The following is a 45,607-nucleotide window of genomic DNA, read 5'->3' on the forward strand; positions in this document are numbered from 1 at the left end:
GGGCGGCCCGCTCCTCATGCGTTCCGAAATCGTCGCGGGCCGCCCATCCCACCCCGCCGCCGGTCGCCGATCTGGCAGGACGCGCCGCCGCCGCCGGGGGCCCACAGGGGGCCGCGACAGGACACGGCTGATGGCAGGCGCTGGAGCGGGCGGGCACGCGACGATTTCGGAACGCATGAGGAGCGGGCCCGCCCGCTTCCGCCAGCGCCCCGCACCACCCTCCGCCAGCACCAGCACCAGCACCAGCACCAGCGCCAGCGCCAGCGCCAGCCACAGCCACAGCCACAGGCTCAACCCGCCAGACGCCGCCGCCAGGCCTCGAAGGCGCGCATCGTCAGACCGATGGCGCGCGGGTCCTGCTGCTCGGGCTGGCTGCCGACCTGGGCCATCACCAGGCCGAGCGACGGATCCACGCACAACTGCTGGCCGTGCGTGCCCATCGCGAACAACCAGGGCCGCGGCGGCCGCACCACGTACCAGCCGTTGCGGTAGTGCATCGGGCGACCGAAGGCACGGGCGAAGTCGCCGTCGGACCAGGCGCGGGCCAGCGTTGCCCCGTCATCGTCGGGCGCACGGCCGCCGTCGAAGGTGTCGCGCAACCAGCGGCCGATCCCGTCGAGCGCGGCCGGCGGCTCGATCAGCGCCCAGCCCACACGGGCCAGGTCCTCGACGCAGGCCACCAGGCCGCCGGTGGTGCGCGGCGCGCCGGCTGGATCGAGCGTCAGCGCGGCATCGGCCTGCGCCCCCAGCGGACACCACAGCCGGCGCGACAGCACCTCGGGCACCGGTACGCCGGCAGCGCGGGCGATCACCCAACCCAGCAGATCGGTGTGCATCGAGCGGTAGGCGAAGGCGCCGGGCGGCTGCGCCTGGCCGGCGGGCAGACCGCTGAAGAAGGCGTGCAGGTCGGTGGCGATGGCGGTGGTGGAGGGGCCCGCCACCGGCGGCTCCCAGCCGGTGGCACCGGCATAACCCGCGACATCAGCCGCGGACAAGCCCGGGCGGGCCCGCATGTCCAGCAGGTGCTGCACCCGCACCGCGCCGTAGCCGGTGTGGGCCAGCTCCGGCAGGTACAGACCGACCGGGGCCTGGGGATCGAGCACGCCGGCCTCGGCCAGCGCGCCGCACAGCAGGCCGACGACCGACTTGGTGGCCGACATCAGCAGCTGGGGCGCGGGCGCCGGCCGGTCGTCCGCGGCCCACACATGGCGCAGGCGGCCCTGGTGCAGCACGACCACGCCATCGGCCCGGGTGCGCTGCAGGTAGTCGGCCCAGCGCAGCGTGGCCGGGGCGGCCGGCACGTCGGGCGGCGGCGCGTCGTCGCCCGGCAGCGGCGTGGCCCAGGCGCGCCGCCGCGCCGGGTCATGGGCGACGATGGCCAGCGGCAGCACCTGGCCGATGTGGCGCACGCTGTGGCGGATGTGGGCGGGGCTGCGCCAATCGGCCAGCGTCGGCGGGCCGGCGGGCGCCGGCCGGGTGTCGGAATGCGGAGCGGACATGGCCGCCATTCTGGCGACCCGCGCGGCCGCGGGCATGCCCGACCGTCTTGCGGCGGCGCAGACCCGGTCCCGGCCCGACCGTCAGCGCGCGCCGGAACGCGTCAGAGCGCCGCCTGGAAGATCGCGCAGACGTCCTCGAAGCTCGGCGTGCGCGGGTTGGTCAGCCCGCAGGCGTCCTTCATCGCGTTGGTGGCCAGCACCGGGATGTCCTCCGCCTTGGCGCCGAGCGCACCGACGCCGGCCGGGATGCCGATGTCGGCCGACAGCTGGCGGATCGCCTGCAGGCAGGCCTGGGCGGCCGCGGCCTCATCGAGCCCGGCGGTGTCCACGCCCATCGCGCGAGCGACCTGGGCCAGACGGGGCGCGGCCACGGCCGCGTTGTAGGCCTGCACGTGCGGCAGCAGGATGGCATTGCACACACCGTGCGGCAGGTCGTAGAAACCGCCGAGTTGATGGGCCATCGCGTGCACATAGCCGAGCGAGGCGTTGTTGAAGGCCATGCCGGCGAGGAACTGCGCACAGGCCATCTGCTCGCGCGCGACCATGTCCTGGCCGTCGCGCACCGCATCGCGCAGGTGACGGGCGATCAGCGTGACGGCCTGCAGCGCACAGGCATCGGTGATCGGCGTGGCGGCGGTCGACACATAGGCCTCGATGGCATGGGTCAGCGCATCCATGCCGGTGGCCGCGGTCAGCGCCGGCGGCATGCCGGTCATCAGCGCCGGATCGTTGACCGACAGCAGCGGGGTCACGTGCTTGTCGACGATGGCCATCTTCACGTGCCGCACCTCGTCGGTGATGATGCAGAAGCGCGTCATCTCGCTGGCCGTGCCGGCCGTGGTGTTGATCGCCACCAGCGGCCACTGCGGCTTGGCGGACTGGTCCACGCCCTCGTAGTCGGTGATGACGCCCCCGTTGGCCGCCACCAGCGCGATGGCCTTGGCACAGTCGTGCGGCGAGCCGCCGCCCAGCGAGATCACGACATCGGCACCGGCCTGCCGCAGCTGCGCCAGACCGAGCTCCACATTGTCGACGTTGGGATTGGGCTTGACGCCGTCGAAGACGCTGCAGACGATGCCGGCCGCCCCCAACAGCTCGGTGACGCGTCCGACCAGGCCGGCGCGCACCAGCGGCGCATCGGTCACGATCAAGGCCTTGCGCCAGCCGCGCGCGGCAATCGCCTTGACGGCCTCGGCCAGGCAGCCGGCGCCCATCAGGTTGACGGTGGGCATGAAGAAGGCGGAAACGGTCATCGGAGACTCCTCAGGACGGCAGGCAGCCAGACAGACGGCGTCCGCGGCAACCGGCAGGGCCCCGCGGGCAGGATCCCGGGCCGACGGCCCGGGCGGACGACGACCACTGTCGGGCGTGCGGCACCGGGCCGCGCTGCGGCAGATCAACGCCGCGGGGCGACCCGCACCGCAGGCACGCCCGCCTTGAGGCAGATCAGCCGCGGGATGCGCCCGCCTGACCCCTCGCCGGCGCGGCGCCAGCCGGCTCAGGCATGCTGGGCCGCGCGGTGCAGATGGGTGATGAAGTGGCGCACCGCCGGCTTGAGCAGCCCGCTGCGCCGCACGATGGCGCCCACGCGCATGGTCAGCGGGCCGTCCTCCAGCGCCAGCACCCGCATGTGCGTGCGCGCGGACGGGTGCTCGGCCAACGGCCGCGGCATCAGCGCCAGATGCTCGCCGCGAGCCACCAGGGCCAGCAGCGCCAGCGTGGAGTTCACCATCGCGGCCGGCGCCGGCGCGGCCAGCCCCCGCGACTCGAACAGATTGCGGGCATAGCCGACCTTGCCCGACGCGCTGGTGTAGACCCAGCGGGCCTGCGCCAGATCGAGCAGCCGGCGCGCCGAGGCCAGCGGATGACCGGGCGCGGCCACCACCACCATCTCCAGCTCGCGCAGCGGCTCGACGTCGAACTCGCCGGCCCCCAGCCCGTCGGGAATGGGCCCGATGGCCACATCGACCTGGCCATCGCGCAGCAGGGCCAGCTGCGCGATGTAGAGCTCCTCGCGCAGCCGCAGCTGGATGTCGGGGCAGTCGCGGCTGAAGGTGCGCCAGGCCTCGGGCACCAGCATCAGCACCGCATAGGGCACGGCCGCGACGCTGATCTCGCCGATCATGCGGCCGCCGAGCTGGTCGATCAGGCTGCGCGCGTCGTCGAGCTCGCGGAAGGCCCGCCGCGCATGCTCGACCAGCACCTTGCCCTGCGCGCTGGGAAACACCCCCGCGGTCGAGCGCTCCAGCACCGGCGCCCCCAGATCCTGCTCCAGCTCGCGGATGAGCTTGGTGACGGCCGGCTGGGACACGCCGAGCCTGCGTGCGGCCGCCCGCAGGCTGCCCTCGTCGACGGCGGCGATGAGGGCGTTGAGGGCGCTGAGCTTCATCGCCGGAATGATAGCCAGCAGGGGATCAGGGAAAACCCAGGGCGATAACGAGGCGTGATCGCCTCGGCACGCGCGGCATCTTCTCGCGCCGGGACGCCGCACCTACGCTGCGCGCCTTCGTCTTGAACCAGATCAAGGACCGCCCGTCCGGCGCCCACCGGCATCGGCCTCAGGACGCCTTGCTGACCCCGGGCGCAGCCCCCGCCCCCTTCCCGGAGACACGTCGTTGAACGATCAGGCCCCTCCCGCCACGAGCGCAGGCACACCCGCCACCGCGCCCCCCGCCGGCCCCACCCCCTGGCTGCAGCGCCTGTGCGATCTGAGCGCCGGCACCGGTGCCCTGGTGCTGGTGGCCCTGGCCCTCATGACGACCGTCAGCGTGATCGGCCGCGCGTTCTTCTCGCACCCGATCCTGGGTGACGTGGAGCTGGTGCAGCTCGGCGGCGCCGTGGTGGTGGCCTGCTTCATGCCGTACACCCAGTACCGGCGCGGCAACATCATCGTCGACTTCTTCACCACCGGCGCCAGCCCGCGCAGCCAGCGCCGCATGGACGGGCTGGGCAACCTGCTCTACACCGCCGTGATGGCGCTGGTGACCTGGCGCGTGGCCGCCGGCTGCCTGGGCATGGTCGAGTCGCAGGAGCGCTCGATGCTGATGGACCTGCCGCTGTGGTTGCCCTACGCGCTGATGCTGCCGGGCCTGGCGCTGTGCGTGCTGATCGGCCTGACGCAGTGCATCCGCCTGCACCCGCAGGATGAGGAGGCCGCGGCATGAGCACGATGACCATCGGCCTGACCCTGTTCGGCGCCATGCTGGTGCTGATGGCGGTGCGCGTGCCCATCGCCATCGCCATGTTCGTGCCGGGCGCGCTCGGCTATGTCGCGCTGTCGGGCTGGAGCCCGCTGCTGGCCCACCTCAAGGGCGCCGTCTACGGCCGCGTCTCGGTCTACGACCTGTCGGTGATCCCGCTGTTCATGCTGATGGGCGGCATCGCGGTGCAGGGCGGACTGGCCAAGGCGCTGTTCGACTTCGCCAACGCGTTGCTCGGCCGCTTCCGCGGCGGCATGGCGATGGCCGGCGTGCTGGCCTGCGCGGCCTTCGGCTCGATCTCGGGCTCGACGGTGGCCACCACCGCCACCATCGCCCAGGTCGCCTATCCGCAGATGCGGCGCATCGGCTACTCGGGCCGGCTGGCGACCGCGGCGCTGGCCACCGGCGGCACCATGGGCGTGCTGCTGCCGCCCTCGGTCACGCTGATGGTCTACGCCATCCTGACCGAGCAGAACATCACCAAGATGTTCCTGGCCGCCTATGTGCCCGCCCTGGTGGCGGCCATCGGCTACATGGTGGCGATCGCCGTCATGGTGCGCCTGCAGCCGGAGCAGGCGCCGCCGGCCGTCGCGGCCTCGGCCGGCGAGGTGCTGGCGGCCACGCTGAAGGTCTGGCCCATCGTGCTGATCTTCATCGTCGTCTTCGGCGGCATCTACGGCGGCCTGTTCACGGCCACCGAGGGCGCGGCGATCGGCAACGTGCTGGTGCTGGCCATCACGCTGGCGCGGCGCGAGATCGACCGCGGGAAGTTCTTCGCCGCCGTGCGCACCACCGCGCAGACCAGCGGGATGATCTTCCTGATCTTCATCGGCGCCGACATGATCAACGCGGCGCTCGCGCTGTCGCAGCTGCCCGCGCAGCTGGCCGGCCTGGTCAGCCACCTGAGCATCCCGCCGGTGGCGGTGATGGGCGGGATCATGCTGTTCTACATCCTGCTGGGCTGCGTGATGGACGAGATGAGCATGATCCTGCTGACCGTGCCCACGCTCTTCCCCGTCATCATGGGCCTGGACTTCTACGGCCTGGGCGCCGCGGACAAGGCGCTGTGGTTCGGCATCCTCATCCTGACCGTCTGCGAGATCGGGATGATCTTCCCGCCGGTGGGCCTGAACGTCTACGTGATGAACGGCCTGGCGCGCGACGTGCCGATGGTCGAGACCTACAAGGGCGTGGTGCCCTTCCTGATCACCGACGGCCTGCGTCTGGCCGCGCTGCTCCTGTTCCCCTCGCTCGCGCTGTGGCTGGTCCACCGGCTGACCTGAGCGTCCTCCTTCCGCCCCCACCCGCGTCCCCCGCACCGATCCCCACCGGAGACCGCCCCATGAAGATCCGCCACGCCCTCGCCAGCGCCGCCGTGCTGGCCGCCAGCGCCCTGTCCGCCCAGGCCCAGGAGGTCACGCTCAAGCTGCACTACTTCCTGCCGCCGAGCTCCTATGCCAACACGCTGTTCCTGCAGCCCTGGTGCGACAGGATCGCCAAGGACTCGAACAACCGGATGAAGTGCCAGAGCTACCCGTCGATGCAGCTCGGCGGCACGCCGCCGCAGCTGTTCGACCAGGTGCGCGACGGCGTGGCCGACGTGATCTGGACCCTGCCCGGCTACACCGCCGGCCGCTTCCCGAGCCTGGAGGCCTTCGAGCTGCCGTTCATGATGCAGAGCCCCGAGGCCACCAGCAAGGCGCTGTGGGACTACACGCAGCTGCACAGCGCGGCCGAGTTCAAGGACGTCAAGCCGCTGGCCTTCCACGTGCATGGCGACGGCGTCTTCCACATGACCGGCAAGCCGGTGAAGACCATGGCCGACCTGCGCGGCCTGAAGCTGCGCGCGCCCACCCGCATGACCAACAAGTTCATGGCCATGCTGGGCGCCACGCCGGTCAGCCTGCCGGTGCCGCAGGTCGGTGACGCGCTGTCCAAGGGCGTGATCGACGGCGCCGTCGTGCCCTACGAGGTGGTGCCTGCCGTCAAGATCCAGGAGCTGGTCAAGTACCACTCCGAGACCGATCCGGCGCAGCCGGCCTTCTACACCTCGACCTTCATCTTCGCGATGAACAAGGCGAAGTACGACAGCCTGCCGGCCGACCTGAAGAAGGTGATCGACGCCAACTCCGGCCAGGCGCTGTCCGCGCTGGCCGGCCGGGCCTTCCTGCAGGCCGATGTCGAGGGCAGGAAGCTGACGGCGAAGAACGCCACCAACGTCATCCCCGCCGCCGAGCTGCAGAGCTGGAAGGCCGTCGGCGACAAGCTGGCCGCCGACTGGGTCAAGGACATGACAGCCAAGGGCCAGCCCGGCCAGAAGATGCTGGACGACGCCAAGGCCCTGATCGCCAAGCACGCCAACGCCAAGTAAGCCGCACGCACCATGGCCACCATCATCGGCGGCATCGCCGCCTCGCACACCCCGACCATCGGCTTCGCGCTCGACACCGGCAAGCAGCACGACCCGGTCTGGGCCCCGATCTTCGACGCCTTCGCCCCGATCCAGGGCTGGATCGCCGAGAAGCAGCCCGACGTGCTGCTGATGGTCTTCAACGACCACGTCACGTCCTTCTTCTTCGACCACTACTCGGCCTTCGCCCTCGGCGTGGGCGAGCACTGGGCGGTGGCCGACGAGGGTGGCGGCGCCCGCGACATCCCCGGCATCGACGGCCATCCGGCGCTGGCCGCGCACATCGCGGCCTCGCTGACGATGGAGGAGTTCGACCTCTCGCTGTTCCAGGACAAGGGGCTGGACCACGGCTGCTTCTCGCCGCTGTCGGTGATGTGCCCGCGGCCGACGGCCGACGCCGGCTGGCCGGTGAAGATGGTGCCGCTGCAGGTCGGCGTATTGCAGTTCCCGGTGCCGAGCGCGCGCCGCTGCTACAAGCTGGGCCAGGCGCTGCGGCGCGCGGTCGAGAGCTTCCCGGCCGACCTGAAGGTGGCCATCGTCGCCACCGGCGGCCTGTCGCACCAGGTGCACGGCGAGCGCTGCGGCTTCAACAACCCCGAGTGGGACGGCCGCTTCCTCGACCTGTTCGAGCGCGACCCCGAGGCGCTGGCCGACATCACGCTGGCCGAGTACGCCGAACTCGGCGGCATGGAGGGCGCCGAGGTCATCATGTGGCTGATCATGCGCGGCGCCCTCGCCGCTCAGGTCACGTGTCTGCACCGCAACTACTACCTGCCGTCGATGACCGGCATCGCCACCGCCATCTACGAGCCGGTGCAGCAGGCGACGATGCCGGCCGCCATCGAGCGCCACCGCGCCCGCATGGCCGAGCAGCTGGCCGGCGCCGAGCGCCTGAACGGCACCTATCCGTTCAACCTCGAACGCAGCGTCCAGGCCTACCGGATCAACCGCTTCCTGCATGACCTGATCCACCCGGCACACCGCGCGGCCTTCAAGGCCGACGAGACCGCCGCGATGCAGGCCGCCGGACTGAGCCCCGCCGAGCAGGCCCTGGTGCGCGCGCGCGACTGGCGCGGCCTGATCCACCACGGCGTCATCTTCTTCATGCTGGAGAAGCTGAGCGCGGTGGTCGGCGTGTCCAACCTCCACATCTACGCGGCCATGCGCGGCCAGTCGCTGGAGGACTTCCAGAAGACCCGCAACGCACCGGGCGCGCTGTACTCGGTGGCCGGCAAGGAGCGGGGCACGCTGGCCTGGGACGACGCCCCGGCCGATGCGACGGCCCCGGACTGAGCCACGCGGGATCCGGCCGCCGCCCGTTGCCGTGAGTCCGCCCGCGTCAGTCCACCCGCAGCGGCCCGTCCCATGCCGCGCCGCCACAGGGCTGCCCGGCGGCGTCGAAGCGCCGCTCGCGCAGGTGCAGCCACGGCCGCGCGCCCCGCTGCTCGACCACCAGCACGGTGCTGCTGCGCGTGCCGTAGGCCGCACGGCCGGGCGTCGCGGGCCGATGGATGAAGACCGGCGCCAGGGCCTGCTCCAGCGGCCAGGGCACGCCGGTGTGCGGCAGCTGCGCATCGGGCGGCTGCCAGCGGTCGGCCAGGGCCGCCCACAGGTGCGCGAAGAGACGCTCGATCCGCGGTGACGGTGTGGCCCGCCGCCCAGGGCCCGGGCCGCCGTCGAGCGGGAGGGCCTGGGCCTCGGCACAGGCCGTGTCCAGCGCCCGGCACAGCCGCCGCACCTTCGGCCAGGGCGTGTCCAGCGCCGCATTCGACAGCCCGTGCGTGCCGGCGCCCAGCACGCGCAGCATCGGCTGCGGCCGGTTGCTCCACCAGCGACCGGCCGTCCCGGCCAGGTCCAGCTGCAGCAGGTTCCAGCCGTGGCGTGGACGCCTCAGTTCGGCCGCCATCCAGTGGCCGTCGTCCAGCCCGTGACGCAGCGCCTGCAGCACCAGATCGCCGCGGGAGACGGCGTCGGCGCGGGGCGGCGCCGGCTCCCGCACATTGGTCAGCAGGGCCAGTCGGCCGCGGGGATCCAGGCCCAGCCAGGTGCCACCGGCCTGCAGATCACGCCCGCCCAGCCAGCCGCGCCCGCCCGGGCCGTCGGTCCACCAGGCCAGCGGCGCGGCCGGGCGGTCATGGAACTCGTCGCGGTTGCTGACCAGCACCCAGGGCAGACCGGTGTGCGGCGCACAGCGCCAGGCGGCCAGACACATCGCCTCTCAGCCCCGGCGCGCCCGCGGCGGACGCCGACGCAGCACGGCGCATTGCCACGGAAAGTTCAGCATAGGGAGTGACAACATCACACCAGCCCGGACTTCGTGCGCATCTTGTTACATTTGTGCGTCGTTGGAACGCCGCTCCGCCACGGGGCGGTCCCCCCGGATCCTTGCAGGAAAACGAAGATGGCCGGTCGCCACAGCCGTGCGCTGGACAAGCTGATGAGCTCCACGGGCCGCCTGCCCGTCTGGTCGGGCTTCGTGCTCGCCGCCGGACTGTACGCCAGCCTCCATGCGGCCTCCCGCCAGCCGGCCCTGCTCGGGGGCCATGGATCCGCGGGGGCGGGCGAGGCCTCGCTGATCACGCTGCTGCTGACCGTCGCCCAGTACCTGCTGCCGGCGCTGTGCCTGCTGCTGACGCTGCGGGCCATCTGGCGCCGCCACCGCCTGATGCGGCGCGAACAGCTGGCCCAGGCCGCGGCACGCGCGGTGGCCGAGCTCGACGGCCGCGGCTTCGCCCGGCTGATCGCCGAATCCTTCCAGCGCAGCGGCTACCGGGTGCTGGGTGTCCATGGCGCCGGCGCCTCCGGCGGCCGCGACCACGGCGCCGACATCGAGCTGAGCAAGGACGGCGAGCTGCACCTGGTGCAGGTGCGCTACTGGCGCGCCGACATGGTGGACCACCGCGCGGTGCGCCAGCTCAACGCCGCCATCACCACCAACGGCGCGAGCCGCGGCTGGATCATCACCTCGGGCCTGTTCACCGAGAAGGCCCGCCAGGAGGCCGCGTTGCGACCGATCCGCCTGATCGACGGTTGCGGCCTGCTGCGCATCATCGAGGCCATGCGGGGCCAGGGCCTGGTGCGGCCCTCGCGCTACACGGCCTGAGGCCGACGCCGGCCCGGCGCAGGGCCGGCCGGCGGAAAGGGACGGGTCGCCGCGGCCGCCCGCCCCCGGGTGACACCACCACCCTGGCACGGGACCGCACCGCCGCGCCCCGGGCACTGTACCGGGGCGCAGGCCGTCAAGGGCCGGTCCGCGGTCCTCGCCGGCCCCCTTGGCCGCGGGGGCTCGGCGGCGTGCATCACTCCACGGTGACCGACTTCGCCAGATTCCGCGGCTTGTCGACATCGGTGCCACGCGCGCAGGCCGTGTGGTAGGCCAGCAGCTGCAGCGGCACCGTGTGCAGGATCGGCGACAGCGCGCCGTAGTGCTCGGGCATGCGGATCACGCGCACGCCGGGCTCGTTCTCGATGCGGGTGTCGCTGTCGGCGAAGACGAACAGCTCGCCGCCGCGCGCGCGCACTTCCTGCATGTTGCTCTTGAGCTTCTCCAGCAGCGCGTCGTTCGGCGCGATGGTGACCACCGGCATGGCCGAGGTCACCAGCGCCAGCGGGCCGTGCTTGAGCTCGCCGGCCGGGTAGGCCTCGGCGTGGATGTAGCTGATCTCCTTGAGCTTGAGCGCGCCTTCGAGGGCCACCGGGTAGTGCAGGCCACGGCCCAGGAACAGCGCGTTCTCCTTCTTCGCGAAGTCCTCGGCCCAACTGATGATCTGCGGCTCCAGGGCCAGCACGGCCTGCACGGCGGCCGGCAGGTGGCGCAGGGCCTTGATGTGCTCGGCCTCCTCGGCGTCGCCGAGGCGGCCCTTGGTCCGGGCCAGGGCCAGCGTCAGCAGGAACAGGCCGACCAGCTGGGTGGTGAAGGCCTTGGTGCTGGCCACGCCGATCTCGACGCCGGCGCGCGTCAGGAAGTGCAGCGCGCACTCGCGCACCATCGCGCTGGTGCCGACGTTGCAGACCGTCAACGTGTGGGGCATGCCCAGCGAGCGGGCGTGCTTGAGGGCGGCGATGGTGTCGGCCGTCTCGCCGCTCTGGCTGATGGTGACGACCAGGGTGCGCGGGTCGGGCACGCTGTCGCGGTAGCGGTACTCGCTGGCGATCTCGACGCTGCAGGGCACCTTGGCGAGGCTCTCCAGCCAGTACTTGGCGGTGCTGCCGGCGTAGTAGCTGGTGCCGCAGGCCAGGATCAGCACGCGGTCGATGTCCTTGAACACCCGGTGGGCGCCGTCACCGAAGAGCTCGGCGCTGATGCCCTCGACGCCTTCGAGCGTGTCGCTGATGGCGCGCGGCTGCTCGAAGATCTCCTTCTGCATGTAGTGGCGGTAGGGGCCGAGCTCGGCCGCGCCGGTGTGGGCGTGGACGGTGCGCACCTCGCGCTGCACGCGCTCGAAGCGGCCGTCGGCCTGGCGGTGGGTGATCCACTGCTTGCCCAGCTGCAGGTCGACGACGTCGCCCTCCTCCAGGTAGACGATCTGGTCGGTGACGCCGGCCAGCGCCATCGCGTCGCTGGCCAGGAAGCTGTCGCCGGCGCGCTCGCCGGTGCCCAGTCCCAGCACCATCGGGCTGCCCTCGCGGGCGCCGATGACGCGGTGGGGCTCGTCGCGGCAGAACACGGCGATCGCGTAGGCGCCCTTCAGGCGCAGCGTGGCGCGCTGCACCGCGTCGAACAGGTCGCCGTCATAGAGCTGGTGCACCAGGTGGGCGATGACCTCGGTGTCGGTCTGGCTCTCGAAGACGTAGCCCTTGGCCCGCAGCTCGGCGCGCAACTCGTCGTGGTTCTCGATGATGCCGTTGTGGACCAGCGCGATGCGGTCGCCCGAGAAGTGCGGGTGGGCGTTGTGCACCGCCGGCGCGCCGTGGGTGGCCCAGCGGGTGTGGGCGATGCCGGTGCCGCCCTGCACGTCGTCGGCCTGGATCTGGGCGTCGAGCTCGGCCACGCGGCTGGTCGAGCGGGTGCGGCGCGGGCCGCCGTTCTGGTGCACGGCCACGCCGCAGCTGTCGTAGCCGCGGTATTCCAGGCGCTTCAGGCCCTCGACCAGCACGGGAACGATGTTGCGCGCGCTGACCGCGCCGACGATGCCACACATGGGTTCAGGCCTTTCGATGCCATGACGGAATGGGCGCGATGGTAGGCAAGGCGCCAAGAAATTGGTACGCATCATCTGCGTGTCGCGTGAAATTTCTCGTCACGCATCAAATGAAGAGAAATTCAATTGCAAGCGAGCACCGTGTTGTGCAACATCGCGTCATGCCCCTAGCCCTGGATGCCATCGATCTGCGCCTGCTGGCCCTGCTGCAGCAGGACTGCGCCCGTGCCAACCAGGATCTGGCCGAGGCGGTCGGCATCTCGCCGGCGACCGCGCTGCGGCGGGTGCGCCGGCTGGTCGATGGCGGCGTGATCGAGCGCCAGGTGGCGCTGGTCAATCCGGCCGAGGTCGGCGGCCTGGGCGTGCTGGCCGAGGTGACGCTGGACCGCCAGGGGGCCGAGCACGTGGCCGCCTTCGAGGCCCGCGCGGTGGCCGAGGTGGCGGTGCAGCAGTGCTACCGCGTCAGCCCGGGGCCGGACATGGTGCTGCTGCTGTGGGTGGCCGACATGGCCGACTATCACGCACTGGTGCAGCGCCTGTTCACGCAGGACGCCAACGTGCGCAACGTCAAGAGCTACTTCATCACGCACCGGGCGAAGTTCGATCCGGCCCTGCACTGGCCGCAACCGGCGTGAGGCGCACGGGGCGCGACGACGGACCGGACCGGGGCCGGGCCGTCGTTCAGCGTCGGGCGTCGGTCGCCGGCAGGCCCGGCTCGACGGGGGCCCGGGCGTCCAGCCAGTGCAGCAGGCGCTCGTAGAAGCGCTGCACCTGCACCGGCTTCTCCAGCACGTCGTCCATGCCGGCGGCGGTGCAGGCGCTGCGGTCCTCGAAGTCGGTGTTGGCCGTCAGCGCGAGGATGGGCAGGGTGTCGCCGATCAGGCGGCGCAGCTGGCGCGTGGCCTCCAGGCCGTCCAGCTCGGGCATCTGCACGTCCATCAGGATCAGGTCGAAGGGCTCGGCCAGCGCGCGGGCCACGGCCTGGCTGCCGGTGCCCACCGCCTCGGCCTGCAGGCCGGCCGAACGCAGCAGGCCGAGCGTGACCTCCTGGTTGACCAGGTTGTCCTCGGCCAGCAGCACCCGGGCCCCGCCATGGCGGCTGCGCAGGCGGCCCTCGACCGGATCGCCGCCACTGCCGGCCGCACGGGCCAGGGGGGCGGGCCCGGTCAGGGCGCCAAGCCCGGTGTCACTGGGCAGGCGGGAGGCCAGATCGGCCGGCGCGGCCTCGCCCCCGCGGCCCGGTCCGGACGCGCCGCCGCCCAGGGCCTCCAGCATCTGCGCCATTTCACCGGCGGCCTGCAGCAGCTGCTGGCGACGCTGCGCCAGGCTCACGCTGTCCATGCCGGGGCTGATCAGATGGGCCAGGCCCAGCACCGTCTGCAGCGGGGTGCGCAGCAGGCGCAGCACGCCGTGCCAGGTGGGCTGGCCCTGGGTGCGCCGCATCAGCTCCTCGGCCAGCCGCCGGCTGAGCCAGTGGTCATGGCGCGCCGCGCGCTCCCGGTCCTGCAGCCGCACCAGCCCCACCAGACGCCAGGGCTGCCCGGGACCGGGCATCAGCTGGCCCTGCAGCATCACCCAGTGCTCGCTGCCGTCGGGCCAGATCATCCGGCACTCGCACTGCAGCACGCCGCCGGCCTCGCCGGCCGGCTGGCCCGCACGGCGGATGCGCAGCTGCAGCAGCCCCCGGTCGTCCGGATGCACGCGGGTCAGCAGCACGCCCAGGCTGCGCAGCGGCGGGCCGTGCGGGCCGGTCAGCATGCGCTGGGCCTCGTTGGAGGCGACCAGCACGCCGGAATCGAGGTCCAGCTCCCAGTCGGCGGCCCCCAGGGCCTCCAGGTCGAAGCGGCGCAGCGCCTGCATCTCCCGCAACTGGGTCTCCAGGCGCTGGCGCGCACTCAGGTCCTCGCATTGCAGGAGCAGGCGGCCATCGGCCAGCAGGTCGAGCGTCAGACCGAGCACCGGCTGCAGCATGCCGAGCTCGGCCGGCAGCGTGACCGAGGGCAGGCTCAGCAGCACCCCGACCGGCAGATCACGGTGGGACAGCAGGCGCGGCAGCTCGGGCACGGCCGCATCCAGCATGCGGTGCAGCAGCGGCGGCTCGGCCGGATGCTGCGGGCGCAGCAGGCGCTCGGGCAGCATCAGCGCGGCGGCCCGGTTGGCCTGCAGCAGCCGACCCTCGCGGTCCAGCAGCAGCAGCGCCTGGGGGCTGAGCTGCCACAGCCGCTGCCAGGGCACCGGCACCGCCTCGTCGCAGCCGACCAGCGGCGTGAACGAGGCCCCCGCGCCCTCGCCTCGGGCGGCGGCAGCGGACAGCAGGGAACCGGGAGGATTCAGGCACGACATGCGCGCCGAGTCTCCCGGTGAGCGGTCACTTCAGGGCAGCGTCAGCGCCGCGACGATGCGCGGCAGGGAATCTGGACAGGCCGGCTCAAGATTCCCCTACGTCATCCGTCAGATCCGGGAGGCCGCGGGATCGCCATCCGTTCGCATCAGAGCCAAACCCTTGAGGTACTCGCCCTCGGGAAACTCGATCGTCGTCGGATGGTCACACGCGCCCTCCAGGCGCTGCAGGATCACCGCGTTGACACCGGCATCCAGGCCGGCGCCCGCCACGATCTTGTGGAACAGATCGGCGCTGACGCCGCCCGAACAGCTGTAGGTCATCAGCAGCCCGCCCGGCGACAGCAGCTTCAGGCCCAGGCGGTTGATGTCCTTGTAGGCCCGGGCCGCACGCTCGGCATGGGCCGCGGTCGGCGCGAACTTCGGCGGGTCGAGGACGATCGCGTCGAAGCGGCGGCCGTCCTGGAGCGCCTGCCGCAGGAAGGCGTTGACGTCGGCATCGACGAATTCGTGGCGGGTGTCGTCATGGCCGTTGCGGCGCAGGTTGGCGCGCGCCAGCTCCAGCGCCGGACCGGAGGAGTCGACGCTGGTGACCTGCCGCGCGCCGCCGGCCAGCGCGGTGACGCTGAAGCCGCCGGTGTAGCAGTAGCAGTTGAGCACCGTCTCGCAGCCGAGCTGGCGCACCAGCTGGGCGAAGCGGGCGCGGTTGTCGCGCTGGTCCAGGTAGTAGCCGGTCTTGTGGCCCAGGGCCACGTCCAGCCCCAGCTGCCAGCCGTGCTCGGTGATGGTCAGCGCGGTCGGGCCGTCGCCGCGCAGCCAGCCGGTGCGCGGCTCCAGGCCTTCGAGCTTGCGGCTGCTGGCGTCGCTGCGCTCGTAGAGCCGGCCCAGGCCGGTGGCGTGCAGCAGCGCATCGGCGATCACCTCGCGCCAGCGCTCGGCGCCGGCCGACAGGAACTGCGCGCTCAGCGTGTCGCCGTAGCGGTCGACGATCAGGCCGGGCAGGCCGTCGGCCTCGCCATGGATCAGGCGCACGCCGTCGCTGGCGATCGCCAGCCGGCCGCGCAGGGCCACCGCGGCCTGCACGCGGCGGGCGAAGAACGCGGCGTCGATGCGCTCGGTCTCGTCGAAGGACCAGGCCCGCACGCGGATCATCGAGGCCGGGCTGTACGCGCCCCAACCCAGGAACTGACCGGTATCGGACTCCAGGCGCACGGTCTCGCCCGCATCGGCGCCGCCCTTGGCGATGCTGCCCTGGAACACCCAGGGATGGCGGCGCAACAGCGAGCGCTCGCGGCCCTCGCGCAATCGGATCGTCTTCATGGGCCGGATTGTCGCGCCCCGCAGGCCCTGCCACGAACGGCCGCGGACCTGCGGAGCCGCGCGACGCTCAGGCCTTGCGACGACGGGCGACGCCGCCCACCAGGGCCAGACCGGCCAGGGCCATGGCCGCCCCGGCAGGTTCGGGCACGGCCGCCGTCGGCGCACCGAAGGCCGTCACCGTCGAGTCGGAGCTGTTCAGCCGCAGCCGGTTGTTGCCGCTGGTGGCGTTGAAGTCGGCCAGGGTCAGGCCCTGCAGCTGGGCCAGGCCACCGCCGGACAGCACGCTGCCATCCGCATCTTCCAGCTGCAGGCCGGTGGCGAAGCTGCCACTGGTGAAGACGTACAGATAGTCCCGGCCATTGGAGAAGTTGTCGTACAGGCCGACGATGCCGTTGGCCAGCGACTGGCCATTGACGACGAGGCTCTCCAGCGTGTACCAGCTGCCGCTCAGACCGAACGGATCCGACACGGTCGTGGCACTGACGGTGTCGACGGTGAACGACATCGAGCCGGCGGCCGACGTGGCCTCGAAGCTCAGCGAGGTGGCCTGGGCGCTCCCCAGGTTGAACGTCAGGGACAGGGCGATCGCCGCACAGGCGGCACCGGTCAATCTCAGATTACGCATGGTCACGGTTCCCAACTTTTTGTAACGGACCCCCTATTGTGGAAATTGGGGGGCGCCTTGTCACAACCGTCCATGCGAACGAGGGGCGGGTCCGCACCCGTGTACGGCCTGTCACCGCCTGAATGGATGCCCGGCGGGATGCCCGGCGCGCAGGGGTGAGCGCCCGCTACGTCCCCGAGCCGCCGTCGACCTTGCGTTTGGCGCGCGGATGGGCCGCGTCGTAGACCTTGGCCAGGTGCTGGAAGTCCAGCCGCGTGTAGACCTGGGTGGTGGCGATGCTGGCGTGGCCCAGCAGTTCCTGCACGCCGCGCAGATCGCCGCTGGACTGCAGCAGGTGCGAGGCATAACTGTGGCGCAGCATGTGCGGATGCACGGTGGTCGGCAGGCCGGCATCGCGCGCCATCTCCTGCAGACGGGTGCGCACCTGGCTGGCCGACAGGCGGCTGCCGTGGCGCGAGACGAACAGCGCCGTCTCGTCCGGCCGTGCCACCTGGGCGCGCAGCGCCAGCCAGTCGCGCACGGCCTGCAGCGCCGGGCCGCCCACCGGCAGGCTGCGGCGCTTGCTGCCCTTGCCCAGCACATGGGCGGTGGCATCCGGACCATCGATCCAGCCATCGGCCTCGCGGCCGTCGGGACGCAGGGCCGAGACATCCAGCCCGACCAGCTCGCCCACCCGCAGGCCGCAGCCGTAGAGCAGCTCGACCATGCAGTGGTCGCGCGCCTTGAGCGCCGGATGCTGGATCGCCGACGGCGCCTCGGCCAGCGCCACGGCCTGCTCGACGCTCAGCGCCTTGGGCAGCGGCCGCGGCTGCTTCGGCGGGCGGATGTCGAGCACCGGGTTGTGGTGCACCAGGCGCTCGCGCACCCAGTACTTGAACAGGCCACGCCAGGCGGCCAGCGCGATGGCGATGCTGCGCGCACCGAGCCCGGCCTCGCGCAGCACGGCGGTCCAACGCCGGATGTGGTGGTGCTGGGCCTGCGGCAGCGCGACCGCATCGGCCGCGGCCAGGGCCTGCAGACGCAGCAGGGCCTCGGTGTACATCGCCAGCGTGCGCGCGGCCAGCCGGCGCTCGACCGTCAGGTGGCGGACGAAACGGTCGAGTTCAGGCGACAGCACCTCGGCCTGGGGAACGGACACCGCGGGGGACGCGCTCATGGCTGTGCGGCAGGGGGGTACCGGTCGAGGGGCGGAGACGGCGGCCGGCACACGGCCGGCACACGGCCGACAGACGGCCGACAGACGGCCGGCGCCGGCACGCGGCGGCGTCAGGCCGCGGCGGGCGGCAACAGGCGGCCGAGCGCGCTGCCGCAGGCCTCACCCAGGCGCTGCAGGAACTCGGTGCCCATGTCCGCGGTGTAGCGGGTGGCGTCCGGCGAGGCCAGCACCAGCAGGCCGAACGAGGACTCGGCGCCGCGCTGGCGCAGCGGCACCATCGCCACCGAGGCGACCTGCGTCGGCTCGGCCAGCCAGCCCACCGCCTCGAAGCCCGCGTTCACACCGCAATAGGGCTGGCCCATGCTGGTGACGAAGGCCCGCAGATCGTCGCTGACGTCCTGGGCATAGGCCCGGGTGGCCAGCTCGGCGCGCACGCCCCACAGCCGCAGCGTCGCCTGCGGGATCATGAACTGGTGGCGCGCCGCGCGCACCACGACCTCGGGCAGCGTGTCGGGGGTGTCGACCCGCAGCAGCTCGCAGGTGAAGCGGTGCAGCCGGTCGGCGATGGCCAGGTTCTCGTTGCCGTGGCGGATCATCTCGACCGCACGCTGCTCCTGGGCCTTGATGCGCTCGCGCAGCATCTCCATCTGCCGCTCCTGCAGCGAGACGGCGCGCTGGCCGTGCGGGCTGGTCAGCTGGACGCTGGCCAGCAGCTCGGCATGGCGCTCGAAGAAGGCCGGCGTGTTGGCCAGGTAGTTGGCGATCTCTTGCTCGGTGATGCCGGGTTGCAGGGTCACAGTTCGATCTCTCCGTCAAACACCGTCTCGGCCGGACCGGTCATGAACACATGGCCCTCGTCCGTACCGTCCCATTCGATGGTCAGCACGCCGCCACGGGCCTGCACGTCCACCCGCTTCGACAGCCAGCCCAGGCGGATGCCGGCGACCACCGCCGCGCAGGCGCCGGTGCCGCAGGCCAGGGTCTCGCCGGCATCGCGCTCGAACACGCGCAGCGCGATCTGGCCGTGCGAGAGCACCTGCATGAAGCCGGCGTTGACCTTGCGCGGGAAGCGGGCGTGGCGCTCGACCAGCGGGCCCAGCGCCTCGACCGGCACGTGGCGCACGTCATCGACGCGCTGCACCGCATGCGGATTGCCCATCGACACCACGGCCACCTGCACCTGGCGGCCCTCGCCGATGTCCAGCGGCCACAGGTCCATGCCGCCCTCGCGCCGGGGCTGCAGGCCGCTCGGATCGAAGGGCACGCGCGCCGGCTCGAACACCGGACGGTTCATGTCGACGGTCACGCGGCCGTCGTCCTGCAGCGTCAGCGTCAGCCGGTTGTTGACGGTGGCCACGCGCACGGTGCGCTTGTCGGTCAGGCCGTGGTCGTGCACATAACGCACGAAGCAGCGGGCGCCGTTGCCGCAGTGCTCGACCTCGTCGCCGGTGTTGTTGAAGATGCGGTAGCGGAAGTCGACCGTGTCGTCGGGCGCCGGCTCGACGAGCAGGATCTGGTCCGCGCCGACGCCGAAGCGGCGGTCGCCGAGGTGGCGCAGCTGCTCGCGCGTGAGCGTCAGCGGCGTGCGGGTGCCGTCGAGCACGACGAAGTCGTTGCCCGCACCCTGCATCTTGGTGAACGGAAGTCGCATGGGGTGATTATGGTGGCCGGCCGCGGAGGCCCCGGACAGCGTGGGATCAGTACAACGACGGCTCGCCCGGCGGCCGGCTCTTGAAGCGCTTGTGCACCCACAGGTACTGCTCGGGCACGCGCCGGATCTCCTGCTCGATCCAGGCGTTCATGCGGGCGGTGGCCTGCTCGTCGCTCTGCTCGCCGGGGAAATCGGTCCAGGGTTCGAGGAAGCGCACGCGGTAGCCGCGGCCGCCGGGCAGCATCTCGGCGACCACCGGCTGCACCGTCATGCGCAGCGAACGCGCCATGCGCGCGGGCGCCAGCAGCGTGGCCGCCGCCACGCCGAAGAAGGGCACGAAGGCCGCGTCGCGGGTGCCGAAGTCCATGTCCGGCAGGTTGAAGAACACGGCCCCGCGGCGCACCGCGCGCACCAGCGGCAGCGCGCTCTCGCTGCGGGCGAAGATCTGGCCCTGGTCGAAGCGCAGGCGGCCGGCGCGCATCGCGGCGTCGAACACCGGATTGCTCTGCGCCTGGTAGATCGAGGCCACCTGCCGGCCCTGGAACAGCTGGGTGGCCACGCCGGCCACGTCCAGACCGACGAAGTGAGGCACCAGCCACATCACCGGCTGGCCGGCGCGCTCGGCATAGCCGACGTCGCCCTCGATCTCGATCAGCGTCTTCAGCCGCTCACGCGGGGCGAACCACAGCAGGCCGCGCTCCAGCAGGCTGCGCGCCAGCCAGCCGAAGTGGGCGCGGGCGATGGCCTGGCGTTCGGCCTCGCTGCGCTCGGGCAGACACAGCGCGAGGTTGCGCAGCGCGATGCGCCGACGCTTGCCGGCCAGCCGCCACAGCGCCGCGCCCAGCCCGCGGCCGAGCGCCGCCTGCAGCCCCAGCGGCCAGCCGCTGAGCAGGCGCAGCGTGGCCACGGCCAGGCGGGCGCCCAGGTTGCCCCGCGGCGCGGCGACCTCGTCATCGGCCTCGTCGGCCGGCGGCAGCGGATCGCGCGCGCTCATGCCGGACCTCCGGTGGACGTCGGCGCGGCAGCGGCCGGCGCCGCCCCCCGCGGCTGCTTGTAGCGGTGATAGCCCCACAGGTACTGGCCCGGGGACTGGCGCACCAGCGCCTCCATCCAGCCGTTGAGCGCGGTCGCGTCGGCGCGCGACTGGGCCTCCTCGGTCGCGCCAGCCGCCGGCTGGGGCAGGGCCGGTGCGGGCGCCACGCGCAGGCGGAAGCCCGCGCCCTGCGGCAGCCGTTCGGCCCAGATCAGCAGCAGCGCGGCGCCGCTCTGGCGCGCCAGCTTGGTCGCCAGTGTCATCGTGTAGGCCTCGCGGCCGAAGAACGGCGCCCAGGTGCCCATGCCCTCGGGCGGCACCTGGTCGGGCAGCACGCCGACCATCTCGCCGCGGCGCAGCGCGCGCAGCAGCTGGCGCACGCCGGCCAGCGAGGCCGGCACCGTGGCCAGCCCCGGCCGGGCGCGGGCGGTCTCCTCCAGCTCGCGCAGCCAGTCCTGGCGCGCCGGGCGGTACATCGCCGTCAGCGTCGAGCGATCGCCCCAGCGCTCGGCGATGGCCTGGGCGCAGACCTCCCAGCAGCCCAGATGGGGGGTCAGCAGCAGCACGCCGGTGCCGGCGTCGAGCGCGGCCTGCAGATGCGCGTCGCCGTCCCAGCGCACGGCCTCGCCGAGCGGCCGGTCGGCCGGACGCAGCCACAGCCAGGGCAGTTCGGCCGTCATGCGGCCGGCCTGGGCCACGGCCTGACGGCGGTCGGCCGCGGCGATGCCGGCCTGGGCGGCGTTCTCGCGCAGGCGTCGGCGATAGGTCGGCGAGACGGCCCAGACCAGCCAGCCGAGCGCGGCGCCGATCCGGTGCAAAGTCGACAAGGGCCGGCGGGAGAGCCAGCGCAGCACTGCGAGCATGGTCGTATCATTCGGGCCTGTCGCCGAGTTAAAGGACAACTTGCGGGGCGACGGCAGGTCTTGGGGGCAGCATGCTGCCACAAGCCTCCAGGCAGTCGACTGATCCAGGTCGCGCAAATACCGCTAAAGCGTTCGCCGATTCCTGACGTTGATACGGCGACGCGTCGATCAACCCTGACAGGAAGCCCCATGGCGAACGATTTCCTCTTCACCTCCGAGTCGGTCTCGGAAGGCCATCCCGACAAGGTCGCGGACCAGATCTCCGACGCCATCCTGGACGCGATCTTCGCCCAGGACCCCAAGAGCCGCGTGGCGGCCGAGACGCTGACCAACACCGGCCTGGTCGTGCTGGCCGGCGAGATCACCACCAACGCCAACGTCGACTACATCCAGGTCGCGCGCGACACCATCAAGCGCATCGGCTACGACAACACCGAGTACGGCATCGACCACAAGGGCTGCGCGGTGATGGTCTGCTACGACAAGCAGTCCAACGACATCGCCCAGGGCGTCGACCACGCCAGCGACGACCACCTGAACATCGGCGCCGGTGACCAGGGCCTGATGTTCGGCTACGCCTGCGACGAGACGCCCGAGCTGATGCCCGCGCCGATCTACTACGCGCACCGCCTGGTCGAGCGCCAGGCCCAGCTGCGCAAGGACGGCCGCCTGCCCTTCCTGCGCCCGGACGCCAAGAGCCAGGTGACGATGCGCTACGTGGACGGCAAGCCGCACTCGATCGACACCGTGGTGCTGAGCACCCAGCACAGCCCCGACCAGAGCGAGACCGCCACCAAGATGAAGGACAGCTTCATCGAGGCGGTGATCGAGGAGATCATCAAGCCGGTGCTGCCCGAGGAATGGCTGCAGGACACCCGCTACCTGATCAACCCGACCGGCCGCTTCGTCATCGGCGGCCCGCAGGGCGACTGCGGCCTGACCGGCCGCAAGATCATCGTCGACACCTACGGCGGCGCCTGCCCGCACGGCGGCGGCGCGTTCTCGGGCAAGGACCCGTCCAAGGTCGACCGCTCGGCCGCCTACGCCGCGCGCTACGTGGCCAAGAACATCGTCGCCGCCGGCCTGGCCAGGCAGTGCCAGGTGCAGGTGGCCTACGCCATCGGCGTGGCCAAGCCGATGAACATCACGGTCTACACCGAAGGCACCGGCGTCGTCTCCGACGAGCGCCTGTCGCAGATCGTGGCCGAGGTGTTCGACCTGCGTCCGAAGGGCATCATCCAGATGCTGGACCTGCTGCGCCCGATCTACTCGAAGACCGCGGCCTACGGCCACTTCGGCCGCGAGGAGCCGGAATTCACCTGGGAGCGCACCGACAAGATCGCGGCGCTGAAGGCGGCGGCCGGCGTGCAGTGACGCACCCCGCCGGTGCGGCACGGTCCGCACCCTTGCCCGGGCGCCCGCTGACGGCGCCCGCCCCCTGACGGGCGGCCTGCGGGCCGCCCGTCGTCGTTTCCGGGTCGACGCGGCCCATCGGGACACCGCGCGGCATGACCGGGATGGCGGGCTCGGCTGGCACGGCGGTTGCAAACCACTCTTGCATACAAGATTGGTACGCATCAAAGGTGTGCATCCGGACCGGATCCGCACCGGCTGCGTGCCCACCGCACCCGCATGGCCCGTCCGCCCCGTTCCCCCGCCCTGTCCGCCCCTGCTGACGCGTCCGACGCCCCCGCCGACGCCGCCAGCCGCCACCCTGACGCCATCGCCGACCTGATCGTCGACGCCATCCTGGCCGGCCGGCTGAGCCCGGGCCAGCGCCTGGGCGAGCAGTCGCTGGCCGATCTGTTCGGCGTCAGCCGCACGCTGGTGCGCGAGGCGCTGGGCCGGCTGTCGGCGCGCGGCATGGTCGAGGTCAACGCCCGCCGCGGCTGGTACGTGGTGCAGCCCTCGCGCGACGAGGCGCGCGACGCCTTCACCGCCCGGCTGGCGATCGAGACCGGCCTGGTGCGCACGCTGGCCGCGCCGCTGGACGCGCCGGCCCTGGCCCGGCTGGAGCGCCATGTCGCCGACGAGCGCGCCGCGATCGCCCGCGGCGACCCCGGCGAGCGCAGCTACCTGCTGGGCGAGTTCCACGTCTGCCTGGCCGAGTGCAGCGGCCACGCGCTGCTGGCCGAGATCCTGAAGGACCTGACGGCGCGCACCACGCTGATCGCCACGCTCTACCAGTCGACGCACGACGCCAGCCGCTCGTGCGACGAGCATGCCGAGATCGTCGCCGCGCTGCGCGCCGGCGACCACGCGCGGGCCGAGGCCTGCGTGCGCGCCCACATCGGCGAGGTGGCCGACCACCTGCAGGACGGCGCCGGCCGCGACCCGCTCGACACCCTGCGCAGCGCGCTGCTGCCCGCCCCGCGCGCCGCGGCCGCCCGCCCGCGCCGCCGCCTGTTCTCGTCCCTGCTGCCCGCGTCCACCGAGGCTGCGGCAGCCCCCGCCCCTGCCCCCCGCCGTCCCACCGAGGAGTCCTGAGCCCATGTTCCCGCGCACCACCCGCCGCCTTCTGCTGAGCCTGGCCGGCGCCGCCCTCGCCGCCAGCGCGCTCGCCCCTGCCGCCCACGCCCAGAGCGCGCTCGACACCGTGATGGCGAAGAAGCAGATCACCATCGCCGTGCCCACCGACTACCCGCCCTACGGCTACGTCGGCACCGACCTCAAGCCCATCGGCCTGGACGTGGACATGGCCCAGCTGATCGCCACCCGGCTCGGCGTCAAGGTCGAGCTGCTGCCGGTGACCAGCGCCAACCGCATCCCCTACCTGCAGACGAAGAAGGCCGATCTGGTGATCTCGACGCTGGGCAAGAACCCCGAGCGCGAGAAGGTGATCGACTTCACCGCCGCCTACTCGCCGTTCTTCCAGGCCGTCTTCGCGCCGAAGACTCTGGCCATCAAGTCCTGGGGCGACCTGTCGGGCAAGACGGTGGCCGTCACCCGCGGTGCGATGGAGGACATCGAGCTGGGCAAGCTCGCGCCGTCGGATGCCGAGGTCAAGCGCTTCGAGGACAACAACGCCACGGTGGCCGCCTTCGTCTCCGGCCAGGTGCAGGTGATCGCCGTCGGCGCCTCGGTGGCCGGCAACGTGATGGCCCGCAATCCGCAGCTCGGCATGGAGTTCAAGCTGCTGATCAAGGACTCGCCGAACTTCATCGGCGTGGCCAAGGGCGAGGACGCGCTGCGCGCCAAGGTCAACGCCGTGATCGCCGAGGCCCGGGCCGCCGGCGAGCTCGACCGCCTGGCGCAGAAGTGGCTGGGCCGGCCGGCCGGCAACCTGCCGAACTGAGGAGCAGCGCCGCGATGATCACGCTCGACTTCGCCGCCGTGCTGGTGGACTGGCCGCTGCTGCTGCGCGGCATGGCCTGGACGACGGCCCTGACGCTGGCGGCCACCGCCGGCGGCCTGGCGCTGGGGGTGGCCTGCGGCTGGGCCCGCGCCTGGGGGCCGCGGCCGCTGGCCACGGCGGCGGCGGTGTATGTCGAGCTGATCCGCAACACGCCCTTCATCGTCCAGCTGTTCTTCCTGTTCTTCGGCCTGCCGGCGGCCGGCTTCGCGCTGTCGCCGGAGACGGCCTCGGTGCTGGCCATGGTGCTGAACCTGGGCGCCTACGCGGGCGAGATCGTGCGCGCCGGCATCGAGTCGACGCCACCGGGCCAGCTGGAGGCCGGCCACAGCCTGGCGCTGACGCGCTGGCAGGTCTTCAGCCGCATCGTGCTGCCGCCCGCGCTGCAGCGGGTCTGGCCGGCGCTGACCAGCCAGATCGTCATCGTGATGCTGGGCTCGGCCGTCTGCGGCCAGATCTCGACGCCCGAGCTGTCCTATGCGGCCAACCTGATCCACAGCCGCAACTTCCGCGCCTTCGAGGCCACGCTGGTGGCCACCGCGCTGTACCTGGCGCTGGCCATCGTGCTGCGCCAGACGCTGCTGTACGCCGGCCCGCGGCTGCTGCGTCGGCGCTGAGCCGCCGCGCCCTCCCACACCCTGAAGCGCCCTCCGCCCATGGTCGATTTCTCCCTCTGGGACATCCTGCGCAACCTGCTGCTGGCCGGCCGCTGGACCGTCGCCCTGTCGCTGATCGCCTTCGCGGGCGGCCTGCTGGTCGGTCTGGCGCTGCTGGTCGCGCGCACCGCCGGTGGCGCCGGCACACGGCGCGCGGTCGGTGCCTATGTCCAGCTGTTCCAGGGCACGCCGCTGCTGATGCAGCTGTTCCTGGCCTATTTCGGCCTGGCCGCGCTCGGCCTCGACGTCTCGCCGTGGACGGCGGCCGCGCTCGCGCTGACCTTCTACGCCTCGGCCTATCTGTGCGAGATCTGGCGCGGCTGCGTCGAGGCCATCCCGCGCGGCCAGTGGGAGGCCTCGGCCGCCCTCGGCCTGAGCCTGGGCGAGCAGCTGCGCCACGTCGTCGGCCCGCAGGCGCTGCGCATCGGCGTGGCGCCCACCGTCGGCTTCCTGGTGCAGCTGGTCAAGGGCACGGCGCTGGCCTCGGTGATCGGCTTCGTCGAGCTGACCAAGGCCGGCACCATGATCACCAACGCGACCTTCCAGCCCTTCCTCGTCTACGCCTGCGTGGCGTCGATGTACTTCCTGCTGTGCTTCCCGCTGTCGGTGGCCAGCCGTCAACTCGAACGGAGCCTGCGCCGTGGCCGCCCTGCACACTGACCTCCCCGCCACCGACACCACCACGGCCACCGCCCCCATCGTCACCCTGCAGGGCCTGCGCAAGCGTTACGGGCCGAACGAGGTGCTCAAGGGCGTGGACCTGCAGGTCGCCCGCGGCGAGGTGGTCGTCATCATCGGCAAGAGCGGCTCGGGCAAGAGCACCCTGCTGCGCTGCATCAACGGGCTGGAGAGCTTCCAGGACGGCGCGCTGCAGGTCGACGGCCAGGCCCTCAGGCACGGCGACGCCGCGGCCATGCGCGCGCTGCGCCAGCACGTGGGCATGATCTTCCAGAGCTTCAACCTGTTCCCGCACCTGAGCGTGGGCCGCAACGTGATGCTGGCGCCCGGCCTGGTCAAGGGCGAGCGCCCGGCCGAGGGCGAGGCCCGCGCCCGCGCGCTGCTGCAGCGCGTGGGCCTGGCCGACAAGTTCGACGCCTGGCCGGACCAGCTCTCGGGCGGTCAGCAGCAGCGCGTGGCCATCGCCCGCGCGCTGGCGATGACGCCGGCCGTGCTGCTGTGCGACGAGATCACCTCGGCGCTCGACCCGGAGCTGGTCGGCGAGGTGCTGAAGGTGGTGGAGTCGCTGGCCGACGAGGGCATGACGCTGATGATGGTCACCCACGAGATGGGCTTCGCGCGCAAGGTCGCCGACCGGGTGGTGTTCATGCACGCCGGGCGCATCCACGAGATGGGCCCGCCCGCGGCGATCTTCGGTGCGCCGCGCACGCCGGAGCTGCAGCAGTTCCTGGCCGCGCTGCACTGAGGCGCCGCCGGGCCGGGGCGCCGCGGCCCCGGCGCAGGCTCAGACCAGTCCGCAGTAGGCGCGGAACGGCGCCAGCACCGCATCACCGCGGAAGGGCTTGACGATCCAGCCCGAGACCCCGGCCGCCTTGCCGCGCTCGCGCAGCAGGCTGTTGTTCTCGGTCGTCAGCATGACGATGCGCACCTTCTGGTTGCCCAGCTCGGCGCGCACCTTCTCGGCCATCGTGATGCCGTCCATGTTGGGCATGTTGACGTCGCTGACGACCAGGCGGATGGCGGGGTCGCCCCGCAGCGCGGCCAGCCCCTCACGTCCGTCGTTGGCGGTGGCGACGTCGAAGCCGTTGCGGGTCAGGAAGCCGGCGACGACATCGCGGGCCACGGAGGAGTCGTCGACCACGAGGACATGGGCCATGGATCACCTTGCTGGGGATGAGGATGCGGACAGGGCACGGACGGGCGCACGGCGCGCCGACGGACCGGCCGGCCGCGTGCCCGCGGTCAGAACAGTTCGAGCACGCCGGTGTGGCAGGGCGGCACCGCCTCGGCGGCGAAGCGGGTGTAGCCCTCGGGCGACCACAGCAGGTTGAAGATCAGCCGCTGCACGATCAGCACCGGCGGCATGTGCGGACGCGCCGGATCGCACAGGTGCCAGCGCACGCACAACTGCGGATCCGAGGAGCCGAAGGAGATGTACTTCTGCTCGTGGTTGATGACGATGGGCACCTGCGTCTGCTCGCTGGCGAAGGCCTGCGGCGGGATGTAGTGGTTCTTGAACGCGCCCCAGATCAGGTTCGTCGTCTCGGCCAGCAGGTTGTTCAGCGCGCGGAAGCCCAGGTCGCCACCGCCGCCGGTGAAGCCGAAACCCTGGATCAGGCCCTGGCGCAGCGAGGCCTCCTCGGCCTGCAGCATCATGTAGCCGCGGCACCAGGTGCTCTCGATCGGGATCAGCGTGGAGACCTGGCCGTAGATGATGCGGTCATGCACCACGTGGGGCCGCTCGTGCGTGACGGCCGCGCCCGGGAACATCGCCTGCAGCGAGTCGAAGGTCAGGTTCAGCACGCCCTGCACCAGCTCGGGCGGGTAGCGCAGGCTGAACAGCTTGCCCTCGATGTGCTCGCGCAGCACGGCCGGCTCGTCGCCGGACCAGGGATGGCTGATCGCCTCGGCCTCGGCCGTGCTCAGGGGCCGGTCCGTGGTGCGGCGCAGGAAGATCGGCAGCTCGGGCCGCTGGCGGTGGATCGCGAGCGCGAGCGTCAGCTGGCCGGCATCGCCGGCGCCCGGCAGATCCTCGGCCAGCAGCACGCCGGCCAGATCCTTGTGCTGCCCCAGCAGCTCGCTGGCCTCGGCCGCGGTGCGGGGCAGCGGCACCAGCCCCAGCTGGTCACACAGGTCGAGCAGGGCCTGGTACTGCCGAGCGTCGTGCTCGAGCAGCAGCACCTTGGCCGCCAGGGCGGAGTTCGCGGTCATGACAGGTCGGAGGACGGATACCGGACGCGGCGGGCACCGGCGGTCGACGCCCCCGGTGGCATCCCCCGGTATCGACCGGCGCCGCGCCGACTGAAGCCCGGCCACGCCCCGGCGCCCCGCGGCGTGAACGATGGCGGCCGCCACGCGGGCGCCAGCTCAGCGGCGCCGCCCCCCCGCGGGCCGACCCGTTCGACCCGCTGGCCCCGGCGCTGGCCCCGGCGCTGACGCCGGCCCTCAGACCGCCCGCGGCCGCACCCGGGCCGCCGCCGCCTTGGCGGTGGCGCGGGCGGCATCGGTGTCCGCGGCCCGCGCCAGCACCACGCCCATGCGGCGCTTGACGAAGCTCTCGGGCTTGCCGAACAGCCGGATGTCGGTGCCCGGCAGGGCCAGGGCCTCGGCCACGCCGTCGAAGACGAGGCCGGTGGCCTCGACCCCGCCGTAGATCACGGCGCTGGCGCCCGGGGTCTTCAGCGTGGTGTCGACCGGCAGGCCGAGGATGGCGCGCGCATGCAGCTCGAACTCGCTCTGCCACTGGGTGCTCAGGGTGACCAGGCCGGTGTCGTGCGGGCGCGGGCTGACCTCGCTGAACCACACGTCGTCGCCCTTGACGAAGAGCTCGACGCCGTAGAGGCCGCAGCCGTCGGGCTGGCCGTCCAGGCCCTGGCCGAGGTCGTCGGTGACGGCCCGGGCGATGGCGCGGGCGCGTTCGAGGGCCAGCGGGCGCATGGCCTGCGGCTGCCAGCTCTCGACATAGTCGCCGCTGACCTGGACATGGCCGATCGGCTCGCAGAACTGGGTGGCGATGCGGCCGTCGGCGCCGCGGGCGCGCACCGTCAGCAGCGTGATCTCGTAGTCGAAGTCGATGAAGCCCTCGACGATCACCCGGCCGTGGCTGACGCGGCCGCCGGCCATCGCGTGGTCCCAGGCGGTCGGCACATCGGCGGGGCCGTCGATCTTGCTCTGGCCCTTGCCGCTGCTGCTCATCACCGGCTTGACGATGCAGGGGTAGCCGATGGCCGCGGCACCGTCGGTGCCGTCGATGGCGGCCTGCAGCTCGGCCAGCGAGTCACAGAAGCGGTAGGGGCTGGTGGGCAGGGCCAGCGTCTCGGCGGCCAGGCGGCGGATGCCTTCGCGGTCCATCGTGAGCCGCGCGGCGCGGGCGGTGGGCACCACGCGCACCACGCCCTCGGCTTCCAGCCGCTGCAGCTCGGCGGTGGCGATGGCCTCGATCTCGGGCACCACCAGCGCCGGGCGCTCGGTCTCGACCAGCGTGCGCAGCTGGGCCGCATCGCTCATCGTGATCGTGCGCGCGTGGTGGGCCACCTGCTGGCCGGGGGCGTTCTCGTAGCGGTCGACGGCGATCGTCTCCACGCCCAGGCGCTGCAGCGCGATCAGCACTTCCTTGCCCAGCTCGCCGCTGCCCAGCAGCATGACGCGGGTGGCATTCGGGGACAGCGGGGTACCAAGGGTCTTCATCGGGATCATCCGGCGGGGAGGTGGGCGGGGTCGCCATTGTCGACCGGACGCAGCGGCAGCCAGCGCAGCAGCATCGCGTAGAGCGCGGCCGGATCGACCGGCTTGGCCAGATGGTCGTTCATGCCGGCGGCCAGGCAGGCCTGGCGGTCCTCGCCGAAGGCATTGGCCGTCATCGCCAGGATGGGCAGGGCCGGGCCGAGCCGGCCGCGGATGCGGCGCGTGGCCTGCAGGCCGTCGAGCCCGGGCATCTGCATGTCCATCAGCACCACGTCGTAGGGCCGCTCGCAGGCCAGCTCGACCGCGCGCAGCCCGTCCTCGGCCGTCTCCACGTGCAGCGCGGCGCGGCCGAGCAGCTCGCGCGCGACGTCGCGGTTGATCAGGTGGTCCTCGGCCAGCAGCACACGCTGGCCGGCATGGTCCTGGCGCAGGCGCTGCAGCATCACGTCGAGGCTGCCGGCGGCCGGGCCGTCGAGCCGCAGCGGCGGCAGATGCGGGCGCAGCACACGCACCAGGGTGTCGTGCAGGGCCGACGGCGTCACGGGCTTGACCAGCACGGCGGCGGCCTGCACCTCGTGCGCGCGGTCGAACACCTCGGCCTCGTTGAAGGCCGTCACCAGGATGGCCGGCGGCATGCCCGCGCCGGTCAGCGCACGCAGCGCCTGCAGCGTGGCGATGCCGTCGGGCGGCGGCATGCGCCAGTCACACAGCACGACGTCGTGGACCCGGCCCGCGGCCAGCCCGGCCTGCACCGCCTGCAGCGCGGCGCTGCCGCCGCCCACGGCCTCGACCTGCAGGCCCAGCATCTGCAGCGCGTCGCGCAGCGCGGCCAGGGCCTCGGGCAGGTCATCGACCAGCAGCGCGCGCAGGCCCTGCAGCGGCACCGGCGCGGCGCGGTCGCCGGCCTGCTCGGCCGCCGTCAGCCAGGCGGTGAACCAGAAGCTCGCGCCCTCGCCCGGCCGGCTGTCGACCCCGGCCTCGCCCTCCATGCGCTGGGCCAGGTGGCGCACCAGGGCCAGGCCCAGACCGGTGCCGCCGTGGCGCCGGGTGGCGCTGCCGTCGCCCTGCTCGAAGGGCCGGAACAGCTGGGCCTGGACGTCGGGCGCGATGCCGGGGCCGGTGTCGCGCACCTCGAAACGCAGTTGCACCCGCTGGCGCTGCTGCTGCAGCAGCTCGCCCTTCAGGCGCACCCAGCCGCTGTCGGTGAACTTCACCGCATTGCCCAGCAGGTTGATCAGCATCTGCGACAGCCGCGTCACGTCGCCGGTGAGGTGCGTGGGCAGGTGGTCGGTGTCGAGCACCAGCTCCAGGCCCTTGGCCTGGGCCGCCGGCCGCACCAGCTCCAGCGCACGGCCGACCAGCGCGTCGAGCGCGAACTCGGCCGACTCCAGCTGCATCTTGCCGGCCTCGATCTTGGAGAGGTCGAGGATGTCGTTGATCACCTGCAGCAGATGGCGTGCGGCATCGTCGATCTTGCCCAGGCGGTCGCGCTGCACGGCGTCGGTGGTGTCGCGCGCCATCAGATGGGCCAGGCCGATGATGGCGTTCATCGGCGTGCGGATCTCGTGGCTCATGTTGGCCAGGAAGGCGCTCTTGGCCCGGTTGGCGCTGTCGGCCTGCTCGGCCCGGCGCACCAGCTCGACCGAGGCCTGGGCCAGCGCCGCGGTGCGCTCGCGCACCTGGGCCTCCAGCACGGTGCGGTGCTGCTGCAGCTCGCGCTGGGCCTGCTTGAGCGGGCCGATGTCGAAGACGGTGGCGATGAAGTGCGGCACGCCCTCGATGTCGACCCGCACGCTGGAGAACGAGACCTCCAGCGCGCGGCCGTCCTGGTGGCGCATGCGGGTCTGCAGGCCGTGCACGCCGCCTTCGCGGCGCACCAGCTGGCGCATCATCGCCAGCGCCTCGGTGTCCAGCCACAGGTGGTCGCCGGCGCTGCGCCCCAGCAGCGCGTCGCGCGGCCAGCCCAGCAGTTGCTCGAAGGCCGGATTGACGTCGAGGATCTCGCCGCTGCCGCGCCGGCCCAGCACCATCGGCGCCGGGCTGCCCTCGAACAGCGCGCGCAGGCGCTGCAGGGCCTCGGCGCTGCGCCGCTGGGCCAGCTGCAGCGCGCTGACGTCGACCGCCGACAGGATGACGCCGCCGATGGCGCCCGCGCCATCCCGCCAGGGCACGCAGTCCCAGCTGATCCAGCGCGGCTGGCCGTCGGGCTGCAGCACCCGCTCGGCCTCGTGGTGCGAGGACTCGCCGGCCAGCGCGCGGCGGTGGGCCTCGCGCCAGTGCGCGGGCAAGGGGCCCATCACCTCGTGCAGCGTCAGCCCGGGCAGGCCCTGATCGCGCCAGCCCATGCGCCGCATCTCCTGCAGCCAGTGCGCGCTGCAGGCGAGAAAGCGCATGCCGGTGTCGAACAGCGCGATGGCCAGCGGCGCATGTTCGACGAAGGCCTCCAGCTGCTCGCGGGTGCGCCGCAGCGTGGCCTCGGCGGCCTTGCGCTCGGTGATGTCACGGTGCAGGGTGAGCACGCCCAGCAGCGCGCCGTCCGGCAGCAGGATGCGCACGCCCTGGGCCTCGCTGACGAACTCGCTGCCGTCGGGCCGGCGGCAGTCGAGCGTCAGGCGCGAGCTGCGCGCGCCCGAGCGCAGGCGCTCGAAGTGCTCCCGCGCGGCGCCGGCATGGACCTGGGCCCGGGCATACAGCGGCTCGGTGCCGCGGCCGACGATGTCGCGGGCCTGGACGCCGAACAGGCGGCAGAAGGCAGGGTTGACCAGGCGCACGATGCGCCGGTCGTCGACCAGGATCAGCGCCTCGTCCAGGCCGTCGAAGATGGCTTGCAGCGTGGCCTCGCGCTCGCGCAGCGTGGCCAGCGTGCGGCGCAGGCGATGGCGGGCCTGGTCGATCTCGCGCAGACCGCCGCCATCGGCGGTGGGGCCGGTGGCGGTGGCCGCGGGCCGGCCGGGACCGGCGGCGGACCCGTCTGCGGCTCCGCCCTCGTCCCCGCCCTCGTCCCCGCCCTCGGCCGCCAGCCCCTGCATCGCCCGCGACAGCCGGCGCGAGGCCAGCCGCCCGCCGAGCACACCGCCGGCCGTGGCCAGCAGCAGCGCCAGCAGGCCCGGCACCGCGGTGCGCCACACCGGCTCCATCCAGGCCCCGCGCGAGACCTGCAGCGACAGGCTCCAGCCCCCCAGCCCCTGGCGCTGCACCGTCTGCAGCGCGGCCTCGGTGCCCCCTTCGGTCCCGACGTCGGTCCCCACTTCGACCGCCGGCCGCGCCGCCGCGGCCTCGGCGGCGGCCTCGCCGCTCCACTGCGCCAGCAGCCGGCCGTGGCGATCGGCCAGGCGGCTGGTCCAGCCAGCCGGCAGGTGCCAGCCGGCCAGGGTGCGCTGCAGCTCGCCCAGCGGCAGCGCACTCGACAACACGCCGAGCACACGCCCGTCGGCCTGGCGCACCGGCACGGCCAGCACCACGGCCGGCCCCAGCGGCAGCGGCAGGTCGTGGCGGTCGCCGATCACCACCGCGCCATCGCGCAGCGCGCGCATCTCGGGCGCATCGGGCGACAGCACGCGGCCGCGCGGCAGCGGCACGCCCAGCGCCAGCGCGGTGTTGAAGCGCACCTGGCCATCGGGCGTGACCAGCATCACGTCGGCATGCTGGACCTCGCGGAAGGCCAGCGCCAGCCGGTAGAGCGGCGTCGGATCGCCCTGGGTCGCCTCGCGCGCCTGGGGGCTGAGGGCGATCTGTTCGAGCCCCGAGACCCGGTGCGCGATCTGGTGCGACAGCGCGGCGGCCTCGCGTTCGGCCAGGGCCTGCAGATCGGCCCGCAGCTCGCGCCGGGCCTCCGACAGGTTCCACAGCGCCATCGCGCCGACGACGACCAGTGCCGGCACCAGGCCCCAGACGATCTGACCGGCCAGATAGCGGCGCAGCGACAGGCTGTGGCCCCCCGCCGCCACGGGCGGGGCGGCCGGGAGGTCGGCGGTCGGGACACGGCCCTGCGGTTCAGGAGCAGCCGGAGACACGGCAGGGTCGGTGTGGGAGACGCAAGGGACAACGGACGGTGGCCGCCCGCCGCGACGGACGGGCCTGCGCCCGATCCTCGCACAGCCGGCGCCCGGCCCGCACGGCCCCTGGCCCCGGATCTGCCCTGATGGATGCACGGGCGGACGGGCCGGGCCACCGGCCGGGCCGGGCCCTGGCGCACCCGCCGGCTCCGGGCGCGGATTGACCTGACTCAAGGCCTCCCCGGGGGCGACGGCGCGAAGATCGATCCACCCACCCGCCGTGTCATCTGCCGGTCATCATGAGCGCCTCCCATCCCCGACATCCGCCGACCTCCTCCCCTGCGGACCACGCGCCGGCGAGCGACCCGCGCGCCCCGGCCGCCACCGGCCGCACCGATCCGGCCCGCCGCCGCGGGCCGCGCCGCACCCGCGACGGCGACATCGCCCCGGTCGACGACGCCCGCGCCCTGCAGGCCGACCAGGTCGACCGCGCCGTCATCCGCCAGCAGACCGTGCAGCAGATGGTGCTGGCCGACGCCCTGGCCTCGCACCCGGGCACCGGCGGGCCGGTGCGCGACCTGCTGCAGTCGGTCGGCAGCCTGGTCGATGGCGCCGCCCCCGACGACGTGCGGGCGCTGCGCCGGCTGCTGTTCGCGCCCACGTCCAACAAGCCCCCGCGCCGCGAGTCCGATCTGGCCCTGTCGGCCGGCTGGCGCGAGGGCGCCTATCCGTACCAGAACCTGCTGAGCCGCCGCAGCTACGAGGCGCAGAAGTACCGGCTGCAGGTCGAGCTGCTGAAGCTGCAGGCCTGGGTCAAGGAGACCGGCGCCCGGGTGGTGATCCTGTTCGAGGGCCGCGACGCGGCCGGCAAGGGCGGCACCATCAAGCGCTTCATGGAGCACCTGAACCCGCGCGGCGCGCGCGTGGTGGCCCTGGAAAAGCCCAGCGAGGTCGAACGCGGCCAGTGGTACTTCCAGCGCTACATCCAGCACCTGCCCACGCGCGGCGAGATCGTGCTGTTCGACCGCAGCTGGTACAACCGCGCCGGCGTCGAGCGGGTGATGGGCTTCTGCTCCGAGCGCGAGTACGACGAGTTCCTGCGCCAGGCGCCCGAGTTCGAGCGTCAGCTGGTGCGCTCGGGCATCCACCTGTTCAAGTTCTGGTTCTCGGTCAGCCGCGACGAGCAGCGCCGCCGCTTCAAGGAGCGCAAGCTGCACCCGCTCAAGCAGTGGAAGCTGTCGCCCATCGACATGGCCAGCCTCGACAAGTGGGACGACTACACCCGCGCCAAGGAAGCGATGTTCCTGCACACCGACACCTCGGACGCGCCGTGGACGGTGATCAAGAGCGATTGCAAGAAGCGCGCGCGCCTGAACGCCATGCGCTGGGCGCTGCACCGGCTGCCGTATGCCGGGCGGGACATGGCGGTGCTCGGCCCGGTCGATCCGCTGATCGTCGGCCGGCCGGCGCTGGTCTCGGCCCAGGACGAGGACAGCCTGGCCGCCCCGGCCGCCGGCTGACGCCGGGCCCGCCGCCGCGGGCGCGGTCCATTTCACGGGACGGCCCCGTCGGCGCGCGGGGCGCTGGCTAGAATGCGCCCCATTGTTCCGAGGAGCGTTGCAAGGCGCCGCAGGCCACGAGCCGCGGCCCCCAGGCTCGGGACACTCGACATGCAACGGCGCTCACCCGCAGTCCTCGGTCCAGGCCAGTGTGGGTGGGAGCGCCCGTCGCGTGATCACGCGGCTTCAGTTTCCGCGCCTCCGGCCGAAGCCCTGCGGGCCTCCCCTCGCCCTGCTTCCCGGAGAAACGCTGATGAACGCCCCGCTGAACACCGCCGCCCTGCACGCGCAGGCCCCGTACGCCATTGCCGACCTGTCGCTGGCCGACTGGGGCCGCAAGGAACTCAACATCGCCGAGACCGAGATGCCGGCGCTGATGGCCATCCGCCAGGAATACGCCGCCAGCCAGCCCCTGAAGGGCGCCCGCATCACCGGCTCGCTGCACATGACGATCCAGACCGGCGTGCTGGTCGAGACGCTGCAGGCCCTCGGCGCCGAGGTGCGCTGGGCCTCGTGCAACATCTTCTCGACCCAGGACCACGCGGCCGCCGCGCTGGTGGCCAAGGGCACGCCCGTCTTCGCCTACAAGGGCGAGACGCTGAAGGACTACTGGGACTACACCCACCGCATCTTCGAGTTCGGCGCCGCCGGCACCGAGGGTGAAGGCCCGAACATGATCCTGGACGACGGCGGCGATGCCACGCTGCTGATGCACCTGGGCAAGAAGGCCGAGAAGGACGCCAGCCTGATCGCCAACCCGGGCAGCGACGAGGAGCGCGAGCTGTTCGCCTCGATCAAGGCCAAGCTGGCCGTCGACCCGACCTGGTACAGCCGCAAGAGCGCGCAGATCCTGGGCGTGACCGAGGAGACCACCACCGGCGTGCACCGCCTGAACGAGATGTCGGCCAAGGGCCAGCTGATGTTCCGCGCGATCAACGTCAACGACTCGGTCACCAAGTCGAAGTTCGACAACCTCTACGGCTGCCGCGAGTCGCTGGTCGACGGCATCAAGCGCGCCACCGACGTGATGATCGCCGGCAAGATCGCCGTGGTCTGCGGCTACGGCGACGTGGGCAAGGGCTCGGCGCAGGCGCTGCGCGCGCTGTCGGCCCAGGTCTGGGTGACCGAGATCGACCCGATCAACGCGCTGCAGGCCGCGATGGAAGGCTACCGCGTGGTGACGATGGAGTGGGCCGCCTCGCAGGCCGACATCTTCGTGACGACCACCGGCAACCGCGACGTGATCACGTACGAGCACATGGCGGCGATGAAGAACAACGCCATCGTCTGCAACATCGGCCACTTCGACAACGAGATCCAGGTCGCCAAGCTGGAAGAGAAGTGCCAGTGGGAGGAGATCAAGCCGCAGGTCGATCACGTGATCTTCCCGAGCGTGGATGGCAAGCCGGGCAAGCGCATCATCCTGCTGGCCAAGGGCCGTCTGGTGAACCTGGGCTGCGGCACCGGCCACCCGAGCTACGTGATGTCGTCGAGCTTCGCCAACCAGACGCTGGCCCAGATCGAGCTGTACGCGCACAAGGACGCCTACGACATCGGCAAGGTCTACGTGCTGCCCAAGCACCTGGACGAGAAGGTGGCCCGCCTGCAGCTGACCACGCTGAACGCCCAGCTGACCACGCTGACCGACGAGCAGGCCGCCTACATCGGCGTGCCGGTGGCCGGCCCGTACAAGCCTGATTCGTACCGTTACTGAGCGCCGCGTCCCGATGAGCCGAGCGCCCATTCCCCTTTCGATCGAGTTCTTTCCGCCCAACACCCCGGTGGGGGCGGACAAGCTCAAGACGGTGGTGCAGGACCTGTCGGTGCTGCAGCCGGAGTTCTTCAGCGTCACCTACGGCGCCGGCGGCTCCACGCGCGAGAAGACGCTGACCACGGTGCGCGACATCGCCGCACTCGGTCACGACGCCGCGCCGCACCTGAGCTGCGTGGGCTCCACGCGCGAGAACATCGCCGACATCCTGGAGACCTACCGCGCCCAGGGCATCCGCCGCATCGTCGCGCTGCGCGGTGACCTGCCCAGCGGCACCTACGTCGCCGGCGAGTTCCGCTATGCCAGCGAGCTGGTCAGCTTCATCCGCGAGACGCAGGGCTCCGACTGGCACATCGAGGTGGCCGCCTACCCGGAATACCACCCCGAGCAGCGCTACGCGAAGAAGGATCTGCAGCACTTCGCCCACAAGATGAAGTGCGGCGCCGACAGCGCCATCACGCAGTTCTTCTTCAACCCGGACGCCTACTTCCACTTCGTCGAGGAAGCCCGCAAGCTGGGCGTGGAGGCGCCGATCGTGCCGGGCATCATGCCGATCCACAGCTTCTCGCGCATCGTGCAGTTCGCGGCGCGCGACGGCATCGAGATCCCGCGCTGGGTGCAGATGAAGATGGAAGGCTATCTGGACGACGCGGCCAGCGTGCGCGCCTTCGGCATCGAGGTCGTGGCCCGGCTGTGCGAGCGTCTGGTGGCCGGCGGCGCCCCCGCCATCCACTTCTACGCGCTGAACCAGTCCGGCCTGACGCTGGAGATCTGCCGCCAGCTGCGCTGGCTGGCCTGAGGCCCCGGGGGCGCCCACACGCCCCCCGCCCGGTCCCGCCCCCCGGGACCGACCCGGCGTCGCGGAGCACCGGCGGCGGGCTAGGATGGCGGACTTCACCCGTCCGCTGTCCGCCCCGCCGCCGATGTCCTCCGCCGCCGCCTCCGCGACCGCCCCGGTCGCCACCCCGAACGCCAACCTCTACGTCGCGCTGCGCGCGGCCTTCCCGCAACGGGGCTCGGCCACCGCGATCGAGCTGTGCGACGGCCCGCACGCGGGCGACCGCTACAGCTGGGACGACCTGGAGCGCGGCAGCGCCAAGCTGGCCAACCTGCTGGCGCGGCTGGAGCTGCCGCCGGCCAGCCGCATCGCGGTGCAGGTCGACAAGAGCGTCGAGGCGCTGATGCTCTACCTGGCCGTGCTGCGCGCCGGCCACGTCTACCTGCCGCTGAACAACGGCTACCAGGAAGCCGAGATCGCCTACTTCATCGGCAATGCCGAGCCGGCGGTGGCGGTCTGCACGCCCCAGGCCTTCCCCTGGTTCAGCCGCATCGCCTTCCAGGGCGGCACCCGCCACGTGTTCACCCTCGGCGAGCAGCGCGACGGCACGCTGCTGGACCGCGCCGCCCACTGCGACGACGTGCAGCAGCCGGTGCACCGCGCGCCCGACGACCTGGCCGCCATCCTCTACACCAGCGGCACCACCGGACGCAGCAAGGGCGCGATGCTCACCCACGGCAACCTGCTGAGCAATGCGCGGGTGCTCAAGGACTTCTGGGACTGGCGCGCGCCCGATCCGCTCAGCGGCGAGGGCGGCGACGTGCTGATCCACGCGCTGCCGATCTTCCACGTCCACGGCCTGTTCGTCGCCAGCCACGGCGCGCTGCTCAACGGCTCGCGCATGCTGTGGTTCTCGAAGTTCGACCCGCGCGCCGTGGTCGCCCGCCTGCCCGAGGCCACCGTCTTCATGGGCGTGCCCACGCTGTACGTGCGCCTGCTGGGCGAACCGGGGCTCACCGCGGCGGCGGCCGCGGGCATGCGGCTGTTCATCAGCGGCTCGGCGCCGCTGCTGGTCGAGACCTTCGATGCCTGGACCGCGCGCACCGGCCACGTCATCCTGGAGCGCTACGGCATGAGCGAGACGGTGATGCTGACCTCCAACCCCTGCCGCGCGGCCGACGGCGAGCGCCGCCGCGGCACCGTCGGTGCGGCCCTGCCCGGCGTCGGCCTGCGGGTGGTGCACGACGACGGCCGCGCCTGCGCCGACGGCGAGATCGGCCACATCCAGGTGCGCGGCCCGAACGTCTTCGCCGGCTACTGGCGCATGCCCGAGAAGACGGCCGAGGAGTTCGCCGTCGACGCCGACGGCACGCGCTGGTTCCGCACCGGCGACGTCGGCCAGCGCGCGGCCGACGGCGGGATCACCATCGTCGGCCGCAGCAAGGACCTGATCATCAGCGGCGGCTACAACGTCTACCCGGCCGAGATCGAGGGCTGGATCAACGAGATGCCCGGCGTGGCCGAGAGCGCGGTCGTCGGCGTGCCGCACCCGGACTTCGGCGAGGGCGTGATCGCCATCGTCGTGCCGCGGGCCGGGGCCGATCTGGAGGGCTCGGCCATCATCGCCGGGCTCAAGGGCCGCATCGCGGGCTTCAAGGTGCCCAAGCAGGTCTTCATCGAGCGCGAGCTGCCCCGCAACGCGATGGGCAAGGTGCAGAAGAACCTGCTGCGCGAGATCCACCGCGGGCTGTTCGGCTGAGGGCGCCGGCCGCCCGCCCGCCCGCCCGCCCGCCCCCGCCGCCGAAGCATGAGCGATCCGCAACCGGCGCCCGCCGCACCTCCCCCGCCCGCACCGCCCCCGCCCGCACGGCCGGCGCTGCGCGCCATCGCCTGCCCGCGCTGCGGCGGCGACTTCCGCTGCGGGGCCGCCGGCCCCGGCCCCTGCGCCTGCTCGGGCCTGACGCTGACGCCGGCACTGCAGGCCGCGCTGCGTGCCCGTTGGGACGACTGCCTGTGCCTGGCCTGCCTGCGCACGCTGGCCGACGGTGCGCCGCTGGAGCCGGCCACGGCCACGGCCACGGCGCCCGCCACGCCACCGCCTCGCGGCTGAGCCGCCGTCGGTCACGCCCACGCGCGTCCGGGTGGTGGCGCGCCGTCACATCCGCGGCGCACACTCGCACCCCGTGGTGAGCGGGCACCCACGGCAGGCACGGGGCTTGCCAGTCCCGGCCCACCGCCCTCCTGACGTCCGTCGACACCCGAACCGATGAGCCTGATCACCGTCCCCAGCACCCCCTACGCCGGCCAGCGGCCCGGCACCTCCGGCCTGCGCAAGAAGGTTCCGGTCTTCCAGCAGCCCGGCTACCTGGAGAACTTCGTCCAGGCCCTGTTCGACGGCCTCGACGGCGCGCAGGGCACGACGCTGGTGCTCGGCGGCGACGGCCGCTTCCACAACCGCGTGGCGGTGCAGACGATCCTGAAGATGGCCGCGGCCCACGGCTTCGGCCGCGTGCTGGTGGGCGCCGGCGGCATCCTGTCGACGCCGGCGGCCAGCGCCGTCATCCGCCAGCACGGCGCCTACGGCGGCCTCATCCTGTCGGCCAGCCACAACCCGGGCGGCCCGGACGGCGACTTCGGCATCAAGTTCAACACCGCCAACGGCGGCCCGGCGCCCGAGAAGATCACCGAGGGCATCTACGCGCGCAGCCAGACCATCACCGCCTACCGCACGAGTGACGCGGCCGACGTCGACATCGACACCCTCGGCACGCGCGAGCTCGACGGCCTGACCGTGACCGTCATCGACCCGGTGGCCGACTACGCCGCGCTGATGCGCGAGACCTTCGACTTCCCGGCCATCCGCGCGCTGTTCACCGGCGGCTTCCGCCTGCGCATGGACGCGATGTGCGCGGTCGGCGGCCCCTACGCCCGGGCCATCCTGGAAGGCGAGCTGGGCGCGCCGGCGGGCACCGTCGTCAACGCCGTGCCGCTGGAGGACTTCGGCGGCCTGCATCCGGACCCGAACCCGGTCAACGCCGAGGACCTGATCGCCCACATGAACGGCGCCGACGCGCCCGACATGGGGGCGGCCACCGACGGCGACGCCGACCGCAACATGATCGTCGGCCGCGGCGCCGACGGCCGCGCCTTCGCCGTCGCGCCGTCCGACAGCCTGGCCCTGCTGGCCGCCCACGCCACCCGCGTGCCGGCCTACCGCCGCGGCCTGGCCGGCATCGCGCGCTCGATGCCCACGTCCTGCGCGGCCGACCGCGTGGCGCAGGCCCTCGGCATCCCCTGCCACGAGACGCCGACCGGCTGGAAGTTCTTCGGCAACCTGCTGGACGCCGGCCAGGCCACGCTGTGCGGCGAGGAGAGCTACGGCACCGGCTCCGACCACGTGCGCGAGAAGGACGGCCTGTGGGCCGTGCTGTTCTGGCTCAACGTGGTGGCGGCCACCGGCCAGGGTGTCGAGGCCCTGGTGCGCGCGCACTGGGCGCGCTACGGCCGCAACATCTACTCGCGCCACGACTACGAGGCCATCGCCACCGACGGCGCCCAGGCGCTGATCGCCCGGCTGCGCGGGCAGCTGGCCGCCCTGCCCGGCCAGACGCTGGGCGGACGCACCGTGGCCGCGGCCGACGACTTCGCCTACACCGATCCGGTCGACGGCTCGGTCAGCCGCCAGCAGGGCATCCGCGTGCTGTTCAGCGACGGCGCGCGCATCGTCTACCGGCTGTCGGGCACCGGCACCGAGGGCGCGACGCTGCGCGTCTACCTGGAGGCGGTCGAGAACGATCCGACGCGCCAGGGCGTCGAGACCCAGGCCGCGCTGGCCGCGCTGATCGAGGTCGCGCGCCGCCTGGCCGACATCGCCGGCCTCACGGGACGGACCGAGCCCTCGGTGGTGACCTGAGGTCGCCGCGGCGCGGGGCCTGCCCCGCGCTGGCCAGGGCGCGCAGATAAGGCCAGGGGTACACGCCCTGGCCATGGCCGTCGTTGAACACCATCAGCACACCCTGGCGGCCGACCAGCTGCAGCGCCAGCAGGCGCACGCCGGGCTCGACCGCCGGGCCCCAGCCCAGGCGCCGCATCTGGTCACAGGCGGCGCAGGTGCAGGCCGCGCGCAGCGTGGCATGCGAGATCTGCATCTGATCGCCGGCCTGCCAGCGGATGGTCAGGCGTGCTCGGTCCAGGTGGTTGGTCACGGATTGCGGACTCATGGGAACCCTCGGCAACGACGTCGACGACCGTCAAAGCACGCACAGTGCCAGGGTATGGGCCCCGGACGCCGGCTCCTCGGGCCGACCGGCATGGTGCATCGCGCGCGGCGTCGGTGCTCCAGCCTGCCCTTGATACGGGCATCGGCCGCCGCGGGCGCGCAGCACAGGCCCGTGGTGGCCGCGGATGCGGAACCCTGCACGCCCGGCGATGATCGATGCCCGACCGCCCACACCTGCAGGAGCCGAGATGCCCTCGTCCACCGATCCGCGTCACCGCCTGACCGCCGCCGACTTCGACCCTGAGGTCCTCAAGCTGTTCGACCTCTACGTGCACGGCCTGATCGACCGCCGCGGCTTCCTCGACCGGGCCGCGCGCCATGCCGCGCTGGCCGGCACCACGGCCGTCGGCCTGCTGGCCGCCCTCAGCCCCGACTTCGCGCACGCCCAGCAGGTGCGCCCTGACGACGCGCGGCTGCAGACCGCCTGGGCGAGCTTCGCGTCGCCGCAGGGCAACGGCACGGTGCGCGCCTACACCGTCCGGCCAGCGGCCGCCCGCGGCCCGCTGCCGGCCGTGCTGGTGGTGCACGAGAACCGCGGCCTGAACCCGCACATCGAGGACGTCGCCCGCCGCCTGGCGCTGGAGGGCTACCTGGCCATCGCGCCCGACGCGCTGCACACGCTCGGCGGCTATCCGGGCGACGAGGACAAGGCCCGCGCCGCCTTCGGTACGCTGGACCTGAAGAAGACGGCCGAGGACTTCGTCGCCGCCGCGCAGTGGGCGCTCACGGCGCCGGGCAGCAACGGCCGGCTGGGCGCCGTGGGCTTCTGCTACGGCGGCGGCATCGTCAACCTGGTGGCCACGCGGGTGCCCGAGCTGCGCGCCGGCGCGCCGTACTACGGCCTGGGCGCCCCGGCGGCCGACGTGCCGCGCATCCGCGCCGAGCTGCAGATCGTCTACGCCGAGAACGACGAACGCATCAACGCCGGCTGGCCGGCCTACCAGGCCGCGCTGCAGGCCGCCGGCACGCGCCACGAGGCCCAGGTCTACCCCGGCACCCAGCACGGCTTCCACAACGACACCACGCCGCGCTACGACGCGACCCAGGCAGCGATCGCCTGGGGCCGCACGCTGGCGCTGTTCCGCCGCACGCTGCAGGGCTGAGGCGCCACAGGCGCCCTCCGCCGCGACGCCCGCCGGCAGCCGCCTCGACGCGCGCGGTCGGGCGGCGCCACGGCCAGCCGCTCAGGAACTGGACGTGTGCAGCGGCGAGCGGGCAGAAGCGACGGCCTCGGCCACCCGTCGGACCCGCTCGGCCTCGCTGGTCGAGTCCACCTGCACCATCTGCGCGGCCTGGGCCGACAGATCGCCCCCGGCAGCGGCCCCGGCCGGCATCGCCGGCCCGGCCACCGGCACCGGCTGCGCGCCCGGCACCAGCGCGCGGGCCGTCGACAGCGGGCGGAAGCTGTGCGGATCCGCCACATGCCAGTAGCGGGCGTAGACGTGCAGCGGCCAGGGCGCGCGGCCGGCGATGGCCTCCAGCAGCGCGCCCGGCGCCACCGTCGGCAGCACCGTCTCCAGCGAGCGCACCTGCTGGTCGGGCTGGCGGCGCATGATGTGCTGCGGCTGGATCTGGCCTGGATGGCTCAGGCCCGCGGCCTGCACCAGCTCGCGCAGCGCCTCCAGCGTGTGCTGGTGGAAGCGGGCCACCCGCTCGGTCTTGTCGGGCACCACCAGCGCCTGCTGGCGCGCCGCGTCCTGCGTGGCGACGCCGACCGGGCAGGCCCCGGTGTGGCAGTGCTGGGCCTGGATGCAGCCGAGGGCGAACATGAAGCCGCGCGCCGAGTTGCACCAGTCGGCGCCGAGGGCCATCGCCCGCGCGATGTCGAAGGCGCTGACGATCTTGCCCGAGCAGCCGATGCGCACCTGGTCGCGCAGGTTCAGGCCCACCAGCGTGTTGTGCACCAGGCGCAGCCCCTCCTGCAGCGGCGCGCCGACATGGTCGGTGAACTCCAGCGGCGCCGCGCCGGTGCCGCCCTCGGCACCGTCGACGACGATGAAGTCGGGCGTCAGCCCGGTCGCCAGCATGGCCTGGGCGATGGCGAACCATTCCCAGGGATGGCCGACGCACAGCTTGAAGCCCACCGGCTTGCCGCCCGACAGCCGGCGCAGCTCGGCCAGGAAGCGCAGCAGGCCGACCGGTGAATCGAAGGCGCTGTGCGCGGCCGGCGAGACGCAGTCCACGCCCTGCGGCACGCCACGCGCCGCCGCGATCTCGGCCGTCACCTTCGGCCCGGGCAGCACGCCACCGTGGCCGGGCTTGGCCCCCTGGCTGAGCTTGACCTCGATCAGCCGCACCTGCGGATCGGCCGCCTGCGCGGCGAAGCGCTCGGGATCGAAGCGGCCGTCGGCATCGCGGCAGCCGAAGTAGCCCGAGCCGATCTCCCACACCAGATCGCCGCCGTGCGCCCGATGGTGCGCGCTGATCGAGCCCTCGCCGGTGTCGTGCATGAAGCCGCCGCGCCGCGCACCGCCGTTGAGCGCGCGGATGGCGTTGGCACTCAGCGCGCCGAAGCTCATCGCCGAGATGTTGAACAGGCTGGCCGCGTACGGCTGGTGCACGCCCGGCTTGCCCTGGCCGATGGTGACGCGGAAGTCGTGGCCATCGAGCCGCGTCGGCTGCATCGAGTGGTTGATCCACTCGTAGCCGGCCGCGCCCACGTCGAGCTGGGTGCCGAAGGGCCGCTTGTCGCTCTCGCCCTTGGCCCGCTGGTAGACCAGGCTGCGCTGCTGGCGCGAGAACGGCACCGCGTCGCGGTCACTGTCGATGAAGTACTGGCGGATCTCGGGCCGGATCCACTCCAGCACGAAGCGCAGGTGACCGAGCACCGGGTAGTTGCGCAGGATGGCGTGGCGGGTCTGGCGCAGGTCATGCAGGCCGACGTACAGGCCCAGCACCCCGGGCAGCGTCAGCCAGGGGCCGATCGCCGCCCCCTGCCACATCGCGGCCGCGCCGCCGATGGCGGCCAGCGCGCACAGCGCCAGCGTCAGCAGGCGCACGGGAAAGACGCGGTCGAGCGCGATCAGCCAGGCGGGCATGGCGGGGCTCCTTCGGCGGTCCGGTGCGGGACTTCCGATTGAGCACCTTCGAACTGCGTCGGGTAGCTCTGATTAACCCACCGAAAAGCGCACTATTGCACGCATCGAGACGTCACCAGAAGCCAACCGACCTCGACCAATCAGGTTACTTTTTAGGCGTTTGTGAACCCGCCGCCGGTGGCCGACCCTGCCCAGAATTCCCTGAACTCGAACCCGTGGTCCCCCCTGAATTTCCGGAACCAGACTGCACGCCGCCAGATGGCCTGCCTAGAACTCCGCCGAGCCCTCCCAAATTTCTGGTCTCGAAGTTACCGCCACCAATAACTTTACGTTCAACAGCCACGAAATATCCCCCAAAAAAATTAAATAAATGCCATGCCGAGAAATAAAAACAGAACCGAAAACAAACCAAGCAAAAACAGGTTCAGCTGAAAATTTGAAATCAACCTGAGATGCGCCTGGCGGTGTCAACCTTGAAGTGCAACACCTTGAGTTTGCCGTTGCCCCCGTTTGAGCAACTCCGCCTCGACGATTTCCATATAGACCTCGCGCGGGGTCCGGAAGTCGAGGATCTTGCGC

General features: G+C 72.5%; 39 protein-coding genes and 1 riboswitch. Of the genes, 19 read left to right on the plus strand and 20 right to left on the minus strand.

The window, feature by feature from the left end:
- The 4 genes from AACH11_RS23410 to AACH11_RS23425 all read right to left on the minus strand — a co-directional run.
- The coding region (locus tag AACH11_RS23410; protein WP_341376703.1) for a hypothetical protein at positions 1–294 on the minus strand (294 nt) is incomplete at its 3' end.
- A complete protein-coding gene (locus tag AACH11_RS23415; protein ID WP_341376704.1) occupies positions 291–1,499 on the minus strand; it encodes a serine hydrolase domain-containing protein in 1,209 nt (402 codons plus the stop codon). The genes AACH11_RS23415 and AACH11_RS23410, both read right to left, overlap by 4 nt.
- A gap of 101 nt (positions 1,500–1,600) precedes the next feature.
- Positions 1,601–2,752, minus strand: coding sequence for an L-threonine dehydrogenase (gene yiaY / locus AACH11_RS23420; protein ID WP_341376705.1), 1,152 nt, complete (start codon positions 2,750–2,752; stop codon positions 1,601–1,603).
- Positions 2,753–2,997: 245 nt separating this feature from the next.
- Positions 2,998–3,888 carry a LysR family transcriptional regulator gene (locus AACH11_RS23425; protein ID WP_341376706.1) on the minus strand — a complete coding sequence of 297 codons (891 nt, stop codon included), beginning with the start codon at positions 3,886–3,888 and terminating at the stop codon, positions 2,998–3,000.
- A gap of 226 nt (positions 3,889–4,114) precedes the next feature.
- Here AACH11_RS23425 and AACH11_RS23430 point away from each other — a divergent pair, with 226 nt between their 5' ends.
- Genes AACH11_RS23430 through AACH11_RS23445 form a run of 4 tightly spaced genes read left to right on the plus strand, consistent with a single transcriptional unit; the run spans position 4,115 to position 8,402 of the window.
- The gene (locus AACH11_RS23430) at positions 4,115–4,663 is read left to right on the plus strand and encodes a TRAP transporter small permease (protein ID WP_341376707.1); all 549 of its coding nucleotides are present in this window, start codon (positions 4,115–4,117) and stop codon (positions 4,661–4,663) included.
- Positions 4,660–5,982 carry a TRAP transporter large permease gene (locus AACH11_RS23435; RefSeq protein ID WP_341376708.1) on the plus strand — a complete coding sequence of 441 codons (1,323 nt, stop codon included), beginning with the start codon at positions 4,660–4,662 and terminating at the stop codon, positions 5,980–5,982. The genes AACH11_RS23430 and AACH11_RS23435 overlap by 4 nt, the downstream gene beginning before the upstream one ends.
- A gap of 59 nt (positions 5,983–6,041) precedes the next feature.
- A complete protein-coding gene (locus tag AACH11_RS23440; RefSeq protein ID WP_341376709.1) occupies positions 6,042–7,070 on the plus strand; it encodes a TRAP transporter substrate-binding protein in 1,029 nt (342 codons plus the stop codon).
- 12 nt (positions 7,071–7,082) lie between these two features.
- Positions 7,083–8,402, plus strand: coding sequence for a gallate dioxygenase (locus AACH11_RS23445; protein ID WP_341376710.1), 1,320 nt, complete (start codon positions 7,083–7,085; stop codon positions 8,400–8,402).
- A 46-nt stretch (positions 8,403–8,448) separates the two neighbouring features.
- Here AACH11_RS23445 and AACH11_RS23450 read toward each other — a convergent pair whose 3' ends face one another.
- The gene (locus AACH11_RS23450) at positions 8,449–9,321 is read right to left on the minus strand and encodes an NRDE family protein (protein WP_341376711.1); all 873 of its coding nucleotides are present in this window, start codon (positions 9,319–9,321) and stop codon (positions 8,449–8,451) included.
- A 189-nt stretch (positions 9,322–9,510) separates the two neighbouring features.
- Between AACH11_RS23450 and AACH11_RS23455 the strand changes: the two genes are divergently transcribed.
- Positions 9,511–10,212 carry a restriction endonuclease gene (locus AACH11_RS23455; protein ID WP_341376712.1) on the plus strand — a complete coding sequence of 234 codons (702 nt, stop codon included), beginning with the start codon at positions 9,511–9,513 and terminating at the stop codon, positions 10,210–10,212.
- Between the two features lie 196 nt (positions 10,213–10,408).
- On the opposite strand, the gene glmS is transcribed toward AACH11_RS23455, so the two are convergent.
- The gene (gene glmS / locus AACH11_RS23460; RefSeq protein ID WP_341376713.1) at positions 10,409–12,250 is read right to left on the minus strand and encodes a glutamine--fructose-6-phosphate transaminase (isomerizing); all 1,842 of its coding nucleotides are present in this window, start codon (positions 12,248–12,250) and stop codon (positions 10,409–10,411) included.
- A gap of 161 nt (positions 12,251–12,411) precedes the next feature.
- Between glmS and AACH11_RS23465 the strand changes: the two genes are divergently transcribed.
- Positions 12,412–12,885, plus strand: a complete 474-nt coding sequence (locus AACH11_RS23465) for an Lrp/AsnC family transcriptional regulator (RefSeq protein WP_341376714.1) — start codon at positions 12,412–12,414, stop codon at positions 12,883–12,885.
- A gap of 46 nt (positions 12,886–12,931) precedes the next feature.
- Here the strand turns inward: AACH11_RS23465 and AACH11_RS23470 are convergent, their stop codons facing one another.
- The 8 genes from AACH11_RS23470 to AACH11_RS23505 all read right to left on the minus strand — a co-directional run bounded on the left by AACH11_RS23470 (position 12,932) and on the right by AACH11_RS23505 (position 21,238).
- A complete protein-coding gene (locus AACH11_RS23470; protein WP_341376715.1) occupies positions 12,932–14,593 on the minus strand; it encodes a response regulator in 1,662 nt (553 codons plus the stop codon).
- Positions 14,594–14,701: 108 nt separating this feature from the next.
- Complete coding sequence (locus AACH11_RS23475; protein WP_341376716.1) at positions 14,702–15,910, minus strand: class I SAM-dependent rRNA methyltransferase; 1,209 nt, start codon at positions 15,908–15,910, stop codon at positions 14,702–14,704.
- Between the two features lie 67 nt (positions 15,911–15,977).
- Positions 15,978–16,535 carry a PEP-CTERM sorting domain-containing protein gene (locus tag AACH11_RS23480; protein WP_341376717.1) on the minus strand — a complete coding sequence of 186 codons (558 nt, stop codon included), beginning with the start codon at positions 16,533–16,535 and terminating at the stop codon, positions 15,978–15,980.
- A 166-nt stretch (positions 16,536–16,701) separates the two neighbouring features.
- Entirely contained in the window at positions 16,702–17,691 is a 990-nt protein-coding gene (locus AACH11_RS23485) for a tyrosine recombinase XerC (RefSeq protein WP_341376718.1), read from the minus strand.
- 110 nt (positions 17,692–17,801) lie between these two features.
- The gene (locus AACH11_RS23490; protein ID WP_341376719.1) at positions 17,802–18,488 is read right to left on the minus strand and encodes a DUF484 family protein; all 687 of its coding nucleotides are present in this window, start codon (positions 18,486–18,488) and stop codon (positions 17,802–17,804) included.
- Entirely contained in the window at positions 18,485–19,342 is an 858-nt protein-coding gene (dapF, locus tag AACH11_RS23495; RefSeq protein WP_341376720.1) for a diaminopimelate epimerase, read from the minus strand. Before dapF ends, AACH11_RS23490 begins: the two co-directional genes overlap by 4 nt.
- A gap of 46 nt (positions 19,343–19,388) precedes the next feature.
- The gene (locus AACH11_RS23500) at positions 19,389–20,336 is read right to left on the minus strand and encodes an LpxL/LpxP family acyltransferase (protein WP_341376721.1); all 948 of its coding nucleotides are present in this window, start codon (positions 20,334–20,336) and stop codon (positions 19,389–19,391) included.
- Positions 20,333–21,238: a lysophospholipid acyltransferase family protein gene (locus tag AACH11_RS23505; protein WP_341376722.1), complete on the minus strand. Its 906-nt coding sequence runs from the start codon at positions 21,236–21,238 to the stop codon at positions 20,333–20,335. Before AACH11_RS23505 ends, AACH11_RS23500 begins: the two co-directional genes overlap by 4 nt.
- A gap of 189 nt (positions 21,239–21,427) precedes the next feature.
- Between AACH11_RS23505 and metK the strand changes: the two genes are divergently transcribed.
- From metK to AACH11_RS23535, 6 genes are all read left to right on the plus strand, one after another.
- Positions 21,428–22,612, plus strand: a complete 1,185-nt coding sequence (gene metK / locus AACH11_RS23510; RefSeq protein ID WP_341376723.1) for a methionine adenosyltransferase — start codon at positions 21,428–21,430, stop codon at positions 22,610–22,612.
- Positions 22,613–22,870: 258 nt separating this feature from the next.
- Positions 22,871–23,725 carry a GntR family transcriptional regulator gene (locus AACH11_RS23515; protein WP_341376724.1) on the plus strand — a complete coding sequence of 285 codons (855 nt, stop codon included), beginning with the start codon at positions 22,871–22,873 and terminating at the stop codon, positions 23,723–23,725.
- A 4-nt stretch (positions 23,726–23,729) separates the two neighbouring features.
- Entirely contained in the window at positions 23,730–24,533 is an 804-nt protein-coding gene (locus tag AACH11_RS23520) for a transporter substrate-binding domain-containing protein (RefSeq protein ID WP_341376725.1), read from the plus strand.
- Positions 24,534–24,547: 14 nt separating this feature from the next.
- Positions 24,548–25,207 (plus strand): amino acid ABC transporter permease, encoded by a 660-nt coding sequence (locus AACH11_RS23525; protein WP_341376726.1) that lies wholly within the window; start codon positions 24,548–24,550, stop codon positions 25,205–25,207.
- Positions 25,208–25,246: 39 nt separating this feature from the next.
- Complete coding sequence (locus tag AACH11_RS23530; RefSeq protein ID WP_341376727.1) at positions 25,247–25,906, plus strand: amino acid ABC transporter permease; 660 nt, start codon at positions 25,247–25,249, stop codon at positions 25,904–25,906.
- Positions 25,887–26,669 carry an amino acid ABC transporter ATP-binding protein gene (locus tag AACH11_RS23535; protein ID WP_341376728.1) on the plus strand — a complete coding sequence of 261 codons (783 nt, stop codon included), beginning with the start codon at positions 25,887–25,889 and terminating at the stop codon, positions 26,667–26,669. The genes AACH11_RS23530 and AACH11_RS23535 overlap by 20 nt, the downstream gene beginning before the upstream one ends.
- A gap of 39 nt (positions 26,670–26,708) precedes the next feature.
- Here AACH11_RS23535 and AACH11_RS23540 read toward each other — a convergent pair whose 3' ends face one another.
- From AACH11_RS23540 to AACH11_RS23555, 4 genes are all read right to left on the minus strand, one after another.
- Positions 26,709–27,080: a response regulator gene (locus AACH11_RS23540; RefSeq protein WP_341376729.1), complete on the minus strand. Its 372-nt coding sequence runs from the start codon at positions 27,078–27,080 to the stop codon at positions 26,709–26,711.
- Positions 27,081–27,166: 86 nt separating this feature from the next.
- Complete coding sequence (locus tag AACH11_RS23545) at positions 27,167–28,135, minus strand: chemotaxis protein CheX (RefSeq protein WP_341376730.1); 969 nt, start codon at positions 28,133–28,135, stop codon at positions 27,167–27,169.
- A 234-nt stretch (positions 28,136–28,369) separates the two neighbouring features.
- Positions 28,370–29,611 (minus strand): formate-dependent phosphoribosylglycinamide formyltransferase, encoded by a 1,242-nt coding sequence (purT, locus tag AACH11_RS23550; protein WP_341376731.1) that lies wholly within the window; start codon positions 29,609–29,611, stop codon positions 28,370–28,372.
- A gap of 5 nt (positions 29,612–29,616) precedes the next feature.
- A complete protein-coding gene (locus AACH11_RS23555) occupies positions 29,617–33,555 on the minus strand; it encodes a PAS domain S-box protein (RefSeq protein WP_341376732.1) in 3,939 nt (1,312 codons plus the stop codon).
- 347 nt (positions 33,556–33,902) lie between these two features.
- On the opposite strand from AACH11_RS23555, the gene ppk2 reads away from it, so the two are divergent.
- The 6 genes from ppk2 to AACH11_RS23585 all read left to right on the plus strand — a co-directional run bounded on the left by ppk2 (position 33,903) and on the right by AACH11_RS23585 (position 41,624).
- The gene (gene ppk2, locus AACH11_RS23560) at positions 33,903–35,123 is read left to right on the plus strand and encodes a polyphosphate kinase 2 (protein WP_341376733.1); all 1,221 of its coding nucleotides are present in this window, start codon (positions 33,903–33,905) and stop codon (positions 35,121–35,123) included.
- A gap of 83 nt (positions 35,124–35,206) precedes the next feature.
- Positions 35,207–35,294, plus strand: a riboswitch (S-adenosyl-L-homocysteine riboswitch).
- Between the two features lie 121 nt (positions 35,295–35,415).
- On the plus strand, positions 35,416–36,876 hold the full coding sequence (gene ahcY / locus AACH11_RS23565) for an adenosylhomocysteinase (RefSeq protein ID WP_341376734.1): 1,461 nt from the start codon (positions 35,416–35,418) through the stop codon (positions 36,874–36,876).
- A 13-nt stretch (positions 36,877–36,889) separates the two neighbouring features.
- Positions 36,890–37,732, plus strand: coding sequence for a methylenetetrahydrofolate reductase [NAD(P)H] (metF, locus tag AACH11_RS23570; RefSeq protein WP_341376735.1), 843 nt, complete (start codon positions 36,890–36,892; stop codon positions 37,730–37,732).
- 124 nt (positions 37,733–37,856) lie between these two features.
- Positions 37,857–39,470 carry a malonate--CoA ligase gene (locus AACH11_RS23575; RefSeq protein ID WP_341376736.1) on the plus strand — a complete coding sequence of 538 codons (1,614 nt, stop codon included), beginning with the start codon at positions 37,857–37,859 and terminating at the stop codon, positions 39,468–39,470.
- A gap of 48 nt (positions 39,471–39,518) precedes the next feature.
- Complete coding sequence (locus AACH11_RS23580) at positions 39,519–39,821, plus strand: cysteine-rich CWC family protein (protein ID WP_341376737.1); 303 nt, start codon at positions 39,519–39,521, stop codon at positions 39,819–39,821.
- A 156-nt stretch (positions 39,822–39,977) separates the two neighbouring features.
- Entirely contained in the window at positions 39,978–41,624 is a 1,647-nt protein-coding gene (locus AACH11_RS23585; RefSeq protein ID WP_341376738.1) for an alpha-D-glucose phosphate-specific phosphoglucomutase, read from the plus strand.
- On the opposite strand, the gene AACH11_RS23590 is transcribed toward AACH11_RS23585, so the two are convergent.
- Positions 41,590–41,931 (minus strand): DUF971 domain-containing protein, encoded by a 342-nt coding sequence (locus AACH11_RS23590; protein WP_341376739.1) that lies wholly within the window; start codon positions 41,929–41,931, stop codon positions 41,590–41,592. The genes AACH11_RS23585 and AACH11_RS23590 overlap by 35 nt on opposite strands.
- Positions 41,932–42,178: 247 nt before the next feature.
- Between AACH11_RS23590 and AACH11_RS23595 the strand changes: the two genes are divergently transcribed.
- Positions 42,179–43,093 carry a dienelactone hydrolase family protein gene (locus tag AACH11_RS23595; RefSeq protein ID WP_341376740.1) on the plus strand — a complete coding sequence of 305 codons (915 nt, stop codon included), beginning with the start codon at positions 42,179–42,181 and terminating at the stop codon, positions 43,091–43,093.
- 81 nt (positions 43,094–43,174) lie between these two features.
- Here the strand turns inward: AACH11_RS23595 and AACH11_RS23600 are convergent, their stop codons facing one another.
- On the minus strand, positions 43,175–45,028 hold the full coding sequence (locus tag AACH11_RS23600) for an FMN-binding glutamate synthase family protein (RefSeq protein ID WP_341376741.1): 1,854 nt from the start codon (positions 45,026–45,028) through the stop codon (positions 43,175–43,177).
- Between the last annotated feature and the right edge of the window lie 579 nt (positions 45,029–45,607).

The organism is Pseudaquabacterium rugosum (assembly GCF_038066575.1).
Lineage (GTDB): Bacteria > Pseudomonadota > Gammaproteobacteria > Burkholderiales > Burkholderiaceae_C > Pseudaquabacterium > Pseudaquabacterium rugosum.

What these genes read in the sequence shown, in the direction of transcription:
- AACH11_RS23415 (WP_341376704.1), bottom strand. Translation starts at nt 1,499, where the DNA reads ATGTCCGCTCCGCATTCCGACACCCGGCCGGCGCCCGCCGGCCCGCCG.
- yiaY (WP_341376705.1), bottom strand. Translation starts at nt 2,752, where the DNA reads ATGACCGTTTCCGCCTTCTTCATGCCCACCGTCAACCTGATGGGCGCC.
- AACH11_RS23425 (WP_341376706.1), bottom strand. Translation starts at nt 3,888, where the DNA reads ATGAAGCTCAGCGCCCTCAACGCCCTCATCGCCGCCGTCGACGAGGGC.
- AACH11_RS23435 (WP_341376708.1), top strand. Translation starts at nt 4,660, where the DNA reads ATGAGCACGATGACCATCGGCCTGACCCTGTTCGGCGCCATGCTGGTG.
- AACH11_RS23440 (WP_341376709.1), top strand. Translation starts at nt 6,042, where the DNA reads ATGAAGATCCGCCACGCCCTCGCCAGCGCCGCCGTGCTGGCCGCCAGC.
- AACH11_RS23445 (WP_341376710.1), top strand. Translation starts at nt 7,083, where the DNA reads ATGGCCACCATCATCGGCGGCATCGCCGCCTCGCACACCCCGACCATC.
- AACH11_RS23450 (WP_341376711.1), bottom strand. Translation starts at nt 9,321, where the DNA reads ATGTGTCTGGCCGCCTGGCGCTGTGCGCCGCACACCGGTCTGCCCTGG.
- AACH11_RS23455 (WP_341376712.1), top strand. Translation starts at nt 9,511, where the DNA reads ATGGCCGGTCGCCACAGCCGTGCGCTGGACAAGCTGATGAGCTCCACG.
- glmS (WP_341376713.1), bottom strand. Translation starts at nt 12,250, where the DNA reads ATGTGTGGCATCGTCGGCGCGGTCAGCGCGCGCAACATCGTTCCCGTG.
- AACH11_RS23465 (WP_341376714.1), top strand. Translation starts at nt 12,412, where the DNA reads ATGCCCCTAGCCCTGGATGCCATCGATCTGCGCCTGCTGGCCCTGCTG.
- AACH11_RS23470 (WP_341376715.1), bottom strand. Translation starts at nt 14,593, where the DNA reads ATGTCGTGCCTGAATCCTCCCGGTTCCCTGCTGTCCGCTGCCGCCGCC.
- AACH11_RS23475 (WP_341376716.1), bottom strand. Translation starts at nt 15,910, where the DNA reads ATGAAGACGATCCGATTGCGCGAGGGCCGCGAGCGCTCGCTGTTGCGC.
- AACH11_RS23480 (WP_341376717.1), bottom strand. Translation starts at nt 16,535, where the DNA reads ATGCGTAATCTGAGATTGACCGGTGCCGCCTGTGCGGCGATCGCCCTG.
- AACH11_RS23485 (WP_341376718.1), bottom strand. Translation starts at nt 17,691, where the DNA reads ATGAGCGCGTCCCCCGCGGTGTCCGTTCCCCAGGCCGAGGTGCTGTCG.
- dapF (WP_341376720.1), bottom strand. Translation starts at nt 19,342, where the DNA reads ATGCGACTTCCGTTCACCAAGATGCAGGGTGCGGGCAACGACTTCGTC.
- AACH11_RS23500 (WP_341376721.1), bottom strand. Translation starts at nt 20,336, where the DNA reads ATGAGCGCGCGCGATCCGCTGCCGCCGGCCGACGAGGCCGATGACGAG.
- AACH11_RS23505 (WP_341376722.1), bottom strand. Translation starts at nt 21,238, where the DNA reads ATGCTCGCAGTGCTGCGCTGGCTCTCCCGCCGGCCCTTGTCGACTTTG.
- metK (WP_341376723.1), top strand. Translation starts at nt 21,428, where the DNA reads ATGGCGAACGATTTCCTCTTCACCTCCGAGTCGGTCTCGGAAGGCCAT.
- AACH11_RS23515 (WP_341376724.1), top strand. Translation starts at nt 22,871, where the DNA reads ATGGCCCGTCCGCCCCGTTCCCCCGCCCTGTCCGCCCCTGCTGACGCG.
- AACH11_RS23520 (WP_341376725.1), top strand. Translation starts at nt 23,730, where the DNA reads ATGTTCCCGCGCACCACCCGCCGCCTTCTGCTGAGCCTGGCCGGCGCC.
- AACH11_RS23525 (WP_341376726.1), top strand. Translation starts at nt 24,548, where the DNA reads ATGATCACGCTCGACTTCGCCGCCGTGCTGGTGGACTGGCCGCTGCTG.
- AACH11_RS23530 (WP_341376727.1), top strand. Translation starts at nt 25,247, where the DNA reads ATGGTCGATTTCTCCCTCTGGGACATCCTGCGCAACCTGCTGCTGGCC.
- AACH11_RS23540 (WP_341376729.1), bottom strand. Translation starts at nt 27,080, where the DNA reads ATGGCCCATGTCCTCGTGGTCGACGACTCCTCCGTGGCCCGCGATGTC.
- AACH11_RS23545 (WP_341376730.1), bottom strand. Translation starts at nt 28,135, where the DNA reads ATGACCGCGAACTCCGCCCTGGCGGCCAAGGTGCTGCTGCTCGAGCAC.
- purT (WP_341376731.1), bottom strand. Translation starts at nt 29,611, where the DNA reads ATGAAGACCCTTGGTACCCCGCTGTCCCCGAATGCCACCCGCGTCATG.
- ppk2 (WP_341376733.1), top strand. Translation starts at nt 33,903, where the DNA reads ATGAGCGCCTCCCATCCCCGACATCCGCCGACCTCCTCCCCTGCGGAC.
- ahcY (WP_341376734.1), top strand. Translation starts at nt 35,416, where the DNA reads ATGAACGCCCCGCTGAACACCGCCGCCCTGCACGCGCAGGCCCCGTAC.
- metF (WP_341376735.1), top strand. Translation starts at nt 36,890, where the DNA reads ATGAGCCGAGCGCCCATTCCCCTTTCGATCGAGTTCTTTCCGCCCAAC.
- AACH11_RS23575 (WP_341376736.1), top strand. Translation starts at nt 37,857, where the DNA reads ATGTCCTCCGCCGCCGCCTCCGCGACCGCCCCGGTCGCCACCCCGAAC.
- AACH11_RS23580 (WP_341376737.1), top strand. Translation starts at nt 39,519, where the DNA reads ATGAGCGATCCGCAACCGGCGCCCGCCGCACCTCCCCCGCCCGCACCG.
- AACH11_RS23585 (WP_341376738.1), top strand. Translation starts at nt 39,978, where the DNA reads ATGAGCCTGATCACCGTCCCCAGCACCCCCTACGCCGGCCAGCGGCCC.
- AACH11_RS23590 (WP_341376739.1), bottom strand. Translation starts at nt 41,931, where the DNA reads ATGAGTCCGCAATCCGTGACCAACCACCTGGACCGAGCACGCCTGACC.
- AACH11_RS23595 (WP_341376740.1), top strand. Translation starts at nt 42,179, where the DNA reads ATGCCCTCGTCCACCGATCCGCGTCACCGCCTGACCGCCGCCGACTTC.
- AACH11_RS23600 (WP_341376741.1), bottom strand. Translation starts at nt 45,028, where the DNA reads ATGCCCGCCTGGCTGATCGCGCTCGACCGCGTCTTTCCCGTGCGCCTG.